Genomic DNA, 57,671 nt, shown 5'->3' on the forward strand with positions numbered 1-57,671 from the left:
ATAAAATTAAGGTTTTTATCTAAAAGTTTAATAAAGTTATCCATTAAAAATCCTACTTTCAAAATAATAAATCTCTATAATAATATATCAGATTAAATAGAAGTTCAACTAACTATGGAAAGAACCATTTTGATGTTGACATTTACAGTAAATAAGAGTTTACACATTTTTATCCGCCATTGTTATTTCATTATATAAAAAATATCTATAGACTAAGCACTTTTTTTAAGTTCTAGTCTATAGATATCACTTTAGAAGAATAAACTTTTTTGGATCTTGCTTGCAAATGATTACTTATATTTAGACTGCTTTCTTTCTTCTGAGGAGTTGCTGTGCCCTTCAAAGTAATACAAGGTTTGTATATTACTTATTTCATTATTATTAACTTCGAAACTTTTGATGCCACTTGAAGCGTCTATTTCTGCTATGAAATATTTATTATCAAAACTAGATATATAGTAAGGTGTACCCTTAAAATCAAATTTATCATATAGATTTTCATACTTATTAGATTCCAAATCCTTTAAATCTTTAATTCGTACAAATTTTGGAGCAATCTCTCCTTTACTGTTTGTATATGAACTTATATAAAAATAATCAGCAATTTTTGTTATATAATTCATTCCAATCATATCTGGGGGGACTTGATATTTATCAATTACTTTATAACTTAAATCATCGTATTTTACTTTATAAATATAGCCGGGACCAGATGATAAATACATATAGCCATCAATTATATTAAAAGAACGGACATAAGAATTCGTGATTTCATTAATAACAAAAGTATTAACTATTTTTACAACACCATTCTCATTTTTTAAGGTCCACATTTTTCCACTTCCGGAACTTATGCAGTAAAAGTATTTAGTAGTTTCATCATATAATATATAATGAGGCCTTGCATCGATGTTTTCAAGGGCTTGAATTTGATTAAAGGTAGTTCCATTTTTAACAAATACTCTGATTAAACTATTATCAGTATCATCAGTTAAATATACTTGCCCATCACTCGCAATTGTATGTCCACCTTTTATTTCATCAGTTAATGTATTCCATTTAGTGATATTATCGGTCAAGTTATTATTATATATAATACGATGATGCCAACAATCAACTATAAAATATGTATCATTAATTTTTTGTATCATTGTAGGTGTGTATAAATCAGTTTTCCATTCAGAGTCATTATTATCAATTTCAGCTGAGACACTTTGAATATTATTTTGCTTGTTATAAAAAGAAATTGTAAAAATGCATAAAAAAAGAATAATTAATATTAATAAAGTTCTCTTTTTCTTAATAAATTTAAACATATTATTATTTCCCCTTGTATTAATTAATTTGTGTTTGTAAGTCTTTTTTATATATGTTCGTCTTGAATATCTTAAGTTTAATATATATATTAATAAGTTATTGAATAAATAAAATTTGTAAAAAATAAGACGTTCATTTATGATACAATTAGATGATTTAAATATGATAATATCATTAAAAATTCAAAGCAAAAATGATAATTATGAAGTTCTTAAGACTGCATTTTCTGAATTAAATTCAAATATTAAAAATGATAAAAGTCAACCACTCAAGTGATGCAAATCTGCTTTAATAAACAATGAATTTTATTAATTAGAATTAATGTATATTATATCGTAAATATGTAAATGGTTCAAGTTAATGCCAGATTTAAAGGTAAATATACCAATAAAAGTTTATTCAATTTTAAATATATTATATGAAATTATACCAAATTATAAGATATAACTAATAATAGAAATATCAGTTGGTATTAAAGAAGAGGGGTGGAAAGCATGAAATGTAATAAAAAAATTATGATTATACTTTTATCTATAATTATACTGTCAACGAATATTTGCGTAGTTGCTGAAGCAAATAAAACAACTCTAAGTTCAAGTGAATCATGGGAAAAGTGGGATAATTATTGGCAAATAGTTAAAAATAGTCATACAGAAATGTCATTAGCACCTGGAAGAGATGAAACTCAGTTGAATTTTGCATGGTACTCAAAAGGCAGAGATGCTAAGCCAAGTTTAAAATTTGGTAAGAAAAATGATTTGAGTGATGCAAGAGAAATTAGTGTAACACATGAAAGCGCAACGAATGGATATATTTCAAACAAAGCTACTGTCACAAATTTAGATGAACAAACAAATTATTATTATAGCTATCAAATATATGGAAAATGGAGTGAAGCTATTCCTTATACAAGTAGAAGTACTAAGGCGTTTACTATACTATACGTAGGAGATCCACAAATTGGTGCTTCGATTGGTAGTATGCCACCAGAAACACCAAAAGAACTAGTTCAAGAAAGGGCTGTAGAAAGTGAGAGTTTTAATTGGAACAATACAATAGACGCTGCATTAAAAGCAAATCAAAATGTAAGTTTTATGATCTCAGCAGGGGATCAGGTTCAATCAGGTGAGGAAAAAGATGAAATTGAATATACAGGATATCTAAGTCCAACAGCATTGAGGTCATTGCCAGTTGCCACAACTATTGGTAATCATGATGCACTAAGTAGAAATTATTCATTCCATTTCAATAATCCTAATGCTTCAAATTTAGGGGAAACAGCGGCAGGCGGAGATTACTATTATTCTTATGGAAATACTTTGTTTATTACATTGAATACTAATAACAGAAATATTTCTGAGCATAAGCAATTAATCGAAAAAGCAATAAATGAAAATAGGTATTCAAAATGGCGGGTAGTAACGCTTCACCAAGACATATATGGTTCAGGTGAACATTCTAATGAGCCAGATGTAGTCGATTTAAGGTATAACTTAGTTCCAATTCTTGAAGATAATAATATAGATGTTGTGTTAACAGGACATGACCATGTATATACAAGGTCATTAATGCTAAAAGGTGGTACTAAAAATATATCTAATTTAATTACAGAAGATCAATTTTTAAATTATATAAATGGTAAGACTCCAATTGATTCAAAATATAACGATTATTTAGCTGGTATTGAAGATAACAAGGCTATAGAAAATACATCAGGTACTTTAAATAATGTAGTTAATCCTAGTGGAATATTATATATGACTGCAGATTCTTCATCAGGTAGCAAATTTTATGGTCTAGCAACTAAAAAGCAAGTATACGTAGCATTTAGATATCAGGGAAATGTACCTACATATTCTATTATTGATGTTAATGATATAACCTTTACAATAAATACGTATCGAGCAGATACAGGGGAGAAAATAGATGATACATTTACTATTACAAAAACTAAGTAGGAATATTAACTCTTTGAGTTAATAATATAAATTAAGTTTTTATATTTCAATGCCATATGTAGTGAAATGTGTCATTATTATAAAGTAGTAGACTATAAGTAGAACTAAGTAAAAAATTATTTAGTTAAGAACGGAAGCTTTTATAAATCAGATCTATATAAAGTTTTAGGACATATGGATAAAAGTATTGGGCCAAGAAGCTAAAAGAAAATATAAAAAGTTATCTAGAGGAAGGATAAAAACTGAAAGCTGCATGGGGAAATTTGGAGAAGGTATATTGAAATTATTACAGACAGCATAAGAAAATATAATTATGAAAATGACCATTACTAACTTTTTTACCAATGCACAAGAAAAACTCTATTCAAAATATAATAAAATAGAAAATAACTATTTTATCAAATTCTCAATCAGAAAGACTCTATTTATTGCTACAATTATATTTTTTGCAGCAGCTATGTATATTTTAAATTGCTTAACTCCACTAATTGCAGATGATTATGCCTGGGGATATATTAGTGGAACTGGAACGCGTATTGAAAATCTGAAGGATATTTTATTATCTATGTATAACTTCTATTTTAATTGGCGAGGAAGAATTGGTGGTGAATTTTATAATCAATTATTCACTTTAGCTGGAAAACCAATTTTTAATATCTTTAATACTATTATTTATATAATTAATACCTTACTCATATATCATATATGCATTGAAACTAAAAAGATAAAGGTTTCTTTATATATTGGAATTAATCTTTTGCTTTGGTTTTTTGTTCAAGATTATGGGCAAGTTATGTTTTGGATTTCTGGAGCGTGTAATTATTTATGGGCGATTACTCCAATTTTAATAATCATATTAATTTTTAGAAAATACTCAATTAACCAAGAGGTAATAAAAAATAATTTAATTAATACTTTCATAATCTGTATAGTTGGAATTTTAGCAGGCTGGTCTAGTGAGAATGGTAGTGCTGGGATGTTGGTTATATTGACGTTATATCTTGTATATTATTATTTTAATAACATTAAGATATCAACATACATAATCAGTGGATATATTGGTAGTTTAATCGGATATGCATTACTTATTGGAGCACCAGGAAATTTTGTTAGAAAAGCAGTTGAACAATCAGCTGTAAATACATCGATTATTTTTAGAATTTTTATGATAACTTATTTTTGGGTAGCTTATTTATTTGTAATTTTTATAATTTTATCTATTGTATTTTTCATAGGAAAAAGATATTTTGATTTAAAGAAGAATAATTCTATATATCAAGCTGCTATATTTATTATAGCTTCCTTAGGAGCTGCTTACTGCATGATTGCATCGCCAATCTCACCTGAGCGAACTTGGTTTAGCGTTGTAGTGTTCCTTATAATATCAATTGGAATACTTTATGATAAATTTGATTTTAAAGCTGTAAATGTTGATAAAAATACAATTTTAATGCTTAGAAGATTGGTGTTAGCTGTAATCATATTTGCTTCATGTAATTTCATAGTTATGTACCTTGATACTACTATTTCTACTTATGAAATAATGGTTCAAACTAATCAGCGTAAGCAATATATATTAAATGAAAAAGCTAAAGGAAATTTAGACGTTTCTGTGCCTATAATATCACATAAATATCCGCTATTAGCTGGTCATGATGCAATGCATGGCTTAAGTGATATTACAACAGATCCAAATCATTATGCTAATAAAGCAGTATGTAATTATTATGGCATTAATTCAATTACAGGAATTCCAGCAAAGGAAAAGCAGTATTTAAATAATTAAATTAATTATGAAAACTGATTAAAATAAATTAACAATTAAAGATTGACAAGGAACAATTAGGGAAGAAAAGCCTATGGGATTTTCAAAAATAAATTTAGAAGAAAGCTTGAGGTTCAACCATAATTTTAAATTGTCCACTGTCAAATGTACTAATACCAAGCTAGGTTATTTTAATAAAGAATCGTACCTTGAATTGCATTGAATAATCAATTATAATAATGTTAAGAATTAAACTAAAGATAAATACATAAAGAAATAGTGCAGTAGTAGCTATTTTTTTATTATAATGAGGAAGTAAAAATTTAATGGATGATAAAGAAAAATATAAAAAGCATATGCATCATATACATGATAAAAGCTATAAGGATTTATACTCTAAAAAAGAAATTGCCATAGATTTATTTAAAACACTTAGCAATGCTTCATGGGTTGAACATTTAAAATCAGAAGATTTAACTTTAATTAATAAATCATATATTACATCTGATTATGAAGAGACAGAAGCAGATATTGTTTATAAAGCAAATATAAATAATAACGAGGTATTCTTTTACATTTTGATGGAATTTCAATCAAGTGTGGATTATAGAATGCCACTAAGGCTATTATTTTATATGTGCGAAATACTTCGTGAGCATGCAGTAAATGCAAAGCATAAAAAGTATGATAAGAATATAAAAATTCCAGCTGTAATACCTATTGTTTTGTATAATGGTGAAGAGATTTGGGATGTACCAAGAGAATTTAGAAAAATGATTTATAATGAAGAACTTTTTAGTAATAATATATTAAATTTTTCATATGATGTATTTGATATAAGTAATGATGAAAAATTTAAAAAAAATAAACTTATAGATATAAAAAATGTCACAGCAGCAATATTTTTATTAGATCAAAAGATGGATGCATTAGAGTTTCTAGAGAGAATTAAAGTTATAGCTTTATATTTTAACTCACTTAGCGATACAGAAATAAAAGCAATTAAGAACTGGATTAAAAACACTGTAGTTGATTCTTTAGCTGAATCAGCTATAAAGATATTAGAAGCTGAGAAAAGGGAGGTTGAACTTATGGTTGCAAGAAATGCTTTTATACTTGATGAATGGAAAGAAAAGGCAAGAAAAGAAGGTAGAGAAGAAGGCAGAGAAAAGGGTAGAGAAGAAGGGGAAGAAATAGGGGAAGAAAAAGGCATTGAATTAACTAAAAAGGTATTCAAACTTTCAAATGCAGGATATACAAAAAGCGAGATTGCTAAAGAGTGTAATATACAAGAAAGTAAAGTTAATAAAATATTAGAATGAAATAGCACCATTTGATGATAGAGACATTAGAAAAAGATAACAGGTAAGATTGAATTAAATAATATCTTATCTGTTTTTGTTTTAATTAAATTGGCCATGATATATAATAAAAAGAAGAATATTGATATATATGCTGACTCATTAGATTATTTGTAGCAAATGGGGCTGATATAATATTAACGTCAAGACCAAGGAGCTTCGGTAAGACTTTAGATTTAAGCATGCTTAGATATTTCTTTGAATATAAATTGGAATAATAGAATTGATATTTTACTTTGCTTTTATTTAAGAGTATGGACAAGTTAAGTTTTAGATTTTGAAAGCAGGTAATTACTTTGATTTAATATTAGATGTATATAATAGTAGAGCATGAATGAACACAATATCAGTGGTAGTACCATGTTATTACGAAGAAAAATAATTACCACTTTTTTATGAAGCCATAAATAAAGTGACTCAAACAATGGATAGAGTAAAGTTTGAGTTGATTTTTATAGATGATGGTTCTAATGATAAAACGTTAGAAATTTTAATAGGCTATGCAAATAATGATAATAGAATAAAATATATATCATTAAGCAGGAATTTTGGAAAAGAATCAGCTTTATATGCAGGACTTGAATATTCAACAGGAGATTATGTAGCAGTTATGGATGCTGACTTGCAAGACCCTCCAGAATTGTTAATAGAGATGTATAAAACCATGATTAGTGAAAAATATGACTGCATCGCAACCAGGAGAAGAGACAGAAAAGGTGAACCACCAATTAGATCGTTTTTTGCAAGATGTTTTTATAAGTTAATAAATAAAATATCTAAGGTTGATATAGTAGATGGAGCTAGAGATTTTAGGCTTATGAATGGAACAATGGTTAATGCTATTTTAGAAATAAAGGAAAGTAATAGATTTTCAAAAGGTATATTTGGATGGGTTGGCTTTAAAACTAAATGGTTATCTTATGAAAATGTAGAAAGGGCAGCAGGAGAAAGTAAGTGGTCATTTAGGGACTCTAGATAGTTTTGTGTTATTAATAAATTTATCATTAAAATATTACTGGAAATTTTGTTTTCTGGTAATATTTTTTTATTTTTAGTAAATACTAAAAATATGTTTTACATTTACTTATAGTATTAGTAATAAATCAAATATTATACATAGATTTTACAAAAAAGTACAAGCTGTTAATCTAGTTCATCATTTAATTGTTCAGCGAATATTATTGATAATTCTGCTAAAGTTCTACCTCAATTTGGTGTCGGTTGAGTCCATTTTTCTATAATTTCCATAGTCGCTAAATATACACATTTGATTAAAGATTGATCTGCTGGGAATATAGTTCTTACCTTAGTATATTTACGGGTTTGCCTATTAAATCCTTCTAGCGTATTAGTGGTATAAATCATTTTTCGTATTTTAGGTGAGAAACTAAAAATGTTGATAACTGGTTCAAATTGTTATACCACGAATTTATTACAATAGAATATTTATCGGGACAGTAGATAGTTTTGTTTTTACACAAAACTATCTACTGTCCCTGTACATTATAAATTTGTTAATTAAACAATATTTCAGCAAATTTAATTTTTCCATCAGGTTCGTTGTTAGAAGCTACAGTTACTTTTAAAACATCAAATTTATCATTCCATTCGATGCCAGCAGGAGTTAGTTTATCTGATTGACCTGCATCAATACCTACTAATTTAAGTATATTAAAAGCGTCAGCTGGAAATTTCATTTCTATTTTAGGAATTATTTTTAAGGTTTTAGATTTTGAATCAGAATAAGTAACTTCAAAAGTATAATTTTCTTTTTCATAGACAGACTTAGTATCATCTTCACTAACTGCCTTACCTAAAATTTTTTCAACAGCAGTTTTATCTTTATCTTTAAAATCAGATATGGTTGCAATTTTATTAACTTCTACAGTTGGTTTATTATTTTCACCTGATATATTAGAATCTTTATTACTAGAATCATTATTATTAGAATCGTTTTCTGATGGTGAAGTTTGTTCAGTTTCAGGTTTTTGATCCTTTGAAGTTTCATTAGTTTTTGCATTTCCGCAAGAAATTAATGCAGTTGAACTAATTGCTGCGACTAATAATAAGCTAATAATTTTCTTTTTCATACTTTATTCCTCCAATTTGCACTTCAGTAATTTGGTATTTACCAAATATTTCAATTAGTAATTTAAAATTAACAGCGACAATTACATTGTGAAAATTAATTTTTTCTTTTGAATTTTACTTTTAATAAAGTATCTAATAAATATTTTATTAAAAAAATCAAAAGAAATTTTCATCGATTGCAAACTGTATATTATTAATTACAATATATATTTTAACACGAATAATGTTAAGTAATTGTTTACGTAATATTATTGTAAGAAATATATAATTAATTAATAATGCAAATTGTCAATTTATTATAGTTGTTTCTCCAAAAGTGGATTTACTAATTCAGTAAAAGAATATTCAAATAAAACTCAAAATATTTTATTATTTGGATCAGAGGAAATTGATTTAAAAGATAGTTTTTAAACAAGTAATATAGTATATGGGTTAATTTTAGCTATAATAGCAAAAATTAAGTATATTATAATAATTGAAATTGTCAAAATGTGCTATAATATAAGGGTAGTTATTTATACGAAAATTTAGGGGGAAAAGATATGTTTAAGAGAGCAAACAAAATAACAGCTTTATTAGTAGCTGTTGCTGCAGTAATATCAATAGCACCAACTGGTGTAAGTGCTGCAAGTTTAGAAAAATTAAAGTCCCAAGATGGAGAATTTTATAATGCCATAGCTTATAAGGATGGTAAATTCTACATAGGTGGGGAACCTAAAGGAAAAGATAATGAAGCTTATTATTTAAGTGATGGAAATTATTCTAAATTAAAAAATATAGATGCTGAAGATAAGGCTGAAATATATGGATCAAAATATGTTGAAGTTGAAGATGGAGATTATTATGTAGACTTATCAACAGGTAAGGTAACTGATGATAAAGTAGAAGAAAAAGAATTAGATGAGGTTTCAGTAAACCTAAGAAGTAAAGTAAAAGCTGATAACGATGGAAGATATAATGAGGATGATGTAAAAGACATTAAGGATGTAGTAAAACTTCAAAATCATAAGTTTGGTGAAGATTGGTATTATGCTGAATATAAGGCAAAAAAAGTTGATGATGCGATAAATGATGGAGTAGATAAATTTGTAGTTTACACAGATAAAAATGGTAAGTATATTGATGCTGATTATAATATAGGAAAAATTAAAGTTAAATTAAGCAATGGTAAGACAGCAAGTGTTACAAACACAAGTGATGATGATGAAGGTGTAAGAGCAAGTGTTACTGATTCTAAAGTTATAGGACAAGACTCTAATAATATTTATAGATTGGCTAAAATTACTATTAAATCTACTAAAAGTGGAGTAACTATAAAAGAAGTTAATGGAGTAGAAGCTGAAACAAAAGCTACAAGTTTTGTTGTAAATTCTGATAAAACAACTGTAGACTTTGATGCACTTCAAGTCATCTCAAAAGAGCAAGCTTCTAAAAAAGTTGATGGAATTAAGGCTGCTAAAAGTACATCTACTTATGCACTTTCAGATAAAGATGGTAAAAAAGTAGACTTGCTAAATGATGAAGAAACAGCTTTCACAGTAGTTGATGGCAAAATTATAAATTATAAAATTAGTGGAAGTGAAATTGAAGCCGAATTAGTTAATTTAAAATCTAAGGGTTCGGTTTACTATGTTGAAAAGGGCGATAATGACCATGTAGTACTTCAAGATGAAGAAAATTCAGTTGATATTGATGCAGAGGGTAACTTATGGGCATTATCAGACGACAATATTTATAAATTTGATAATAACGAAGATTTTGAAAAAATCTATGACTTAGATAAAGAATATAAAAATTTATCAGTTTATGACAAAGCTAATTTAGTTATTTGGAATTCAGAAGATGAGATTTATTCAATAGTTGGTAACAAAACAAAAACAGAAGAGCCAGTGGTAGATCCTAATCAAAACAATACAACCGTAACGGCTGGATGGGTAAAAGATTCAAATGGCAGATGGAGCTATAATAATGCAGACGGAACAAAGTATAAAGGCTGGTTAAATAATAATGGAGCCAAGTATTACTTAGAAACTGATGGAATTATGGTTATAGGTTGGAAACAACTTGATGGGAAATGGTATTTCCTAGATGGTTCTGGAGCTATGAGGACTGGATGGATTAACAGTAATGGAACTTGGTATTTCTTAGATGATTCTGGAATTATGAAGACAGGCTGGATTAATGACAATGGAACTTGGTATTACTGCAATGAAAGCGGAGCAATGCTTTCAAATACAATAGTTGGTGGTTACAAATTAGGACCAAGTGGGGCATGGATTAAATAATTAAGAGAAGAAGACTCTAGGAATCTATAAGATAATTAAATTATAGATAATTGAGGTATTGCAAAGACTATTTTAAGTGTAGTTTTGCAGTACCTCTTTTTATTGTATAAGGAATTAGAGAATTTTTATTCCTTGTGCAAGATAGAGTATAGGATTTTGAAGAATCAGAATCTTATTAAATTATCCTTAGGACAACGCCTTTATTAAATTAGAAAAAAGAAGTTTTGAAAAAAATTCTACTGAAAGTAGAGAGGGAATAATAACCGCATTTCTTTTTTATTACTATAGATTGGAAAGGTGATACTAAAATTTACAATATAAGAATAACATTCACTAAATAACAACATTTTTATTCAAAAAATACAAGAAAAAGCGACAAAAAAATACAAATTATGATAAAAAGACGTAGACAATATCGAACTGACTTGGTATAATAATTCTTGTAAGAAGAATGAAAAACACTTATAGCAGAAAAAAACAAAAGATAAAACTTTAGGAGGAATATACAAATGATAAAAAGAGTAAGCAAAGCTACATCTTTGTTATTAGCAGCAGCAGCAGTTATTTCATTAGTTCCTGCAACTAGTGCTAATGCAGCAACATTATTAGAAACTAAAGACGGAACTATTGAACAAGCAATAGCTTTCGATGGCGGATATATCTTTAATGGATATAAAGCTGATACTGATGAAACTGGTGTCTATTACAACAATGGAACTAGTGATAAGTTATTAGAAGACATAGATTCAACAGATATGTCTAAATATGGGACAAAGTATGCTAAAATTGAAGATTCTTCAGACGAATATTTAGTTGATTTATCAACTGGAAAAGTTTTAGAAGATGAAACTACAGAAGACAGAATAGATACTACAAAATCTAAATTAAAATCAACTTTAAGCAAAACTGATAGATATGGTAAAGTTAATTCAACAAATGATATTACTTTAGATCAAATCTCAAAAGGAAGTTTTGGAGAAGTTTGGTACTCATATGTAACTACAGGAGCATCATCAACTCATAGTGGATATGTAAATGAAGCTGGAAAGTATATTGATACTGATGTTACAGCAAATATATATGTATCTAACGGAACTAGAATGGTTAAAGTTGAAGAATTTGGTAAAACAAACAAAGACTTTAATATTACTGTAGACTTAGTTGATGCTAAAACAATTGCTCAAGATAGTGAGTATATCTATAGAATAGTAGACGTTAATGTTACAAACGCTACTACAACTTCATCAGCAACTTATCTTCAAAAGATTTCTAAAGCTCAAGGAACAGAAGAAGATGATGCTTATCTTCCAAACACTGTAGCTTCATATGAAATAACATCTGCTTTTGATTCAGATGATGCAGATGATGCAGCTACAACTTTAGGTGACATTACTAATGCTGATTTCAGAGTAATAAATGGAGTTATCTATGTTACTAAGAAGAATTCAGATAGTACAAGCGTTAGCGTAACTACATTAAAATTAAAGAAGGACAAAGTTACATTAAAAGATGCAAGTACTAAATTAGATGCTTATTTAGTAGAACAAGACGTTAATGAAGATCAAGATATTATGGGAGAAAATGCTGTATCAATAGATGTTGATGGTAACACTTGGGCATTAAATAAAGGAAAAATCCTTAAATTTGATGGAACAGAATTCAAAGCTGTTTACGACTGTGATAGAGCAATGGATACTTTAGAAGTATATGATGCAGATAGTTTAATAGCTTGGGAAGAAGGAGAAGATGTTTACGCAGTAGTGGACAAGGATGATACTACAATTCCAGAAACTCCAGTAGAAAATAAAGGATGGGTTCAAACAGCAGCAGGATGGACATTCTACAATGCTAGTGGAAGCCAAATAAAAGGACAATGGGTTAATGATGGTGGAGTTTGGTACATGATCAAAGCTGATGGAATCATGGCTACTGGTTGGTACAATGATAATGGAACTTGGTACTACTTATCAGGATCAGGAGCGATGAAAACTGGTTGGTTAAATGATAACGGAACTTGGTACTATTTAGCAGGATCAGGAGCAATGAAAACTGGTTGGTTAAATGATAACGGAACTTGGTACTACTTATCAGGATCAGGAGCAATGAAAACTGGTTGGTTAAATGATAATGGAACTTGGTACTACTTAAATGGATCAGGAGCTATGCTTGCTAACACAGTTGTTGATGGATACAGATTAGGTGCATCAGGAGCTTGGGCAAAGTAGGATTCCAAATCTTTGATTTGGTGTGAATGACTTATCCTATGGGTAAGTAGATAAACAGAATCTACATCGATAATAAAATAAGCTTAAAATGTTTTACTAAAAACTTAAAGTAATGAAGTATGAGTCAAGTTTGTTTGCTCTTTCTTGGCTCACACTACAAAACTAAAGATAAAAGCTCGCTTTAATATTTAACTAAATATTAAAGCGGGAATAGAGAGAAATAAAGATTAAGGGTCAAATAGTTTTTAAATCCTAAAATTAAAAAAAGATGAGGCAATACAATCATTGTCTCATCTTTTTATTATTCACTCTAAGCCACATCAAATTTAGTGATCTTTCTTTCAGTTAATTTAGCTTCACTCTTTGAAACTAAAGCTCCTGTTGTTGTAAGAAAAATGTTTTTAGTAATAATAGTGTCCATTAGAGTATTAGCTTCAGCTTGAGTTAATGTAGACTTAACACCAGTTATGCTGAGTGTAGATTTAACACCTTTTGCAGTTACAAAAACCATTGTTAATACATATTCCATTAAGCTTCACCTCCTTTCAATTTTATAATGAGCAGTGAATAGTCAGGGGAGGTAGAGAAGTTTGAAAGCAGTTTTCTATGGGTAATTGAAAGCAGCTTGTCTATGGAGTACTATTCATTGCAAGTGTTATTTTGCACCTAAAGTCAATCATAACCATACATGGTGTTATGAATTAACCTTCAGTGCAAGGATTAAATGGTTTAAGCTTTGATTAAGTCAGAAGCTACAGTTAAAGATACATTTCTAGAATTTGCTTCTAAAACACCTTTAATAGCATCTGCTACATCGTAAGCACTTTGTGAATCTACATCATTTCTTAAGTTTGAGAAGGTTTTTTTTGAGTAGATTGGATCACCGCTTTTGTCGATTCCTTTTTGAACTTCAATATTAAGTGAAGTATCAGTTACAACGTTATTAATAGCCATATTTTTCACCTCCTTTCGTTTGAGTCATAAAGTATATATGGGTATTTTAGAAAATTAACATGGAAAATTAAAATTTTTATGAAATTTTTTTAGAATCCATGTTTTCACTGGTGTTATCAATAACCATACCGATTTTTGCTGATATTATGTTATTGAGTTTGTTAATAGAGCTAGATAAAGAATCTATTTGTTTTTCTAAACGAATCAGTAAATATGCACTGACAGCCACAGGAAAACCAACATTTCCTATAAGTCCTATTAATTCATTAATGGTCATAAAAATCGCCTCCTTATATTTATTAGCTGAGAAATTAATCAGTGTCCTGCTTATTTAGTTAGGAATTTAATTAGCTTCCTATTTATTAGTCAAGAATTCAATTAGTTCTTAGCTAAAATAAATATATGGGTTTCCTTAGAATAATTCATCAATTAACATTCATAAGAAATGCTTAAATGTTGTTTCATTTTATTTAAAATAGTTTTCTTCTTTTTAGTAGCAGTGGAATAACACATATTTTTCCAATAAGCATATGTCTTTAAAGGATTGTTTTTAAAATAAACGAAAATTATTAACTCTTTTTCATCCTCTGTTAAATTGTTAAAGGATTGTTTTAATAATTCTGAATTTGCTTTGTTGCAGAGCAAATCATCTAAAGCAGCTGCTGTAGATGGAAGTGTATGCTCTAGGTTATCTGATAATATTAGTGCTTCACAACCTTCAGAAGAGCTCCTATTTACGCTCTTTGTTATCAAATCATTAATGCTGTTTTTTATTCCATTAGTAGCATAAGCTACAAATCTATGTTTTTCTAAATTATAAATAGAAACACATTTAAATAGGATTCTATAACATTCATTTTGTATATCTTGTCTGTCATATCCGTTTATAAAAGTTTTATTAGAAAGATTTATTATAAAGGGTTTAAATTCTTCTGCTAATTTTTCCTTTGATAATTTGTTTTCAGCTTTTGCACTGGCAACCAAAGCTTCAATTTCATTAAAATTCATAAAGAAACACCTCCATGCTTAAATAGTAAATAGGTTTAATCCATATTTTATTTGATATATATGGCTACAGGAAAAATTTAACATATAATATAAGAAAAAAATAGAAAAATGCTTCAAACTATATGTTTAATGTCTTTTTATATGTAAAAGTTATTAAATATAACAAAAAACATATATAGATAAAGGTATTAATTAAAAATAGTAAAATTTAAGAGAAAATTTGGTTGGAATATAAAGGTAAAGGATGTAAAATTTAAATGTAGAAGATATTCATAATCGTAGAAAAATATAAAAATTTAGGAGGCAAATGTAAGCATGATTAATATTTTGGAAAAGCTACATGAAAAATTTCTGGAAAACGAATCCCATGAAAGGATAAAATTTTTAAGACGACAAAATAATTTAACAATTAGAGAAGCAGCTGAAAAAAGCATTACAACTGAAAAATGCTGGTCAGATTGGGAACATGGAAAAGTAGTTCCTAGGGATAAGAACAAAAAAATAATAGCATCAGTCCTTGGAGTTGATGTAGAAACTATTTTTGGAACGTCTCAAGAGGTTGAAGAGTTTATTAGATAAAAGATAAAAATTGCCACTCGTGATGTTTTAGTCGTGAGTGGCATTAATAGGATGTTTAAAAATATTATTGTATTTATTGGATAAAATTAAAAGGAGATAAATAAAAATGGCGAAAAATAATGGGGTGAAGGAAAGAAAAAACGGAATTGACGGTTTAGATATTGGAGCAATAATGGGTGTAAGTAAAAATAAAAGTATTAATGAAGTGTATTTTGATAAGCTGCACTTCAATAAGAAAATAAAAAAAGAAGGGGAATTACAAATTAATAGTGAAGCCAGCTATTGGGATTCTACTTTAAAGGAAATTATTGCTCAAGAATTTTCACTTAGAAGTAATAAAAAGGTGAGAAAGGAAAATAAACAATTAATAGATGAGGAATATGAATATATAGTTGGAGAGGTTGATAGAAAGGTTGTAGGGGAAAATGCAATTTTAATGTGTAAACCAGGAAATTCCTTTCTTATTAAGGAATGGAATGGAGGAGACCTTCCAGCTAATTATGTCCTTGAAGCGCAACATTGTATGAGGGTTTTTAAGGCGGAAAAGTGTTATATAGCAGCACTTATTGGAAACAAAAGATTTGTATATAAGGAAGTTGTTAGAGATGAAAAGATAATTAATATGATAGTAGAAATAGAAAAAGATTTTTGGATTAAAAATGTATTAAGTAAAATTCCACCCAAGTAGAATTGAAAATTAATGAGTGCATGAGGAACTGAGAATTAAAAATTAATGAATGCATTAGAATTTTATAATTAAAAATTGATGAGAATAGAATTTAGATTGAAAATTAATTATTATCAATTGACAATTCAAAATAGAAGAGGGATAAATCACAAATTTTTAATTGTATGTTATAAATTATAAATTGAAAGGTATGGGAGGTATAGGTATGAGCAGGGTTAAATGGGTTAAATTATGGGTAGGTATTAATGATGATGAAAAAATGAAGTTAATAGATGGAATGGAAAATAGAGATGTTATTTTTTATATTTGGATAAGATTAATAATTCAAGCAGGGAAAAATAATTCTAAAGGAGATATATTTTTAGCTGAAAATATGCCATACACCAAAGAGATGCTTTCAGTAATTTTCAACAGGCCAATAGAACAAATTGAGGCTGCTCTAAAAATTTTAGTGGATTTAAGGATGATTGAAGTTAATGATAGCAATTTTATAAAAATTTTAAATTGGGAAAAGCACCAAAATATTGAGGGGCTAGAAAAAATAAGAGAACAAACTAGAAAGCGTGTTGAGAAATATAGAGAGAAAAATAAATGTAACGCTGATGTAACGGAACAGAAGAAGAGTGAGATAGAGAATAAGAATGAGATAAAGATAGAAGTAGAGAAGAAGAGTAAGATAGAGAATGAGAAAGCGATAAAGATAGAAATAGAGGGGAAGGATGAGATAGAGAATAAGAAAGAGATAAAGATGGAAATAGAGGAGAAGGGTGAGATAAATAATAAGGATGAGAATGTGATAGAGATTAAGAAGAATAGTGAGAGGTGCAATGCAACTGATGGTCAGATAGATACTGGAAAAAAGGAAGTAATAAAGATTGAGTGCTTTAGTAAAAATAGGACGGAAAGAGAAGCAGAAATGAAGGACGATTATGTCTTTGAAAATCATAGGAAAAGAGGTTTAGAGAGTGCTGATGAAATAATTTCATACACTAAAACTATAGAGGTTAAATTCATAGGTGTAACTTTGGCTGCAGTTAAACTAGCAGTATCTGATCATGGTGTCAGAAATGTAAAATTGGCTATTGATAAGGCTGTTGAAGCTAATAAACCAAGGATGACTTATATAAACGGGATATTAGAAAATTGGAGCAGGGAAGGTTATCCAGAAGAGAAGTCATGTTCGAATGGCAATTTTATTGGTGGAGCAAAAAGACGTAAGCTTTTTTATTTTAATAATTTTGAGCCTAGAGATTATGATTATAAGGAATTAGAAAAAAGGCTTTTAGGTTGGGAATAATGACTTTAATTTAGAAATCATTAGCTAAAAAATTAATGTGAGTTCACAAAAACTTAATTTTATTATAGGAAAATTTAATATAAAATTAAGAATTTTCGTGTCAAATCTACATTTACAGTAAAGTATTAAGATGATAACATTATTATAATATAGTGATAATTTGGAAGTTTGGATTTTGCTAATGATGTTTTAATCTGAAATAATACTGGGCGTGAGGATAAAGGGGGCGAAATATGAGTAAAAATATCAGAAATATAATTGCAGGAATATTTATTTTAGCAGCTTTTTCCGCAGGAGCACCTAATTGTTTAAATTTTACATTAAAGAAAGCGTATGCAGAATATAAGCCTTCTTTAACGGATATATATTTAAGTGAAGGCGCTGATATAAATTTTTATGAAGGTAGATATTCTTATATTTTAGATTTAGATGAAAATACAGATGAGATATTTGTTAAAGCTAAGCCGGAAGATCCACTAGACACAGTGAAAATAAATGGACAAGTAGTAACGAAAGAAGATTATTATAAGGAAAATTTAAAATTAGAAAAAGGTAGAAATACAATAGATATAGAAGTTATTGATGACAGGACTAAAAGTACAACTACCTATAGTGTTTATGTATATAGGGGTGGACACAAGGCTGTTTATTTGCAGGATATTAATATAAATGGTAAAACTATTGGCTTTAATAAAACTAACAGTGTATATAGTGTAGAATTAGATGAAGACACAGAATTAGTGGAGCTTGAAATCATACCTGGAAAAGGAAGATATTCTATTTTTGTAAATGATACAGAGTTAAATGAAAATAATACGATTAAGTTAAAATTTAAAAAAGGTATAGGAAAATATAATCTAAATATTAGTTTTAAAGATGAAGATACTGAAAGAGTAGGAGCTTATACTTTAAATCTATATTTAGGAATACCAGTATCACCAAATGTTGAAGATTCAATCGAGAAGGTACTTAAACCTAACCAGTGGGTTTTAATCTATGGGAGATGGCGATATAATGATGAATTTGGTGTAAGTTTAAAGAATACTTGGTTTTATGATAATAAATATAAAAGTTATTTTCATTTTAATAGCCGTGGAAATATGCAAACAGGCTGGTTTGAAGAGGATGGAAAGACTTATTATTTAAATTCAAATGGGCATATGCAAACAGGCTGGGTATTTGATGATGATGAATGGTATTTTTTTGGTTCAGATGGTGCAAGAAAAAGTGGATGGATTAAACATGAAGGCAAATGGTATTCTTTAAGAGTAGATGGAGGAATGTCAACAGGATGGATAGTAAGCAAAGGTGAGTGGTACTATTTGGATTCAAGTGGAGCTATGCAGACAGGCTGGATACTTGATGGCAGGAAATGGTACTATTTAAGTGAAGATGGACATATGGAAACAGGATGGATTAAAGATAATAATGGATGGTATTTCCTAAATTCTGATGGAAGTATGAAATCTGGAGAGTGGTTTTATTATAATAATAACTGGTACTATTTAAATTATGTTGGAAATATGAGATGTGGATGGTTATATAAGGATGACAAATATTACTACTTAGATGAAGATGGAACAATGAGAACGACTACTAGAACTATTGATGGATATATTTATAATTTTAATAAAGATGGTTCAGTAAATTTTAATTAAAAATCCATTGGGAAATTTTTTGTAATTTCCCAATGGATTTCATTTGTCTAATAAAAAAGTACTCATAATATAAGAAGTTATTGTATATTATAATAGATTACTATGAGATTTATATTTTGAAATCAAGGAGTATTAATGTAATTAGTAAGTTTTTACAAGTAAAATATATCTTTGAAAAGATTTCATAATAATGTTATTATATACTTGTTAAAAGTAAATAATTATATATATTCCAATAAATAAACTATATATTTAGTTACTCTACATTGCTTTAATTATAGTAAATTAATTTAGAACTTATATTATAATTATTAAGAGTTATTATTACATAATTTATGAAGTGTAAATCTAATAAAACTTTAATAAAGTGAAATCCTATATAAATAATAGGGCTATTATATATAATAAAACAATTTTTGGGAGGATGTATGGGACATGAAGACACAATTTGCGTTAAGAAAAATAATTTCATATTTATTGTTACTTACTATGCTGTTAGGAGGAGTGCAGTCAGCAAATGTGAAAGTAGCTAAGGCGGCTACACAAACGTCAGATAAAACTTTTGCCGAACAAATAATACTTAAATCTGATCTTGAACCTAATAAAGAGGTTATAGTGGATTCGGTAAGTGGCAAACTAACTTATGAAAAAATCAATCTTGCTACAAAATCTTTTTCTATAGAAGGTAATACAGGATATAAAGTTACAAATGTTACTTATCCATCTTCTTTAACTCAAACTAAAGGAACTGGTAGCAATAATACAACTAAATATCAATATGCAATAAAAGAATATAGTAATTTTACTTTTGTAATATCGGTTGAAAGTTTAGATGGTACAATTAAGAATACATATTCAATTGATATGAAATATGATATGGAATCACTATTTCAATTTGATACTATAGATATCACTTATACTGATACTGATGGAAAAAAAACGCCTTCAAGCATTAGCTATAATGAGAAGGATTCAGATGGATATTATAGAACAGACGATGTACCAATAAATATAGTTAAGGCAAAAATCAATTTAATAAGTGGCTCATACATTATGACAGAAGGTGTTAAAATTAATGGAAAAGCTGCTGGCTCAGAAATTGATTTAGTTGGTGGAGAAAATTATATAACTATATCAATAACCCATAATAATGCTACTAAAGAATATAACTTGATAATAAACAAAAAAGGACAGGCTTTATTAAAATCTTTAGTCCCTTCTGTAGGAAGTTTAAGTCCAGCATTTGATGGAAATACTGTAAACTATACTATAACTGTACCTACAACTCAAACAACTATAGCATTCACTCCAACTTCTGTAGATAATTCATCTACAATTAAAATTGGGAAATATGTTGTAAAGAGTGGTAAGAAAAGTAGTGAAATTTCTCTTTCAGAGGGAACAAATAAGATTTCTGTTACAGTTACAACTAAGGAAGATGAAAGTTTAACTTATACAATAAATGTAGTTAGAACAGAAAAATTTAGGAGTGCAAATCTTTCTTCTTTAACACTTAGCAGTGGAACTTTAAATCCAGCATTTAATAAGGAAATTTATGAATATACTGCAGCAGTTGAAAATACTGTTTCATCAATAACTGTAAGAGCAACAGCAGAAGATGCAGCAGCAACTATTAAAGTTAATGATGTTAAGATTCCAAGTGGTGCAACATCTGGAGCTATTAATTTAGATGAAGGTGGAAATTTAATAACTGTAACAGTTACTGATAGTAAAGGCAATACGAACACTTATACAATAAATTTAACTCGAAAATATCCTAAGGATAATGTTAACTTAAGCAGTCTTTCTGTAACAGATGGAACTATGTCTCCAAGATTTAATCCAGAGACTTATGCATATAGTGTTAAAGTAGCTAGAAATATTGAAAAAGTCAGAATATTATTTAAAGCTCAAAATGAAAAAGCTAAGATTAAAATAAATGGAAAAGAATATGCGAGTGGTCAGCAATCAGATTATATAAAATTAGAGTTAGGTGCTAATCTTGCAGTAGTACAAGTTGTAGCAGAGGATGGTAAATCAACTACTACCTATAAGTTAAGTATAATAAGAGGAGAAATAGAAGGAATAAATCAATGGGTTCTTGTTGGTAACGAATGGACTTTCTATAATGCGGAAGGTATACAAATCAAGAATCAATGGGTTAAATATGATAATCAATGGTATTATTTAGATTTCAATGGATACCGTAAAAGTGGATGGATATTTGTAAGTGAAAAATACTATTATCTAAATAATGATGGAATAATGCAAACAGGTTGGTTTTATGATAAAGGATATTGGTACTATCTTGAAGGTAGCGGTGCTATGAAAACAAATGCTTGGGCTACTTATGATGCAAAATGGTACTACTTCAATAACTTTGGTGAAATGACAACAGGCTGGATAGAATATAAAGGTAAATGGTATTACATGGATGATCACGGTGTAATGCAAAAGGGTTGGACAACTTATGATAAGAATAAGTATTACTTAAATGATGATGGAAGCATGAAATATGGCTGGTTATATAATGGTAAAACATGGTTTTATTTAGGTGAGGGAGGAAAAATGGTAAGAGGCTGGCAAGTAATAGATGGTAAGAGATATTACTTTGACGCAAATGGACTGATGAAAACAGGAATGATGTTCCTTGATGGTCAATGGATAAATTTAAATAATATTTAATATATGTTTGCACTGAAATTTTTAACAGTAGGTTAATCTTACTGAAGAATTAAAGTGTAGAATTGCAATAAATAGAAGTGGTGATTACTTAAATTGCTGCTTCTATTTTTGTTATTATTTATGAATTACTTATAGCTGATTATAATTACAAGTTCTTAGATGCAGATTTATTATTGCAACATATATAAATAATCTTTAATTTAAAATATAAATATTCAATTAATCATTTTTACATAATAAAGAAAAAATGCTATACTATTCTATAAAAGGGGGATTAAAGAATGAAAAGAAAAAAATTAACACAAACTATTGCATTAGCACTATTATTAATTGTTGGAAGCAGTATTGTTCCAACAATATCAGCATCAGCTGCCGAAGTAAATGTAGTTTCTGATAAAAAAGACACAGAAAAAGGTACAACTATCACTTTATCTCAATTTAAAAATGCATCACAGGTTGAAATATTGGACGAAAATACAATTTTAATTGACGGAAAAAGCTACGATTTCGATTATGTTGCTGGTATTTTATGCAAAGGAATCGATTCAGAAACAACTAATATAAGTATAGACAAAGTTGCAATTCTTAGAAATCCGGCTACAGCTACTATAAGAACAGCTGCAAAATGGATAGTTAAGAATTGGAACAAAATTTATAATAAGATTCCAGATTCGGCTAAAAAATACTTCAAGTTAGATGGTTTTATGAAAGTAATGGATCAATATATAGACATATCTGGAAGTATTGAAGAATTCCTTAACAGTTGCTTTAGAGACATGGGCATGCCAGAATGGGCAAATTGGGCAATAACAAATGCAATAATGGTGATTATACCAATTTAATAAAAAATAGGTGGATAATCCACCTATTTTTTATTAATTTCGCTTATCATAATAAAAACAACTGCTTATTTCAGCAATCATCATAATTATAGTAACGCTTCCTATCCCAATAAGAATTCCACCTAATACAATATTCTTCGTTAATGCTAATGCAATCATACATACAAGGGTAATAATAAGACAAATTGAAAATGTAATATTAAATGCATTACTTTTGGATTTCATCTCAACTAAAAATTTTCTCTCATCATAGTTTTTTTTATCTTCTTTTGTACACTTGCTGCTTAAACTTCTATATATTTCTGTTATTCCAAATAAAACGCAAAGGATATCTGCTATGATATATTTAATAATTCTTAAAGTATTTAAATCGTTAAAACGTATAATTGTAGATGGAATAATAATTAATGACAATAACAAAAATACTATACCACTACAAAATTTTTTCTTGTTATATATTTTTATATTTCTCATCTTCTAAATTCTCCTTTAAACAATATAAATCTTCGATGGTAGTATTAAAAACACGAGCTATCTTATATGCCAAGATGATTGATGGATTGTATTGTCCTTTTTCAAGTGAAATTATTGTTCTTGAAGAAACTGAAACTAAATCAGAAAGTTGCTGTTGTGTCATATTATCTGAAGTTCTTAATTCTTTTACTCTATTCTTCAATTATAGTGCACCTCTTTTTTATGATAATGTGAAACAAACTTCACATGAAATTTGTTTTTATATTACCATTATATACTGTTATTGTCAATGATTAATGAGAAATGTTATTAATAGTTCAGCAAATTAATGAAAAATTATTAAAAACAAAATTGGCTAATAATATTTAATTCTATATATGAAAAAACTTGAACTAGTCAGTATAAATGGTATAATATGATTAGATGTTTTGGAGGCGATGAATTATGATACGAAGAATAAATAAAGTGGTTGCGTTGGTACTTATTGCGACTAGTATATGTACGGTAGCACCAATTTCAGCGAGTTTTATTAAAATTGCGAATGCTTCAGTAAATGATGAATTGGCAATAAATGCAGATAAACAAGTTAATAATGTAAAATTAGCAGGAGCAGCAGATATTATAGCTGCAATTCCAGATGGAAATGTACTTATTACAATGGCAGAGGCAAGTGCAAATGATAGTTTAGAACAAGGAATGGGTAATATATTTGCAGCACAAGGTGCAACTTCAAAGGTGAATGAAGCCTGTGGAACTTTATCTTATGCACTATCTGATGATTCAGTTAACACTATATCAACTTCAGTTTTGTCACAGCTTAAGGAACCTATTACAAATGCTGTTGCAGCACAGATGGCAGCTAAGTTAAATATGTCCACAGAGATCGTAAAAGGAATAATTGCTTCAACGGTGGAACAAAAATTAAGTGATGCACTGCCAAGTGCCATTAAAAGCAGATTTGAAAATATTCCAGTATACCAATATACTGGGAAAAATGCCTCGGGTACAATTATGGCACAAGCTTTTGTAGTTAAAGGCTTAGTTGGGTCTATAGTAAATTCTGTAGGACAAAGCGCTACAGGTAAAGGTGGTTCATATTGTGTAAATACTTATAATGCATATGTTAGAAATGCAAAATATAACAGTCTAGCACCAATTCCAGCGCTAGCGTTTACTCCAACAACAGGTACAAGCTTATATAAAAAGGCAATTGATTTAAGTAATGGTGCTAAAGTTATTGGAGATGGTATGAGCATTAATGTTATTGATTCATCAAATAACAAGGTATATGTAATAAATAATCCTGTTTATAATATGCTAAAGATGCAGCAAGGAGAAGCAAGTACTGTAAATAAAGAGTTAAATGTTATTGATTTTAGTGGAGTTACTGATTTAAAAGGAACTCTTAGCAATAAATTAGATGTAAATGGAACAAGCTTTTCAATTTTAAGTTTAGCTTTGACTAAAGATAATTCAACAATATCAAATAAGAACTATCAATATAATATGGTAGTTGGAGCATATGAAAAAACTTTATTAGAAAAACAAATTGAGGATCTTAATTTACCTGTAACGACAACAGCAGCAGTAACAAATATGATAAAGAATGATTCGTATCTTATGGTTCCGAATATAAAGGAAAATATAGGAGAAATTGTTGATGGTGCTATAGAAAAGAGTGGAATTAACAAAATTGTTACTGGAATAACTGATTCAATAGATGATTTAAGTGATTCAATAGATGATTTATCTGATTCACTTAATGATAAGAGTGATGATGTAGATGATGCTTGGGATAAAGTTTTTGATAGATTTGACAATGAAAAAGGCTGGGGCAAAAGAGATGGGTATAAATATTATTATGATAAAGATGGAGTAAGTTTAAAGGGTGTTCAAAAAATCAATGGTAAGACTTACTACTTTAATAGAATTGATGGTGCAATGGAAACTGGCTGGCAAATAGTTGATGGCAAAAGATGTTACTTTGATAAGAAAAAAGGATATCAAGTGTATAATCAATGGATTGAAGACAATGGTGACAAGTATTATGTTGGAGAAGATGGAACTGTTAAAAAAATGGAATGGGTTAATGTTGGAGGAAAAACTTATTATGTAAAAGCTGATGGAAAGATGGCTAAAGATTGGCTTAAAATAGAAGATTATTGGTATTACTTCAATGAAGACGGAGCTATGGCAACTTCTACTTGGAAAATATATAAAGATAAATGGCATTATTTAAAAGACAATGGACAATCTGCTGTTGATTGGCTTCAATTAGGAGACAAGTGGTACTACTTTAAAGATCCATCAGCAGAACTGCAAACAGGATGGTTTAGAGCAGATGGAAGCTGGTATTATACAAATTCAGATGGATCAATGAAGACAGGATGGGCAGAAGCATCTGACGGCTGGTGTTATTTAGATGATGCTACTGGCAAGATGAAGAAAAATGAGTGGGTTACCGTTGATGGTAATACGTATTATTTCAATGTTAATGGAATAATGGTAACAGGTTCAAGATATATAAATGGAAAAAAATATGTGTTTAACTCAGATGGAACTTTAAGCTAATAGTTTAATTTATTTAAAGTTATAATGAATCCTCTACATTAATTATGGATGTAGAGGATTTTTTTGAGAAAAATTCTAGTATACAACTTTTTTTTATAGTACTATAGTTATATAGAAATATATCGAAAATAAATATATGAATTATATTATGTCTATTTAACATATAGATTATTTTATTAACCATTACAATTAGAGTTGTAAAGAGATTATAGGCTGAAAATTTTGATTAGTAATTAGCAAGTAATAACTAGTGATTACTAATCACTAGTTGGTAAACAGTAAATAATATGGAAGTTTTCATAGGAGGAAGTTTGAATGAAAAGTGATTTTTTAAAAAAAATAATTGCAGTAGCAGTTATTACAACAACAATGGGCACTTTTTTGTCAACGAATGCAGCAGCAGTGGATTTTTCTACTTGGCAGCAAATGAATGGACAAAGTAGTGGGTATTGGAAGCAAAGCGGTGGCAATTGGTATTTTTATGATTATTCAGGAATACTACAAACTGGATGGATTTATGATAAAGGTCAATGGTATTATGCAGATGGTAGTGGAATAATGCAAAAAGGTGTTATCCAAGTTAATGGAAATATTTATTTATTATCAGATACTGGGGCAATGCAAAAAGGACATGCTGTTGTAGATGGAAAGTATTACAATTTTGATGAAGCAGGGGTTGCTGTAGGAACTAATGTTCCAACACCTAATAAAGCATATAACATATCGGGAGAATCAGTTATGCCTTATACTCCTAATCAATTAATTGAAAATGGTGAAGATGATTCATCACCAAATAACCCAGATACTGTAGCGAGAGATCCACAAAATCTTATAAAATATGATGTTATCTTTAAAGATGATGATGGAGATTATCTTAGAACAAAGAGTATTGAAAAGGGTGAAAAGGTGACTTTATATACTCCTACAAAGAATGGTTATAAGTTTGTTGAATGGACCACTAAGAAAAATGGAGATGGTGACAGTTATGATTCAGATGATTCATTTACTGTAAAGAAGAATATTACATTATATGCACAATGGGAAGAAGTGTCAGATTCAGGTGATGATAACTCATCAGATAATGTACTTGTAGAAGATATTGTGATATCAAGTGATTCAAATACTATATCAACACAAGCTGGAACTCTAAAAATGAGTGCAAAGGTATCACCAATTGATGCAAGTAACACAGACGTAAAATGGTCAGTAGAAAATGGAACTGGAAAAGCAACAATAAGTGACAGTGGAGTATTAACAGCAGCTGCAAATGGAACGGTTGTAGTAGTTGCTACTGCTAAGGATGGCTCTAAGGTTACAGGAAAATACAATGTAACAATAAGCGGACAAACTAGTACAGGTGGAGATACTGGAGGAAACAATGGTGGAAACACAGGAGGAAATACTGGTGGAAACACAGGTGGAAATACAACTGGAGGAAAAATAACTGCATTTGATCCAAATGTAAGACTAACAGATGTAGTACTTAGTGATGCAGGAAATATTGTAGATTTAGCATTATTAAAAGCATCAGGAAAACTTCCAACTACAGCTAAAGTTACATGCAGCTTAAGTGATGGAACAGTAAAAGAAATAGAAATTCCAATAACTGGATGGTCGGGAACGTTTGATGGAACTCAAGCTAGCAGCTATGTTTTAAGTGCAACACTTGGAGCTTTACCAACTGGATATACTAGTACTGCAGTATTGCCAAATCCTACAGTTAAGGTAATTGTTCAAACTCCACAAACAGATGGAAGAACACCAATAACAGGAGTAGTTCAAACTGGTTCAATTATTTTAAATACTGATAAACATATAATGAATATAGGTTTATTAAATAGTTCAGGAATACTTCCAAGTACAGTTACTTTAAATTACGCAGGAGGTACAGTAACAGCTAATGTTAAAGCATGGAGCTTGGCTAATGGCGCTACCTTCAATGGAAGTGTAGTAGGAGTTAATAATTTAGAAGCTGTAATTGAAGTTCCAGCAGGATATATATTACCAAGCAATATTACAGTTACAACTACATTAGATGTTCAAAAAGCTCAAACAGCTAATATTCAAGAATTAGTAGAAGTTAAAAAAGATACTGGATTTGCATTAAATTATGCTTTAGATGATTTATTAGACCTTAGCAATTTAGTTGTAAAAGTAAAATATAATGATGGTACTTATGGATATATTCCTTATAGTCAATTTGCAGATAATAATATTACAACACCAGGATACTTCTCAACATATAAATTAACAAGTATTACTAGCTTTATGCTGCCAGTAAAATTTAATAATAAAACAATATACACAGAGAAAATAACAGTAAGTCAAGCTATAGCACCTACTGTAACAACAAGTGGAAGTGTGATTTTTGATGCTACGTCATCAGCAGTAAATAGCGATGTAACCTTTAGTTACACTTTAGGAACTGGAACAAAGAAAGCTACTGGAATTCAATCAGTAACTTTAAATGGAGCTACATGGACTCTTAATAACCAATATTCAGTTGATACAACTAATAAGGTTATAACAATTAAAGCTGCTGCATTAAAAGACTACTATGATAATGTAGCTAAAACAACGCCAGCTACTTATACACTTAATGTAGTGTTTACGCCAGCACAAGGAACAACAACATTAAAACCAGCTGTAAATCCTACTATACATTTTATAAGTACACCAAGTGCGCCAAGTGGTATAACTTTAGCACCAAATACAGAGGTAACAGCTAAGGATAACACAATAAAATTATTAAATTTACAAGCTAATGTTCAGTATGAATATTGTGTGGTAACTGCAGGAGATACTCCAAGCTGGACTAGTGCAAAATCATTTGCATCAACAACAACTTACAAGGAATTGACAGATACAAGCTTTGGTGATGGTAAAGAGTTATATATTAGGAAGAAGTCAACTACAGATGGTATAGGAGCTACAAACCCAGCATCAGCAGCACAAGGAGCAATTACTATATCAGCAGGCAATATTGCTAGAACTTTAAGTGCTTTAAAAACAATGACATCTTTTAGCGTAAATTATGGTGGTACTGATTATCAAGGCACAATAACTGAAGGAAGTACAAGTGGAACTATTAAAGTAGTTGTACCAACAGTTATGGCAGCAGATGGCGTTACTCCAATAGAAATGCCAGTAAATAATTTAGTAGCAACAACTGCAATTACTGGAAAAAGTATAAATGGACCATTTGTTGATTTCACAAATACAGTAACCTATACTGTTACAGCAGAAGATGGAACTACTAGAAATTATGCAGTTAATGTGATTAGGACAAAACCACAAGCAACACTTGTACGTTCTGATACAATTACGTATTTAGTAACAACTACTGATGCAAATAATGCAACAGTAACAACTACTGCAGCAGTTAATGTATTAACTGATTTATATGAAAAAGTAGCTTCAATTGACTCATTGAAAGCTGGTGTAGTTAATATTAAGGTTGTAGATATAACTAATACAGCTGTATTAGAAAAGATAAGAACACTTGCTCCATCTACAAATCCACAGCTTGCATATGTAGGAATGAACTTTACGCCAATTACAGCTGCAACAAATGTGAAAGTAGCTGGAAGTTTAGATGGTTTGAAGACAGCATCAACAACTTCATTAAGTGCTACAGGAGTATATCGTGAAGCAATTCCAATTGCTATGTATGGAGCAGGTAGTTGGACTAAACTAACAGAAGATATTACCCAATATTATCAATGGTTAGATAGTAAAGGAAATGTATTAGGATACACTTCATTAATCATTAAGGTACAGTAATTTAAAAAGCTGTCTTACATTAGAAATTATTATTCTAATGTAAGACAATGGGACAGTAGATGGTTTTGTGCAAAAACAAAACTATCTACTGTTTTTTTATAAAATAAATTGGTATATTGCGAGTAAAAATATATACAGATAGTAGAAATCGAGGCATAAGAAAAATCTTCAATTATCTTATGGAATGCTTTCAATAAAATATTTTCTAACATGACTCTAGCAAAGGTATATATTACTAGATAACCATTAAATTGTGACACATGGTTACAACTCTTATTCTAGTATACTCAAAGATAACTATATATGTAAATTAGTATTCACCAGAAGGGTAAAGCTACATGAAAGACTCACATGAAGACTTCCTAGCCGGCTCTTTATTGCATTGAATTCTAGTTTCAGAAAAGTGATGTAGTTTTATTAAGAATAATCTTGAGAGAATGTATGATTTTTAATAACCAACTGCTATTAGTGCTAGGGAAATTTAAGTTAGGTAATTAATTAATCCAATAAAGAGTTTTAATATGAAGTTATAGAGGGATATATATAATAATAATATAACGATTAAAATGTATTAAAATGGATTTATTTACTTTATTATCTTGATATGCTATGATTAATATAATAAAATGAATATATATATACCGATCAGTATATATTCAGAAAGTATATTTAAAGTTATAAGAGGAGGAGTTTAATGAAGAGAAAATATAATTATTTAAAGATTATTGTTTCAGTTGCACTTCAAGATGCAGGAGAAGCTACTCGTTCTTTAGAAATTGCAAAAGGTATACGAGATATATGTCCTCTAAAAACAAATTTAGAGATAATATTTTTATCTCATGGAAGTAAGTTTGAGGAAAAAATAATTAACAGTGGATTTAAAATATATAAATGTGAGCCTAAGTTAGGAGGGATTGGCTTTCATGCAGATTTAAAACCTAGTACTACTAATTTTGTTGGAGATGAAGAATTAGCTATAGATTTATTAAAAGGTGAAATTAAAGCATTGAAAGAACTGAAACCGCATTTGATAATATATGGATTTTGGCCATTTGCAAGCATTGCCCGAAGGATTATTGACAAATCAATACCAAGTATATGTTTCTTACCTATTCCTCTTCAAGAAGATATTTTTGGATCTTTTTTGATGAAGGACATCCCAGATCAACTAAAAGCATTGACTTATTTACCTATATCATTGCGTCATACTTTGGTAAAGTTAATACCAAAAACTTTAAAATTAAAAGCTCCAATAGTGAAACAAGGTAACATTTTAAAAGCTGCTGAGTTATGTGGTTTAAGAAATTATAAGCTTAAAAATATTTTTGATTTACTTGAAGCAGATTTAACTATTGTTAATGATTTAGGTGAATTCTATAAGGGAGAAAAAATTCCAGAGAACTTTAAGATTGTAGGACCACTGTATTCGCCAAATGAAATTAATGTAGATGTTGACCCACTAATTAAGAAAGTTCTGCAGGATGATAAAAGTGAATTGAAGCTTTTTTGTACTATGGGCAGCTCTGGTACTAAGAAACAATTATTAGAGGCAATTAAAGCAATAATATCAGTTAAAGATTATAAATGGAATGCATTAATTTTAGCTCCACCATCAGTATGTTCTATTAGTGAAGTTTTAGATTGTATAGGAAATTTAGATGGCATATATGTTACTGATAAATTTGTACCAGCACTACTTATAAATTCTATGGTAGATGTAGTTGTATGCCACGGAGGGCAAGGAACAGTTCAGACAGCTATTGCAAGTGGAACTCCTATAGTTGGGGTGGCTATGCAGCCAGAACAGCAAATTAATCTTGACAATATAGTGGCAAATGGAGCAGGAATACGTATTCCGATTAATAGATGGAGGGCTTCAAATATACAAGTTGCGATTAGAACTATTCAAAATAATTATTCGTATAGAAAAAATGCTAAGAGATTACAGAAAAAAGTTAAAGATATAGATGGAAAAAGAAATTCAGCAGAAGCTATATGGAATTTCATTGATAATAAAGTTTATATTGAATAATGTAATAAAAAATAATAATGTAAAGGATTAACAGATATGCAAAAAAACAATATAAATAAAATTAAAGATGTTGCAATTGGAATATTTTCTGAAAAGGGATATAAAGAGACGAAAGTCGCTGATATAGCAAAGGGTGCAGGAGTTTCAGTAGGTACTATATATGCAAGTTTTCGTGGAAAAAAAGAACTTTTTGAGAGTTTAAATATTCCTGAAGTGGAGAACTATAGACCTAGGTATGATAAAAGGCGAAGCGAAATTCTAAAGATAGCATTATCGTTTTTTGGAAAAAATGGATATAACTCTACTTCCATGGATCAAATAGCTTTAGAATATGGTTTTACAAAGTCGATATTATATCAATATTTTAAAAATAAAGAGGAACTTTTTTCAGCGATATTTCAAGAACCGGCTATCATAAAGAATTTAGATAATCTTGATATTGTGTATACAAATGAAAATTTAGAGGAGACATTTGAAAAAGTAGGTCATATATTTATGGAAATGTTTAAGGATGAAGATAGATTAAATCTTATAAGAGTAGTAATAACCGATTTTTCAAGATTTCCGAATCTAGGAAAAATAATGTATGATTTTGGGATAAATAAAATCTCAGAAAAATTTTCTAAATATCTTAAAGAATTATCCCAAAGAGGAATAATTCGATGCAGTAATCCGAAAATTACTTCCAGGTCATATTTTGGACTATTATATTCTTTCGTAATAACTGGAAAGATAATAAATCAGATGGATGAAGAATTTAACGATGATATGATAATAAGTTATGCTACCAGATTGTTTGTAAATTCTTTAAAAGCAAATGATTAACAGCAATCTAAAAGATTTACTTTATGATAATGGAGGTTAACAACGCAGCAAATAATAAAATTACTTTTGGGGTGAAATCTAATTTATATAAATAAAGTTTTGAAGATAATGAATCAAGAATATAATCAACATCACTTTTAGTTTTATTTTTAGATTTTAAAATATATAATTCCTATTTTTTTATAATTTTAATAATGGTTATATTTATGCATAGAAGTTTAGCTTTAGAATTTAGATTTATGAAATGAATCTAAGTGGAAATTGGAACAAATAATGAATAATTTTATTATTTGAATTTTTAAAATTATGTATGACATAAATATAAAAAGTATTGTTATGCATTTATGCAATAAATGTAAACATTGATACAGCAGAAGTTTTAATTATATAGGATATTTAATAATTGAGTAGTAAGTAGTAAGTAGTAAGTATTAAGTAAGAAGGATGATTTTATGATTAATGTACTAATTATTGAAGATAGTAAAATTCAAAAAGTAAGTCTTCTTGATAATATATTGTCCAAAGCAAGATTAGATTTAAAAATATATAAGGCAGGTAGTAGAGAGGAGTCTTTAAGAATCTCTAAAGATGTTTATATAGATTTATTTTTTATTGATATTAATGGACAATCATCTGGATTAGATTTTGCTTTAGCAATTAGAAGTATGGAAAGATATAAAATAAGTTCGATTATATTTTTAACAAAGAATATAAATTATATGATTCAGGCATTTAAAGAAGTTCATTGTTATGATTATATACTAAAACCATATGAACCAAATGAAGTAATAGAGATTGCGAAAATAATTAGTGAAGTTATAGTTGATAGAAAATATAATTATAATAGAGAGAGAAAAGTTAAGTTTAATAGTAAAGGTATAGATATAATAGTAATTACATCTAATATTATTTTTATAGAAGTTAATATAAGAACATGCATTATTCATACTAAAAATGAAATTTTTGAAGTAAGTAGATTATCACTAAAAAAAGCTTTGGAAGAAATTAATGAATCTTTTATTATAAAATCACATAAGTCGTTTGCTATAAATGTTAATTACATAAAAGAGATTAAAAGATATTCATCTACATCCTGGAGCGTTTTATTTCAAGATTATGAATTTAGTGCAATTATTGGTTCTAAATATAAATATGTAATAGATAATGCACTGAATGTTAATTAAATTCAGTACAATTTTATTATATTTCATAGAAATAAATCTCATTATGAGGAGTTATATATGCTGACTTATGGACAGTTATTTAAATTCAGTATACTTATTTAGTGTATAATTTATATGTTGCATTATAATTACAATTTTAATTAATGAAGTGTTAGCTTTAAAATAATGTTTATATATAAAAGTCAAAATTGCTAAAATGGATATAAGTATATTTGTTCCTTGATATATAGAAATTTAAGTTTATATTTTTCACGAGTCTGTAAAGACTTTTGTGTAAACTTTAAAAAGTAATATGATCATTTAGTAAGGTTGGAGGTAAAGTTTAAACTTCCAGCCTTTAATTTTTTGCATCCATTCTATAAATATCATTAATTTGGGTTGCTATATCTCTTGTGGTCATGCCTTTTGCATACATTCAAATTACACTAAACAAAACCTTCTTTTAAAATAATGAACCAATAGATTTTATAAAACAAAATATTGGGTATGAAAAATAGAAAAATAGGTATGAAAAAAAATATATATACTTTTTTTTGAAATTCATGTCATTTTTTTTCTAGTTAATTACAAAACTATTTCATTATTCCAATTTTTGTGTCAAAATTATGCTAATAATTAAATTCTTTTATATCAATTAGCATAAATGGCATATATTTGAATAATAAAAGAGAAAAATATAGAATAGCTTATTAGGAGGGAAGGTATGGAGAGAGTAGTAATAACAGGTATAGGTGTAATATCACCAAATGGAATAGGTAAAGAAGCATTTTGGAAGAATTGTTGTGATGGAAAATCATTTTTAAAACCGCTTAATATTAAGGAGTTGCCTGGGTCATATAGTAGAATAGATGATTTACCAAAACTTAAATCACGAGTGAATGCACAGATAGACAATTTTATACCAGATGAATATATTATAGACAAGGAACGCTATATTCAATTTGCTTTAAAAGGAGCAGAAATGGCAATAGAAGACTCTAAAATTAATATTGAGACAATAAACAAGGATGATATTGGAGTTTCATTTGCTACAGCAATAGGTGGGACTCCTTTGTTAGACTCAGTTTTCTATGATCTTACAGAGCAGGGCAAAACTAATTTGAAGTTTGAATGTAATGGAACAAGTCTTTATGAAGCGGCAATGTTTAATACTGCTGCAAGATGTATATCTAAGAAGTTTGATTGCCGAAACATTTGCACTACTATTTCAACAGGATGTACATCTGGATTAGATTCAATTGGTTTTGCATATGACACAATCAAGTTTGGTGAAGCTAAAATTATGATTGCAGGTGGTAGTGAAGCTCCATTAGCACCTATGTCTTTTGCCGCTTTTGATATTATAAATGCACTTACAAAAAATAATGAAAATTTTAAGGAAGCTTCAAGGCCATTTGATGCTAAACGTAATGGTTTTGTACTTGGAGAAGGTTGTGCGATGATAGTTTTAGAAGAATTTGAACATGCCAAGGAAAGAGGTGCATATATTTATGGAGAAATTGTAGGATTTTCAAGCGGAAATAATGCATATCATATGACTGATTTACCACCAGATGGAGTAGCATTAGGAAAAGTTATATCTAAAGCTCTTGAAGAAGGAAAATGCACAGATAAACATATAGGATACATTAATGCACATGGAAGTTCAACACCTCAAAATGATGCATTTGAAACAGCTGCATATAAATATGCATTAGGAGAACAAGCTTATAAAATACCTATAAGCTCTTCAAAGTCTATGATAGGACATTCTTTGGCTTCAGCTAGTAGTATTGGATTAACAGCAGCATTATTAGCTATGAATAATAATATAGCTCCGCCTACAATAAATTATAAAAATCAAGATGAAAAATGTGACTTAGATTATGTTCCAAATGTAAAAAGAGAAGTTAACATAGATTCAGTTTTAATTACAGCAAGTGGTTTTTCAGGTATTCATTCAGCCATGTATATAAAGAAAGTAGTGTAAGGAGGAAGTGAAGTAAATGGCAAGAAAAGTTGTGGTCACTGGGATAGGTGTTGTTAGTCCAGCAGGCATAGGGAAAAATAATTTTTGGGATACAATCTCAAAGGGAGAATGTTGTATCAAAAACATAACTAGATTTGATACAACAGATGTACCTATAAAAGTTGCAGGAGAAATTAATAATTTTATAGCTACTGATTTTATGAGTAAAAGATGGATTAGAAAGAGTGATCGTTTTTCTCACTTAGCAGTTGCAGCTACAAAATTGGCTATTGAAGATGCAAATTTAATTTTGGAAGCTGAGGATAGAGATAGAATAGGTATTTCAATTGGAAATAATGTTGGTGGATGGGAATTTGGTGAACAAGGATTATATTCTTTATACAAAGAAGGAGAGGGTATGGTAAGTCCATATCAAGCAAGTGCATGGTTTCCAGCAGCAGCTCAAGGTTTAATTTCAATAATATATGATATTAAAGGGATAAGTAAAACAACTGTAGCAGATCGTACTAGTGGAATGATGGCATTAGGATTGGCAATGCGTATGATTTCAAGTGGACAGGCAGACGTTATGGTTGCAGGAGGAACAGAAGCACCAATAGCGCCATACGCCATGTTATGTTATTACTCATCAGGTAGCTTATCTGAAGAAAGTGATCCTAAAAAGGCATATACTCCATTTAATAAGAATCCTAATGGTATTGTACTTGGAGAAGGAAGTGGAATAGTTATTTTAGAAGAATATGAACATGCTATAAAACGTGGAGCTCATATATATGCAGAATTAGCAGGATATGCAGCATATACTGACTCAAGTCTAGAAGATTTTGAATTATGTGAAGGTCTTTCAAAATCTATGTTTAAAGCATTAGCACGTGGGGAAGCATCACCTTCAGAGATTGATTATATATGCGCAGAGGGAAGTGGCACTGAAAATGATTTCAAGCTTGAGAATGATTCTATCAAAAAAGTTTTTGGAGAAAATTCTGAAAGCATTCCAATTAGTGTGCCTAAATCAGCTTATGGGCATCTTTATGGTGCATCATCTCCAGTGGATCTGGTTTCTACTATTATGGCAATGGAAAATGGGATGGTACCGCCTACGATAAACTTTACCTCTACAGCAGATGGGTGTGATCTTAACTATATAGCAAATAAGCCCATAAAATGTGAAATTAAAAATGCGTTGATAAATTCTAGAGGGCAAGATGGAGTAAATGCTTCGCTTTTAGTTAAAAAATTTATATAAATATTATTAATATGAGAAAGGAGAAATTTATATGTCAGTAAATTTTAAGTTAAAAGTGAAAAAGGTTAGTGGATTTTGTCATTATGGTTTTAAAGAGGGGCAAGAGATAGTTTTAAATGGATTACATACTCCAAAAGAAGGGTTTTGTGGAGGGGCATATCATGCTTTATTTCCATATCTAAATATGCTTAATTTTGGAGGAAAATTACCATCGACGGATATAATTAATGCAACATGTGCTGATGGAGGAAAAGTAATATTTGAAATAAAAGTAGAGCAAGGTAAGGAGGAAGTTAATATAATGAATGCAGAAAAAAGAAGTGGTTTAGAGGCTTATACTGAAATAAAGAATACATTGATCAAAATAGGAATTGATGAAGATAATATAAAACCGGAATCAATTCTATCAACAGATATTGATATGGATTCAACAGAAGTAGTAGAATTAATAATTCATATTGAAAAAAATTTTGGATTATCTTTCGAAAGTTGTGAATTAAAAGATTATACAATTAGCCAATTATCAGAAGAGATTTGTTCAAGGTTAGGTGCACAATGAAGCATCAAATAATAGATCTTAGCATGGTAATAAATGATACTAAAAATGAACCTCAAAAAGTAACCATAAAAAGGATTGATCACAAGACAGGAACTAATATTCTTGTAAAAGAATTAGCAGAGTTAGGTTTCTTTAGTGACACAATTAAATTTGAATCAAAAGATATCCCAGATGGAGAGTTTTTGGCTAATGAAATAGTAGAATTTTCAACTCATTGTGGAACACACATAGATGCACCTTATCATTTTGGAAGCACAAGTGAAGGAAAACCAGCTAAAACAATAGAAGATATACCACTTGAGTGGTGCTATAGTGATGGGGTTGTATTAGATTTGACTTATAAAGGTGAATGCGGACTAATTACACGCTCTGATATCGAAAATTGTTTGAATGATATTGGGTATGAGCTAAAAGAATATGACATAGTATTAATAAAGACAGGATATGATAGATATTTGGGAACACTCAAGTATTTAAGTTCGCATCCTGGAATGAGTGAAGAAGCTACAGAATATATTTGCAGTCATGGAGTAAAAATAATTGGAATTGATACTGCTGGTTTTGATTTACCTTTTAAGAAAATGGTTGATGATTTTTCACTATCAAAAAAGAAGGAGTACTTTTGGCCATCACATTTGTATGGAAGGAAGAAAGAATACCTGCATATTGAGCGTTTAGTTAATTTAAGTAATATACCTTATTCTTTTGGATTTAAGGTTATGTGTTTCCCAATAAAAATTGCGAATTCAGGAGCATCATGGTCAAGGGTAGTTGCAATTATTTAACTTTTAAATAATAAAAATAAATTCAGTTGAAAAAGGAGAGAGATGAATGTTTGAAACATATAATTCAGTATTTATAAATGAAAATATTGATAAAATTTTTAGGATTACAAATGATTTAGAAAGATGGCCTGAAATGTTTGATGAGTATACTAAGGTAAAGATTTTATCTCAAATAGGTAAAAGGGTTAGCTTTGAAATTACTAATGAACAATCTAATTCGTGGTGTTCATCTAGGATTATTGATGAAAAAAGTTATGTTGCTACAGCTGAGAGAGAAGATCCGTTATTTCCTTTTAAATACATGCAGATTGTATGGTCTTATAAATGTGTTAATGGGGGCACAGAAATGATATGGGCTCAATATTTTGATACTGATGAAAAGGCAAATTTAGAGGGAGATAAAGTAATTCAATTAATAAATGAACACTCACAAAAAAATATGATTAATATGAAACAATTAATAGAATCAGGAAAACTTAGCTGATATTTTAATGAGGAAAAAAGATGATTGAAGGTATAGGGTTAAAAGTCTTTGAGATTACTGAATTTAATAAAATTATAAACATAAATAAAGAAAAGTTTATTAATGATATATTTACATCTGAAGAAAGAAAATATTGCGAAAAAAGAAATAATGGAAGTCTAGCAGTAAGGTTTGCTGCTAAAATAGCTTGGATGAAAGCAACGGGTGAACCAGATATATTTAATTTCTTAGATATTGAGATAGTTAATGATGAATTAGGAAAACCTAATATCATATTATATGGTGAAGCACTTCTATTTTTTAATAAAATGAAATTACATGAATCCATATTAAGTTTATCTCATTCTAAAAATATAGCCACTGCTTTTGTACTATTGCAAAAATAAGAAAATTAATAGGAGTGATAATAAATGGAACCAAAAGAGATTATGAAAATATTTTCTGATAAATTACCACAAGTTCAAGGGGCTTTTGCTAATATGATGCAAAACATATCAGAATCATCAACTATAGATGCAAAAACAAGAGAATTGGTTATGGTAGCATTATTAACAGCACAAAAATCACCATTTGGAGTAAAAGCACATGGACGCAGAGCATTAGATGAAGGAGCCAGTATTGAAGATATAATATCGGTTATGTCTCAGGCAATTCCAATAGCAGGAATAGGTGCAATTATGGATTGTCTACCTGTAGTAGTTGAATTGGAGGACTGCAATGAGTGTAGGAATAGTTAAATCACAGTTAGAGGATGTAAAAGACAATTTAAAAAAACTATTCAATCAAATAAGCTATCAACCTCAAAAGAAAAAAATATTTTTAAAACCTAATATAGTAGCCCCACAACCGCCTGAAACAGGTGTAATTACCCATCCACTACTTATATCTGCATTAGTGGAAATATTTCAAGAACAAGGATGCGAAGTGGTTATAGGGGAAGGTTCCTCTGTTGCTCAGGATACACAGAAGGTTTTTGAAATGACGGATTACTCATCTATTGCTAAAATGTATGGAATTGAGCTAATTAATTTAGATAAAGCAGAGAGAATAGAGCATGAGTGGAAATATGGAAAGTTAAAATTGCCTAAATTAATAGATACACATGAATATATAAATGTAGCAAAAATGAAAACTCATATCGAGACTAAAGTTAGTCTTGGAATGAAAAATCAAAAAGGTCTATTACTTCCGAACGATAAACGAAAATTTCACTTGAAATATTACCTTCACGAGGCAGTTTATGAATTATCTAAAATAGTTACTCCAGACTTAACTATAATTGATGGGATTATTGCACTGGAGGGAGATGGACCAGGACGTGCAGGAGATCCTGTAGATATGGGTTTATTAATAGCAGGAACTGACTTGATTGAAGTGGACAATGTTGCATACCGCATAATGGGATTTGATAAAGATGAGATTGATTATATTCCGCCATGTGAAAAAATTCAAATATTAGGACTTAATATAGATGAAGTGAAAAAAATATTTAAAAAACCTAAGGATAAATATGCATCATTTAAAAATATAAATTTCTATAATATGAGAGCCTGCAGTGGTTGTATTGAAAGTTTTGCAGGAGGGTTTGCACGAGCTGATAAAACAAAGTTTGTAAAACCCATTACTGTATTAGCAGGAAAAGAAGCTGAATTAAAATCTCATAATAATGAAATAATTTGCTATGGAGACTGTACAAAAAACTTTGCAGCTAAACATTCTTTGCCGCATATAAATGGATGTCCGCCCAAACCTATTCAAGTTGCTAGTATTCCCAATATGCTAGCAGGAAAGGATGATAATATTTGAAGTTAATTAAAGATTGTATAAAACTTAAGGATCTTATAAAAATGCAAGGAAATCCAATAGCAATTACTTATTGTGATGTGATAGAAGATGGTAGATATGATGTTGAAAATCAAGTTATCTGTCAGAGCATTCAGGATGCTCGATATGGTAAAGAAGTAGCAATATCAGTAGAAAATTGTAAATGTAGAGGTGGAGCATATTTTCTTGGACTTATTAATAAACCTCAAGAAGCTCATAAGTTTTGGGTAGATATTGAAAAGGCATATGCTAATAGATGTACTTCTATGGCAGCTTTGAGGAATAGTCCAGAACCACCAACTCAACTAGGAAAGTATGTAACACTGACTTCTATAGATAAATGCACTAAATTACCGGATCTAATTTTATTCGTATGTAATGTAGAACAAGGCGCAACACTTTTAGGCTTAAATGCATTTTTTAATGGAAAGCCTCAAAAAATATATAGTTATGCTGCTGCTTGTTCATCTGCAATTGGAATTCCTATGACAACAGGTGAACTTCATGTAAGCTTTATTGACAACTCAGCACGAAAAATAGCAGCTTTTAATTCATCAGAATTAATTATAGCTATTCCAGCACTTAAAATAAGCGGTTTATCAGAGAGTATTGAACATTGTATATGGGGAAATTGCAATGCTCCATATTTAAAAGAAGAAGAACAACTAAAAGGTACTTGGGAGATAAATTGCTGATATATAGCTCATAATATTAAATTGATTTTATATAACAAAAATTTTCAATAAATGGAGGTTGATATAGTAATGTCAGGTGATAGAAAATTTAGATTAACAGTTAAAGAAGTTGTTAAAAATGATTGTCCTGCAGGGCATAAAGTTGGAGATACTTTTGAGTTTGGGAGAGGATGTCCAGAAGGATTATGTATTACAGCATTTCATGCTGTTTATCCTTTGGTACTTCCATTTTGGTGTAATGCAGGAATACCATGGGAGAAAGATAAAAACAAGGTAAAGGTAACTTGTCCTGATTCTAATTCTCTTGTAACTTTTGAACTTGAAAATTTATCAGATAATGTTGATAAATAATTCTAAAGATTGGATGTTATTTATGTGCTGATTATATATAAGTATTTATTTGTTATTCACAAATAAGGAGATATACATTACTTTATCTTTTGGGGGAGATTAGTATGATAAATTTCACTAATGAAATAGAATATAAAAATAAAATTTATCTAGGAATAGACACAGAAACAGTTTCAAGAATACAGAAGTTAAATAATGATTTAGGTGAGCATTTTTTAAGATATATCTATACAAATAAAGAATTGGAGATCTATAAGGAGAATAAAACTAGTATAGGCTATCTTGCATGTATTTTCTCTATGAAAGAGTCTATTTCAAAATTATTAGGAACAGGAATTGTAGGAATAAAATGGACACATATATCCATAGAATATGATAAAAACAAATCTGAAACAATTAATCTATATCAAAGTGGGCTTAATAGATTTAAAGATATAGGTGGAAAAAAAATATATTCTTCTTTTAGTTTTTTTGGAGAGGAAGTAATAACAATTGCAATATCAGAATAACAATTTAATGTTGATTTTGACATCCGTAAATAATTAACATTATGTTGGGGAGGAGATTGAACATGGTAATTGATTCACACAGTCACTATCTACCTAAAGAATATACAGATTCATCACCTTTTTACACAGAAGCTTGGTATAACTATAATGCTCGACAAAATAAACATAATGAATCAGATTATATTACAGATGAGATAGTAACTTACCCTATAGAAACATATATAAAAAACATTCCAATTGAAAATATACCAAGAAAAATAACAGAGTTTAATGATAACATGTATAAAATTAGTAGTAAAAATAAAAGATTACATGCGACAGTAGCTATATACCCTGTTGTAGATAGCAAATATTATTTAAATGAGATGGAACGTGGCATATTAGATCTTGGTCTATGTGGGTTTTCACTTTCATCAAGTTATAATGGTAAATATTTGGATGATAAAATGTTTTGGCCATTATTTGAAAAATCAATTGAACTGGGAAAACCTATATATATTCATCCTGTTACATCAAGCCCAATTGGTGCAGACAGATTGAAAGAATATAGTCTTACTCCAATGCTTGGTTTCGTATTTGATACAACTGTATGCATTGTACGACTTATATTATCAGGAGTTTTACAACATTACAAAGATGTAAAATTAGTGTTTTCACATTTAGGAGGAACATTTCCATTTTTATTTCCAAGAATTGAAGACCTAAGCAAGACATTTCACAAAAATTTGGATTTGAGTAATGTTCAAAATATTTTACAGAATGTATACTTTGATACTTGCACAAAAGATTCATCGTTACTTGAATTTTCGATTAAGACTCTTGGAGCAAATAAAATACTTTTGGGCACTGATTTTCCAGCTGTAAAAAATATAGATTCATATGTTTCTATAATAAATAGTTTAAATATTTCAGATAAAGAAAAAGATCAAATTTTATATAAAAATGCACTTCAGCTTTTGGGAGAATAGTATATGAATGGAGGAAATAACATGAATGAATTAGAAAAAAAGTATAGAGAAGTATTAGCAGAAAGATTGGAAATAGATGCAACAGAGATTGATATGAAGAAAAGTTTTCCTTATGATTACGATATTGATTCTTTAGATACAGTTGGTATCATGATGCAACTTGAAAGAGAATTTACGATTACTTTAGATAAGGAAAATGTAGAGAAAATAGCTAATGTTGAAGATCTTTATAACTTATTAGTAAATACAATTGATGCAAATAGTTCACAGGAGGCTTAAATTAAATGGTTGAATCTATAAATGAGGCATGTAATGTAGAAAATAAAAATCAGTTGAATGGTTTTAGATGGATTATTCCTAGAATTATTAACAATGGAGCTAGCTATGCTGATGTTATGAGAATTTTTGAAAATGCTTATGATCATGAAAGTTGGTATAGGGAATGGACAAATATTGCAAAATTTTATGAGAAAAATGCAGAAATTGAAAATAGCAAAAACAATATAGAAACTGCTGGAGAATATTGGCTTTTAGCATCTAATTATTATCGAACTGCTCAGTTTATAATATTTAAAGATACACCATTAAAACATGAGCTATATGAAAAATCAGCAGAATGTTATAAGAAAGCATGTTCAATTTTATATCCTTATTTTGAAGTAGTTCAAATTACAGTTGGAGAACAATCATTTACTGGATATTTAACAATGCCATCAAATTCGAAAAAAATGGCAGCTGTTATTGTTTTACATGGAACAGATTCAACAAAAGAAGAGACACACAATATATGTTTAGCTTTCTGGAAAAGAGGAATTGCAACTTTAACTTTTGATGGTCCTGGACAAGCTGAGACTAGATTGAATGGTATTACATTAGATAAAGACTATTATGCAAAAGTATGTTCTGCTGCGGTCGATCTTTTGCAGGAACATCCTTTAATAGAAGAAAATAGTATCGGTGTGTGGGGACAATGCCTAGGAGGATATCTAGGAATGGTTGCAACAGCCTATGAACCAAGAATTAAGGCATGTGCTTCTCTTTCAGGATTTTACTACCTTGATACTTGGCTAGGAGATAATATACCGACTTCTTTTAAGAAGCTGTTTATGTATGCATTTGATGTTAAGACTTTTGAAGAATTAAAAGATAAAGCAAAGAATTTTAATTTAGAAGGAATTATATCAAAAGTAAATTGCCCTATGCTTATAGTTCATAGTACAGGAGATTTTTTAGTTCCAGCATCTGAAGCTAATCAAATCTATGATGAAGCAACATGTCCAAAAGAGTTAAAGATATATAATGGCAGTGTACACTGTTGTAGTGATATTATTCCTCAAGTTCGTCCATTTATGATTGATTGGATGAAATTAAAATTATTAAGTGAAAGGAAAGAGAGAAATGATTAAAGAAAGTAATTATAATTATGATGCAAATACTAAAATTATGAAAGTCATGGAAAATATGATTCCAAGATTTATTTTTAATGGAGCTCAATATACAGATATAGAAAAAGTTATGGCAAATGCGTATGATAGAAAAAGTTGGTACAATGAATGGATAAAATTAGGTGATGAATATGAAAAGCTTGCAAAAAAGTCAGAAGAGGAAAGTTTTTTTATTTCAGCTAAAGAATATTATTTATTAGCTTCTAACTGTTATAGAACATCCCATGTTATCATATATCAAACAAATGAAGAAAAAATAAGTTCATATAAACAAGAAATATTATGTTATCAAAAAGCAGCTAAGTATTTTGATGGTGAGTTGCAAAAGGTACGAATTCCTTATAAAGAAACAGAAGTTTCAGGATATCTTTGGAAGCCTATGAATATTGATAAGCCACCATGTGTAGTAGTTATTCATGGTGCAGATTCAACTAAAGAAGAATATCATACATTTAATGAATATTTTATAAAGAGAGGTGTAGCGGTATTAATTATAGATGGTCCTGGTCAAGGCGAATCAATATTATTTTCTAATATTCATATGGATAATAATTTTGAAAATGTTGCAAAAGCTACAATGGATTTTCTTCAAAAACGTGAAGATATTGATAAAAATCGTATAGCTATTGCAGGACAATGTATGGGGGCATATCAAGCATTGCGTTCAGCGGCAAGTGATGACAGATTTAAGGCTTGTGTTGCAATTTCTCCATTTTACTATTTAGAATCTTGGACTAAAGAAAGCGTACCTATGGCTCTGAAAAAAATGGTTATCCATGTATATAATTTAAAAGGTTACGATGAACTTAAAGAATTTGCACCAACTATATCTTTAGAGAATGTTCTTCATAATATTAAATGTCCTGTTATGGTTATGCACGGTAGTAAAGATGTATTTGTTGAAGAGTGTGATGCAGAAAAGATCATGGAAGAGATTAAGGCAACAAAGAAATTTATAGTATATCCAGAAGGTGTTCATGCATTACTAAATCATTTTAAAGAAAGCCGTACTAAAATGGCAGATTGGATATGCAACATATTTAACGAGAAATAATATTTGGAATAAAAGTAAGGAAGTGTAGAATGAATAAAAATAGCAAAATAACTGGATGGGGAAAATATACTCCTAAGCGAGTCGTTACTAATGAAGATATTTCAAAGTTTCTAGATACATCTGATGAGTGGATATTCAAAAGAACAGGTATAAAGCAACGATATGTTGGTGGAAAAGAAGATACATTAGTTTCAATGGGAGCAGAAGCAGCTAAGAAAGCTCTACAAGCAGCGAATTTGGAAGCAAATAAACTAGATTTGATTATAGTCGTGAGTTGTATGTCTGAATGCAGTCTACCATCAATAGCATCAGTTATACAGGCAACTATTGAAGCAGAAAAAGCTGCTGCATTTGATTTGTTTTCTGGGTGTTCTGGATTTGTTACGGCACTGGCAACGGCTGATTCTTTCATAAAATCAGGAATGTATAAGAAAATATTAATTGTTGGTACAGAGTTATTTACACATTTAGTTGATTGGACAGATAGAAATACTTGTGCTATTTTTGGTGATGGTGCAGGTGCTGTGATTATAGAAGAATCTAAAGAAGTAGGATTAATTGATTCGGTTTTGCGCTGTGATGGTAGATATAATGAATTAATATACTTGCCAAGAATTAGAGTTCCAGTTGATGGAGATAAACCTGGTTCAAAAATAAGTACATCATCATATTTAAAGATGAAAGGACATGAGTTATTTTCAGCAGCAGTAAATTCTGGTGCAAGTGTGATAGAAGAAGTTATACAGAAAGCCAATATTAACATTAATGATGTTAAACTTATTATATCGCATCAAGCAAATGCAAAAATATTAAAAGAAATAGCTAATATACTTAAATTACCAAAAGAAAAAATGTTTATAAATTTGGAGAATTACGGGAATATAGCTACAGCTTCTATTCCGATAAGTATTTGTGATGCTCTAGAAAATGAAAGAATAAAAAATGGAGATATTATTATTTTAACAGGTTTTGGAGCAGGTTTATCATGGGGAAGTGTTGTTATAAAGTGGAATGTGTAAATAATTTATATTAAGAGGTGAGTAAATAATGCAAGCTATAGAAGTTGGAAATCTAACTAAAAAATATGAAAGCTTCACTGCAGTAGATAATTTAACATTTTCTGTTCCTCAAGGCCAGATATTTGGACTTTTGGGACCTAACGGATCGGGGAAAACTACTACTATTAATATGTTATGTGGACTGACCAAGTGTAGTGAAGGAAATGCAAAGATACTGGGATTCGATGTTTTAAGTCAGTTGAAAGAAGTACGAAAGGTACTTGGTATTGTTCCACAGGAGACTGCTCTTTATGATAGTATGACTGCACTGGAAAATTTAGATTTCCATGCTGCTCTTTATGGTGTACCAGCTAATGAAAGCAGGAAAAGAGTTAATCATATTCTTGAACTTGTAGGTCTTAAGGAGCGGTATAAATCAAGAGTTGGTACTTTTAGCGGTGGAATGAAAAGACGTCTTGCATTAGGGAGAGCATTGTTATCAGAGCCTCAAGTTATTTTTCTTGATGAGCCTTCTTTAGGTGTTGATGTTCAGTCACGTATGGCTATATGGGAACATATAGTTGAACTGAAGAAAAAAGGGATAAGTGTTTTAATTACAACAAATTATATGGAAGAAGCAGACTATCTTGCGGATAGCATAGCTATCATTGATAAAGGAAAGCTTATCACAATTGGATCACCAAGTCAGCTCAAAGCTATGGTTGGGGAAGAAGTTATTGAGATAATAACAGATACTTTTTCAAAAGAGTTAGAAAGTAAATTAATAGACATGCCAAATGTTGAAAAGCTTCAAAAAGAGGGAAATATGATTTATCTGACTGTAAAAGAAGGAGCTAAAACTATTGTTCCCGTTATAGATGCATTTAAACAATATTCCACATCAATTAATTCGTTTGCATTAAAAAAGGTTAGTTTAAATGAGGCTTTTTTACAGTTAACTGGCAAAAATCTTCGTGATTAAATGTGAAGGGAGAGAAGCACGATGGGAAGATTTATGCATATAGTCTGGACAGTAGCAAAAAAAGACTTTAAGACATGGTTTAGAGATCCTACCTTTCTTGTGGCTAGTATTATGGTACCATTGGTGTTATTAGGTGTGTTTAGCTTAGTGGGATTCTCAAGTGCCAGTATTCCAATTTCACTTAATTCAAATGACATGACAAATAGTGAACAAGCAACAGAAGTTATTAAGGAACTAAAGTCGCCAGTTTCTCCTTTTTTTGAAGTGACAACTCAAAATTCACAGAATGCTAATGAGGAATGGGAAAAGGGAGCTGTACTTGGAATGGTAAAATATCCAGTAAATGAAGGAACTCAATATTTTAATTTATATTTTTTTAATATAAATGGAGATTATACAAAAAACTATTTGCTACGATTTGCTAAAGTTTCTAGAGAATTGGCAGAAGCTAATCTTCCTTCTGGACATGCAATTGTATCCACTGAAGAAAAATCTCTTTTAGCTAAAGATATTGCTATATGGAAATATATTGCTGTAGGATTAGTTGGATTCGCAATTGTCTTTAGCGGGATAGTTAATTCTGGTGTTATGGTTGCCAGAGAATGGAAGGAATTAACTATAAAAGAGCTAATTTTAAGCCCAGCAAATAGATTTTCAATATTTGGAGGAAAAGTCCTGGCAGGACTAATGGCTGGAGGAATTAATGCTGTTATCATGTTATTGGCTATATACATTTTTTATGGTATTTATCCTTTAGGCAGCTGGCTGGGACTCATATTAGTATTATTTTTTACATCAGTGCTCGCAATCGCTGTTGGAATAATATTAGGATTAATATTAAAACGTCTAGATATTATGGCTCCAATAGGAATGATTATAGTAACTGTACTTTGGCTCATATGTGGAGGGCTAGGGCCTAGAGGACAGCTTCCTGATAGTCTATGGTTTATATCTAAATATTTGCCATTTACTTATGCATTTGAACAACTTCACACAATTGTGGAGACAAATAGTACCATAGGAATGAGTGCAGATTTGTTAGTAATTGGTGCTAGCTCTTTTATTGCTATAATATTTGCTATTTATTTGCTTAATCGTTCTACTACAAAGTAGATATAAATTTAATAATAAGGAGCTGATAATATGAGGGCATTATTAAATGTTGTAAAAAAAGAATTGTTATTGTGGTTTAGGAATAAAGGAACATTTAGCATTGGATTCATATCACCAATTATTATATTATTACTAACTGTAGTAATGTTTGGGTTAAATGGTTATTTTTCAATTGGACTTTTAGTAAAAGATAAAGGACAATATGGAAAGGAAATGGCGAATATCATACGTGAAGATCCTTCTTGGAAGGTAATCACTGAAAATGAAAGTGAAAGCCGAGATCTTTATGATAGTGGACGTATATTTCTAATTGTAACCATACCAGAAAATTTTAGTGATACGATAACAATAAATAAAAAAGCTGTTTTAGACTATGAATTAAATAATTCTTTTTCTGATGTAACTAAAAACGCCAGGCTTAGAATTGATAACTCAGTAAATAAGTTTAACATGAATGTTCTTGGAATAGAGGTACCACAAGTTAAATTTTATGGATTGTTGCCAGAAGACATTCCACGTACGTCATATTTAGCTGTTGGAGCTATTGTCTATGCCTTAATTTTTGGAGGAATAATAAATGGAGGATTTTTAGTAAGTAGAGAATGGGAAGAAGAAACCATTAAAGAGATATTATTATGTAGATCTTCTAGCCTAATAATAATAGTAGGAAAAATGTTAAGTGCAAGTATTATGACACTAATTAATGCTGCATTTGTTTGGTTGGTAAGCAGTTTGTTGTTTGAAGTCAAGTTTCAAGGAAGTGTTATATTATGCACCATATTCATTTTGATTACTACAATTTCTCAAGTTGGACTTGGTGTGTTTTTAGGAACATCTCTTAGACGATTTGTATTACTAGTGCCTCCAGCCGGAGTTCTGGGAGTAGGTGGATTTTTCTTGTGCGGAGGATTTAGCCATTATTTGCAGCTACCTGCAATTTCTAGGTTAGTAGCAAAATATATTCCTCTAACATATGCATTTGATGCTGTTCAAAAAACTTTTCATAGTAATATTACTAGAGGATTAGTTGTTGATCTTGTTGTGTTAATAATATGTGCAATAGTATTATTATTAGCATCTGTTTTTTCACTAAAAAAAGAATTGAAATGCGTTTAGATTGTATACAAATAATTAAAAATTGAAGTGAATAAATCAAGATATTATATAGTTAACATATTCTTTAGAGTATTTTAACTATAGGCATTATAAAAATTTAACTAAAAGTATTTGATAAGATTCATATATCCATTAGTACTAATTTTGATGATAATCTAATTGGAGGAATTAAAGGAATAGCAGCTAAGAATATTTATGGCAAATTGTTAAAAGAGATAACAAAAAATGTATCATGAAAAATTCAGTTGATTGCTATAAATGCTAGTATGCTAGATTGTAAGTACTGTATGCACATTAGTCATGACGCTCAAAATAACCACGTTTAAAAAAGTATTACTTTTGATTATTGTTTGTTTAAATGTAATGAAAATATATGAAAAAGAGTATTATCGATATTTAAGTTTCTCAGAAAACAAACAGTTGCAAAGTATGATTGAGTTTATAAATAGAAAGGTAGTTGAGTGGAAAAAGATTTGTCGTGTTAAAAACGTTTATAGCTATCAAATTTACATTACCAATGTAACCCTTTTTAAATCTCTTACAATTAATATATAAGCTTGAAAAGAGGATATTTTATTTATAAAGAATTAGCGTAAATATTAAGAGATACAAATTAATTGTTTTTTTATGTATAAAGTATTTTATACATAAAATTGTGATAGGTAAAAATTTAAATCAGTAAAAGAGAGTGATTACAGGCTTTGACGAATTTCTGTAGAGTTAGTTTAATTAGGAGGAGATGTTAATGGAATTTGAAAAGATTAAAGAGCTTATAAAATTGGTGAACTCTTCAAGCTTAGCATTTTTTGAGCTTCAAAGCGGCAATGACCATATAAAGATGGATAAATCACTAACAAGAGGGGAAAATGATAATAATGCAAGTAATGTAGGTAATATAAGTAATCTAGCAAATACTACAGTTAATTCAAAAGAAACAGTAGAAAGTACTGTTGCTGAAAAAGAAACAATTATAGAAGATAGAAGCATAAGTGTTATAAGGTCACCTATGGTAGGAACATTCTATTCTTCAGCCTCACCAGAAAGTTCACCTTTCATAGAGATTGGAGATACAATTTCTAAGGGAAAGGTTATTTGTATTATTGAAGCAATGAAACTTATGAATGAGATAGAAAGTGAATATAGTGGAATAGTTATAGAACGTTTAGTTAATGATGGGGATATGGTAGAATACGGTCAGCCATTATTTAACTTAAAGTAGAAATAGTTAGTGTTTAATATAATGTGAAAAAAGTTTATGAAGCAGAAACACTTTGGTTATAGGGTAGGTGATAACGATGTTTAAGAAAGTACTAATTGCCAACAGAGGAGAAATAGCAGTTAGAATAATTAGAGCATGTAGAGAAATGGGAATAAGTACAGTTGCCGTTTATTCAGAAATAGATAAAGAAGCACTTCATACTCAATTAGCGGATGAAGCTGTATGTATAGGGCTTGCAATGCCTAAAGATAGTTATTTAAATATAACCAATATTTTAAGTGCATGTGTTTTAACTGGGGCAGATGCTATACATCCCGGCTTTGGATTTTTATCAGAAAACTCAAAATTTGCAAAAATGTGTAGGCAATGTAATATAAAATTTATAGGACCTGATTATGAAACAATTAAATTTATGGGAAATAAGGCTGAAGCTAGAAAGATTATGAAAATATCTGGAGTTCCTGTAGTTCCAGGATATGAAGGTGAAATAAGGGATGAAAATCATGCTTTAGAAATAGCTAAAGAGATTGGATATCCAATAATGATAAAAGCATCAGCCGGTGGCGGTGGAAAAGGAATAAGAATTGCTACAAACAATGAAGAATTTTTGATTGGGTATAAAACAGCTAAAGCAGAAGCTAAGGCTTGTTTTGGAGATGATTCTTTATATATGGAGAAATTTGTTCAAAAACCAAAGCATATTGAATTTCAAATATTAGCAGATGAATATGGGAATGTAATACATTTAGGTGAAAGAGAATGTTCTATGCAAAGAAAAAATCAAAAAGTTTTAGAAGAAGCTCCATCAAATGTATTTACACCAGAATTACGTGAAAAAATGGGTGAAATTGCAAAGAAAGCAGCTCTTGCAGTAGATTATAAAAATGCAGGTACTATAGAATTTTTATTTGACAAAGATAATAATTTTTACTTTATGGAAATGAATACAAGAATACAAGTTGAACATCCGATAACAGAGATGATTACAGGTATAGATTTAGTAAAACAACAACTGAAAATAGCAGCAGGAGAAAAACTTGAGTTTACTCAGGAGGATATAAAAATTAAAGGTCATGCAATAGAATGTAGAATTAATGCAGAAGATACAGAACATGATTTTAGACCATGCCCAGGAACAATAGAGGAACTTTGTATTCCAGGGGGAATGGGGGTAAGAATTGATTCAGCTATATTCTGTGGATATAAGATACCTCATTGCTATGATTCTATGATAGCTAAGGTAATAGCTTTTGGGAATGATAGAAATGAAGCTATTGAAAAAATGAATAGAGCATTAGGAGAGTTTGCAGTGGGTGGAGTAAAGACAAATGTTAATTTTGAGTTATCAATACTTGAAACAAAAGAATTCCTAGAAGGTGATTACGATACTTCATTTTTAGCAGAAAAGATGGTGAAGAATAATGTTTAAGGATTTATTCAAAAGAAACAACATTAGGTCATGTATATATAATTCCTGTTTACATGGAGTAGGTAATTATGGGGAAAAAATTTATAAAAATTAGTGTAACACCATAGTAAAATGTCCAAATTTCAAGGCATGAAGATAGATCAACTGCAAAATATTATATTTGGAACTATATTTAAAGATTTTATTGAATCTCATGGAGACAGAAATTTTGGGGATGATAAAGCTATATAAAAAAATATTACTGAAAATCAAAATATCAAGCAATATTTCAAACTGATAACATAAAACTATCCAGAGTTCCTAAAAAGCTGCCTTGCATTAGAATAATGATTTCTAATGCAAGGCAGTTTATTTAAATTACTGATAATATAATCTTTGATCACAAATTGCTTTAGTATTTAAAAAACTTCATTAAATTAAATTTAATGAAATAGATTAAATGCACAAGGTTTATGTTACGTTCTAAATGCATTTCAATATGAATACTGTCACCAATATATCCTTTATCGCCAAGTATAGTTAGATATTTTGCATTATCAGTTAATTCCTATAGTGCTTTTCTATCATCAATACTTGCAGATGTTAATAGGAAGTCTGTTATATAAACATCAAATGTGATTAATGAGTGTAGCTTAAATCCATAAAAAGTTTCCTATTAGATTTTATTGTTTATAGAAATATAATTGAATTAGGTGTAAAATATGTACATAAATGAATAATAATGAAGAATTAATAAATATATATTCTTAATTTTACTTAAAAGTTATATTTTAAAAGAGATAAGGGGGATTAATTTGGAGATTTTAAATATTGCACATAGAGGATATAGTGGAAAATTTGATGAGAATACTATGCTTGCTTTTAGAAAAGCAATTGAATATAAGGCAGATGGAATTGAAACTGATGTTCAACTTTCTAAGGATGGTGCATTAATTTTAATTCATGATGAAACTCTAGATAGAACTACTAATGGTCATGGTTTTGTTAAGGATTATACACTAGATGAACTTAAAATATTTAGAACTAAAAGTGTACCAAGAGTTCAGGCTTTGAAAGATGATTCCCTAGAAGAAATGGAACATTTAAAAGAAAAAGAATTATTTATAGATAAATTTCAAGTTTCAGACACAGAGCTAACAAAAAAATCTAGTAATGTAAGTATAAATAATAGCAATGGTAAAGTAGGGGAATATACGAGGAAAGAAGTTGAATATTTTCAAAAGAAGGATGGAGAAGAAATACCAACCTTAAGGGAATTATTAGAGATTTTTTCACAGTCTGACTTAAAGGTATTGAATTTAGAACTTAAAAATAGCGTGATTGAATATGATGGTTTAGAAGAAAAGGTTTTAAATATTATTGATGAATTTAATTTAGGAGATAGGGTTGTGATTTCAAGTTTTAATCATATGAGTTTAACAAAAATAAGGGAAATTGAAAAGCAAAAAAGTAAATTAAAAGGTAAGGAATATAGTTATAGAAAAACAGTATTAGGTGCCTTAACCGATTCAACACTTGTTAATGTACCTAAGTATTTGCAAGCTATTTCTGTAGAATGCTATCATCCATATTTTCCTAGTATTTTAAATAAAGAATATATGAACGCCATAAAAAAAGCTGGAATTAAGGTAAATACTTATACAGTTAATAATATTAGAGATATGAAGAAGGTAATGAGTGTTGGTGCTGATAGCATAATTACCAATGAAGTTGAACTGCTAAATATTTTAAAAGCAAAGTCAGCAGAATACGAATAAAGTAATTTGATATTTGTAATAAGAACGATACAAAGAGAGTTTAAGCACATAAAGGTTAGTTTATATCTTATTTTAAGTTTAATTTCTATTTTTAGTTATAAATAACATTGTATATTAAAACGTAAACTCCATTATAATAATGGGGTTTTTATTATTTTACATTGAAAAGGGTTATAGTAAATATATATAATATTCATAATTAAGTACGAATGAAATTAATAATTAAGTGTTCACAGTATTGATAATTAAGTATGAATGGAATTAATAATAAGTATGTATAGTGTTGATAATTAAGTATGTATGGAATTGATAATTAGGAGTGAATAGTGTTGAGAATCAAGTATTATAGTATTTTAATTAAGTATACATAACATTGGTAATATGGTATAATACTTTAGTTAATAATGAGGAAAATATAATATTATCAATTATATAATAGAAAAAATTATTATATTTAAAATTGTAATAGAAGAAAATATAATAATTCTAATAATATATATTGGAAGCTTTATGAACAATAAATAACTAAAATAACTAGAGCAAAAAGAACAATTGATTTGCAATTATATTTTGGAGGATTTATACCAATGTAAATAAATTGATTAAAATAGATTTATAGAAAAATAGATAAAATTTGAAATATATTTAGAATAGGAGGATTTAGCTTTGGCGGATTATATAAAAGAAATTGAAAAGAGAAGAACCTTTGCAATTATTTCTCACCCTGATGCTGGTAAAACTACACTTACAGAAAAGCTACTACTTTATGGAGGAGCTATAAGACTTGCTGGTTCTGTTAAAGCAAGAAAGGCTTCTAAACATGCGGTTTCTGACTGGATGGAGATTGAAAAACAAAGAGGTATTTCAGTTACTTCTTCAGTTATGCAATTTGATTATGATGGATATTGCATAAATATCTTAGATACTCCAGGTCACCAAGACTTCTCAGAAGATACGTATAGAACTCTTATGGCAGCAGATAGTGCCGTAATGGTTATTGATGCTGCAAAGGGGATAGAAGATCAAACAAGAAAGTTATTCCACGTTTGTGCACTTAGAGGAATTCCTATATTTACATTTATAAACAAGATGGATAGAGAAGCTCAAGATCCATTTACTTTACTTGATGATATTGAAAATGAACTTGGAATTAAGACTTATCCAATAAACTGGCCAATAGGTTCTGGTAAAGAATTTAAAGGGGTTTATGAAAGACAAAACAAGAGAGTTTTAGCTTTTAATGGTGGAAACCATGGTCAAACAGAAGTTGCAGCAACTGAAGGGGATGTTAATGACGATATATTTAAGGATCTGCTTGGCGTACCACTTCATGATAAACTTATGGAAGACATTGAGCTTTTAGATATTGCAGGAGATGAGCTTGACCTTAAAAAGGTAAAGGATGGTGAATTAACACCAGTATTTTTTGGATCTGCGTTAACTAACTTTGGAGTTGAGCCTTTCTTAGCTCACTTCTTAGAAATGACTTCATCACCACTTCCTAGAAATTCAAGCATAGGGGAAATTGATCCTATGAATAAGGATTTTTCTGCTTTTGTATTTAAGATTCAAGCAAATATGAATAAGGCACATAGAGATAGAATTGCCTTTATGAGAATTTGTTCTGGAGAATTTAAAAAGGGAATGGAAGTTATGCATATGCAAGGTGGCAAAAAGCTTAAGCTTGCTCAGCCACAACAATTCTTAGCTCAAGATAGAGAAATTGTTGATGAAGCTTATGCAGGAGATATAATTGGTGTATTTGATCCAGGTATATTCTCAATTGGTGACACTTTATGCACTGCCTCAAATAAATTTAAATTTGAAGGAATACCAGCCTTTGCACCAGAACATTTTGCAAGGGTAAGACCAGTAGATACTATGAAGAGAAAGCAATTTGTAAAAGGTGTTACTCAAATTGCACAAGAAGGAGCAATTCAAGTATTTAAGGAAACTCATATTGGTATGGAAGAAATCATTGTTGGAGTTGTTGGTGTGCTTCAATTTGAAGTTTTAGAGTATAGATTAAATAATGAATATAATGTTGATGTAAAAATGGATAGATTAGCTTATAGATATGTAAGATGGATTGAAAATAAAGGTATTGATATGGATTCATTAAACTTAACTTCTGATACTAAAAAGGTTAAGGATCTTAAGGATAGAAATCTTCTTATATTCCAAAATGACTGGGGTATTAGTTGGGCTTTAGAACATAATAAGGGATTAGTTCTTTCTGCTGTTGGAAAGAGTGAGGACTAAGGAGGAGTAAGCTATTCACTGATATTATGTATTTATAGTATTAGGGATAGATTATTTTTAATAACATATCATATATAGGTTGCAATTACAAATCTACATAATATAAAGCTTGCAGATACAAATTTTATGAAAGAATCCTTTTGCAATATATATATGTTCTAAAAAATTTTGTTCATTAAGATTTAATTTCTATATTAGAGTGATTGGATAAAACAACCAACTAAATTATGAACTTTCTTAATTAGAACTTATATATATACATTAAAATACTCATAGTAAATTTAGGTTTACTATGAGTATTTATCATTATTTGGAAAATTATAATAAAGTTGAATCTGTGAATAAAGCTATGAGATGCAGCAATATTAAGTATGGTTTTGCTGAATATATATGTGAGGAATCCAGTGAAAGTACCAAAGTTCTATTTACATGTAAAAAGTAAAAGTGAGCCAAATAATTTATCGGCTCACTTATTTATATTTATATCTCATTTACTCAAAGTTTTTGGAGGCCAATGTTAGCATAAGTTTGATTCTATTAAGTTGATTTACCTCGCTAGCACCTGGGTCATAATCTACGGCTAATATGTTTGAAGTTGGATATTTTTGTTTCAATGCTCTAAGCATTCCCTTACCAGTAACATGATTAGGTAGACATGCAAATGGCTGCATGCAAACTATGTTCTCAACTCCACTCTCTAATAGCTCAACCATTTCAGCAGTTAAAAACCATCCTTCTCCAGCGTGATTTCCTAGTGATAGAATTTTTTCCGCACCAGATGCAAGTTGCTGAATAGTTCTTGGATTTTCAAATCTTATACTTTTGTCTAGTGCTTCTCGTACGTATTTTCTAAATAATTCTATATATTTAATTGTTAAATTACTAGCTAATGCTTTAAATTTACTCTTACCTAGATATTTACTCTTAAAGTTTGAATTAAACAGACTATATAAGAAGAAGTCAATAAAATCAGGCATTACAGCTTCTCCACCCTCTTTTTCAATAATTTTTACAATTTGATTATTTGAATAAGGATTGAATTTAAGAAATATTTCACCTGTTAATCCTATTTTAACCTTTTTGCTATGTTTTAAAGGTAAATTATCAAAATCTTTAACAATATTACTTATGATTTCTTTAGATATAAATAACTTTCCATTAGTAATATTTTCAATGCAAACCTTTTTCCATTTAACATGTAATTCCTCAGCAGAACCTTTCACAATCTCATAAGGTCTGGTTCTATAAATTAACCTCATAAAAAGATCACCATATAATATAGACATAATCATTTTGTTTAGCATAGGAAGGGTGATTTTAAATC

At 29.4% G+C, this 57,671-nt stretch carries 50 protein-coding genes and 4 pseudogenes (1 of these 54 running past the window's edge); 43 read left to right on the forward strand and 11 right to left on the reverse strand.

Going from position 1 to position 57,671, the window contains the following annotated elements; genetic code table 11:
- Positions 1-290: 290 nt before the first annotated feature.
- Positions 291-1,316, reverse strand: coding sequence for a YncE family protein (locus tag CLPUN_RS08565; RefSeq protein WP_077846884.1), 1,026 nt, complete (start codon positions 1,314-1,316; stop codon positions 291-293).
- Between the two features lie 139 nt (positions 1,317-1,455).
- Here CLPUN_RS08565 and CLPUN_RS27590 point away from each other — a divergent pair, with 139 nt between their 5' ends.
- The 6 genes and pseudogenes from CLPUN_RS27590 (at position 1,456) to CLPUN_RS08590 (ending at position 7,380) form a co-directional block, all read left to right on the forward strand.
- A complete protein-coding gene (locus CLPUN_RS27590) occupies positions 1,456-1,593 on the forward strand; it encodes a hypothetical protein (RefSeq protein ID WP_158078727.1) in 138 nt (45 codons plus the stop codon).
- Positions 1,594-1,811: 218 nt separating this feature from the next.
- The gene (locus CLPUN_RS08570) at positions 1,812-3,275 is read left to right on the forward strand and encodes a purple acid phosphatase family protein (RefSeq protein ID WP_077846885.1); all 1,464 of its coding nucleotides are present in this window, start codon (positions 1,812-1,814) and stop codon (positions 3,273-3,275) included.
- 313 nt (positions 3,276-3,588) lie between these two features.
- Positions 3,589-5,061 carry a DUF3329 domain-containing protein gene (locus tag CLPUN_RS08575; RefSeq protein ID WP_077846886.1) on the forward strand — a complete coding sequence of 491 codons (1,473 nt, stop codon included), beginning with the start codon at positions 3,589-3,591 and terminating at the stop codon, positions 5,059-5,061.
- Positions 5,062-5,366: 305 nt separating this feature from the next.
- Positions 5,367-6,362, forward strand: a complete 996-nt coding sequence (locus CLPUN_RS08580) for an Rpn family recombination-promoting nuclease/putative transposase (protein ID WP_077846887.1) — start codon at positions 5,367-5,369, stop codon at positions 6,360-6,362.
- A gap of 137 nt (positions 6,363-6,499) precedes the next feature.
- Positions 6,500-6,610: pseudogene (locus CLPUN_RS08585) on the forward strand (AAA family ATPase); the annotation flags it as partial.
- Positions 6,611-6,804: 194 nt separating this feature from the next.
- Positions 6,805-7,380, forward strand: a complete 576-nt coding sequence (locus CLPUN_RS08590; RefSeq protein ID WP_341424681.1) for a glycosyltransferase family 2 protein — start codon at positions 6,805-6,807, stop codon at positions 7,378-7,380.
- A gap of 227 nt (positions 7,381-7,607) precedes the next feature.
- On the opposite strand, the pseudogene CLPUN_RS08595 reads toward CLPUN_RS08590, so the two are convergent.
- Together CLPUN_RS08595 and CLPUN_RS08600 are read right to left on the reverse strand one after the other, a co-directional pair.
- Positions 7,608-7,849, reverse strand: a pseudogene (locus tag CLPUN_RS08595) (transposase); the annotation flags it as partial.
- Between the two features lie 66 nt (positions 7,850-7,915).
- Positions 7,916-8,491, reverse strand: coding sequence for a hypothetical protein (locus CLPUN_RS08600; protein WP_077846888.1), 576 nt, complete (start codon positions 8,489-8,491; stop codon positions 7,916-7,918).
- Positions 8,492-9,034: 543 nt separating this feature from the next.
- Here CLPUN_RS08600 and CLPUN_RS08605 point away from each other — a divergent pair.
- Both CLPUN_RS08605 and CLPUN_RS08610 read left to right on the forward strand, forming a co-directional pair.
- Complete coding sequence (locus CLPUN_RS08605; RefSeq protein WP_077846889.1) at positions 9,035-10,777, forward strand: N-acetylmuramoyl-L-alanine amidase family protein; 1,743 nt, start codon at positions 9,035-9,037, stop codon at positions 10,775-10,777.
- Positions 10,778-11,286: 509 nt separating this feature from the next.
- A complete protein-coding gene (locus CLPUN_RS08610) occupies positions 11,287-13,002 on the forward strand; it encodes an N-acetylmuramoyl-L-alanine amidase family protein (RefSeq protein ID WP_077846890.1) in 1,716 nt (571 codons plus the stop codon).
- 310 nt (positions 13,003-13,312) lie between these two features.
- Here CLPUN_RS08610 and CLPUN_RS08615 read toward each other — a convergent pair whose 3' ends face one another.
- From CLPUN_RS08615 to CLPUN_RS08630, 4 genes are all read right to left on the reverse strand, one after another.
- The gene (locus tag CLPUN_RS08615) at positions 13,313-13,531 is read right to left on the reverse strand and encodes a DUF2922 domain-containing protein (RefSeq protein WP_077846891.1); all 219 of its coding nucleotides are present in this window, start codon (positions 13,529-13,531) and stop codon (positions 13,313-13,315) included.
- Positions 13,532-13,731: 200 nt separating this feature from the next.
- Positions 13,732-13,956 carry a DUF1659 domain-containing protein gene (locus CLPUN_RS08620; RefSeq protein ID WP_077846892.1) on the reverse strand — a complete coding sequence of 75 codons (225 nt, stop codon included), beginning with the start codon at positions 13,954-13,956 and terminating at the stop codon, positions 13,732-13,734.
- A 76-nt stretch (positions 13,957-14,032) separates the two neighbouring features.
- Complete coding sequence (locus CLPUN_RS08625; RefSeq protein WP_077846893.1) at positions 14,033-14,233, reverse strand: YvrJ family protein; 201 nt, start codon at positions 14,231-14,233, stop codon at positions 14,033-14,035.
- A 152-nt stretch (positions 14,234-14,385) separates the two neighbouring features.
- Positions 14,386-14,964, reverse strand: a complete 579-nt coding sequence (locus CLPUN_RS08630) for a sigma-70 family RNA polymerase sigma factor (RefSeq protein WP_077846894.1) — start codon at positions 14,962-14,964, stop codon at positions 14,386-14,388.
- A gap of 315 nt (positions 14,965-15,279) precedes the next feature.
- Between CLPUN_RS08630 and CLPUN_RS08635 the strand changes: the two genes are divergently transcribed.
- The 6 genes from CLPUN_RS08635 to CLPUN_RS08660 all read left to right on the forward strand — a co-directional run bounded on the left by CLPUN_RS08635 (position 15,280) and on the right by CLPUN_RS08660 (position 22,713).
- On the forward strand, positions 15,280-15,543 hold the full coding sequence (locus tag CLPUN_RS08635; protein WP_077846895.1) for a helix-turn-helix domain-containing protein: 264 nt from the start codon (positions 15,280-15,282) through the stop codon (positions 15,541-15,543).
- A 106-nt stretch (positions 15,544-15,649) separates the two neighbouring features.
- Positions 15,650-16,231, forward strand: coding sequence for a YqaJ viral recombinase family nuclease (locus tag CLPUN_RS08640; RefSeq protein WP_077846896.1), 582 nt, complete (start codon positions 15,650-15,652; stop codon positions 16,229-16,231).
- A 205-nt stretch (positions 16,232-16,436) separates the two neighbouring features.
- Positions 16,437-17,528: a phage replisome organizer N-terminal domain-containing protein gene (locus CLPUN_RS08645; RefSeq protein ID WP_207652745.1), complete on the forward strand. Its 1,092-nt coding sequence runs from the start codon at positions 16,437-16,439 to the stop codon at positions 17,526-17,528.
- 233 nt (positions 17,529-17,761) lie between these two features.
- Positions 17,762-19,186, forward strand: coding sequence for a cadherin-like beta sandwich domain-containing protein (locus CLPUN_RS08650; protein ID WP_077846898.1), 1,425 nt, complete (start codon positions 17,762-17,764; stop codon positions 19,184-19,186).
- A gap of 435 nt (positions 19,187-19,621) precedes the next feature.
- The gene (locus CLPUN_RS08655) at positions 19,622-21,871 is read left to right on the forward strand and encodes an N-acetylmuramoyl-L-alanine amidase family protein (protein ID WP_077846899.1); all 2,250 of its coding nucleotides are present in this window, start codon (positions 19,622-19,624) and stop codon (positions 21,869-21,871) included.
- Between the two features lie 281 nt (positions 21,872-22,152).
- Positions 22,153-22,713, forward strand: a complete 561-nt coding sequence (locus tag CLPUN_RS08660) for a hypothetical protein (RefSeq protein ID WP_077846900.1) — start codon at positions 22,153-22,155, stop codon at positions 22,711-22,713.
- Between the two features lie 33 nt (positions 22,714-22,746).
- On the opposite strand, the gene CLPUN_RS08665 is transcribed toward CLPUN_RS08660, so the two are convergent.
- Both CLPUN_RS08665 and CLPUN_RS08670 read right to left on the reverse strand, forming a co-directional pair.
- Positions 22,747-23,187, reverse strand: a complete 441-nt coding sequence (locus tag CLPUN_RS08665) for a hypothetical protein (protein WP_077846901.1) — start codon at positions 23,185-23,187, stop codon at positions 22,747-22,749.
- Complete coding sequence (locus tag CLPUN_RS08670; protein ID WP_077846902.1) at positions 23,165-23,389, reverse strand: helix-turn-helix transcriptional regulator; 225 nt, start codon at positions 23,387-23,389, stop codon at positions 23,165-23,167. The genes CLPUN_RS08665 and CLPUN_RS08670 overlap by 23 nt, the downstream gene beginning before the upstream one ends.
- Positions 23,390-23,631: 242 nt before the next feature.
- On the opposite strand from CLPUN_RS08670, the gene CLPUN_RS08675 reads away from it, so the two are divergent.
- The 27 genes and pseudogenes from CLPUN_RS08675 to CLPUN_RS28610 all read left to right on the forward strand — a co-directional run.
- Complete coding sequence (locus CLPUN_RS08675; RefSeq protein WP_077846903.1) at positions 23,632-25,758, forward strand: N-acetylmuramoyl-L-alanine amidase family protein; 2,127 nt, start codon at positions 23,632-23,634, stop codon at positions 25,756-25,758.
- A gap of 315 nt (positions 25,759-26,073) precedes the next feature.
- Positions 26,074-29,541, forward strand: coding sequence for an InlB B-repeat-containing protein (locus tag CLPUN_RS08680; protein WP_077846904.1), 3,468 nt, complete (start codon positions 26,074-26,076; stop codon positions 29,539-29,541).
- 694 nt (positions 29,542-30,235) lie between these two features.
- The gene (locus CLPUN_RS08685; protein ID WP_077846905.1) at positions 30,236-31,573 is read left to right on the forward strand and encodes a glycosyltransferase; all 1,338 of its coding nucleotides are present in this window, start codon (positions 30,236-30,238) and stop codon (positions 31,571-31,573) included.
- Between the two features lie 36 nt (positions 31,574-31,609).
- Entirely contained in the window at positions 31,610-32,398 is a 789-nt protein-coding gene (locus CLPUN_RS08690) for a TetR/AcrR family transcriptional regulator (protein WP_077846906.1), read from the forward strand.
- Positions 32,399-32,850: 452 nt separating this feature from the next.
- Positions 32,851-33,582: a LytR/AlgR family response regulator transcription factor gene (locus CLPUN_RS08695; RefSeq protein ID WP_077846907.1), complete on the forward strand. Its 732-nt coding sequence runs from the start codon at positions 32,851-32,853 to the stop codon at positions 33,580-33,582.
- Positions 33,583-34,285: 703 nt separating this feature from the next.
- A complete protein-coding gene (locus CLPUN_RS08700) occupies positions 34,286-35,551 on the forward strand; it encodes a beta-ketoacyl-[acyl-carrier-protein] synthase family protein (protein WP_077846908.1) in 1,266 nt (421 codons plus the stop codon).
- A gap of 16 nt (positions 35,552-35,567) precedes the next feature.
- Entirely contained in the window at positions 35,568-36,797 is a 1,230-nt protein-coding gene (locus CLPUN_RS08705; RefSeq protein ID WP_077846909.1) for a beta-ketoacyl-[acyl-carrier-protein] synthase family protein, read from the forward strand.
- Between the two features lie 31 nt (positions 36,798-36,828).
- Positions 36,829-37,356 (forward strand): TIGR04076 family protein, encoded by a 528-nt coding sequence (locus CLPUN_RS08710; protein WP_077846910.1) that lies wholly within the window; start codon positions 36,829-36,831, stop codon positions 37,354-37,356.
- Positions 37,353-38,141, forward strand: coding sequence for a cyclase family protein (locus CLPUN_RS08715; RefSeq protein ID WP_077846911.1), 789 nt, complete (start codon positions 37,353-37,355; stop codon positions 38,139-38,141). The genes CLPUN_RS08710 and CLPUN_RS08715 overlap by 4 nt, the downstream gene beginning before the upstream one ends.
- A gap of 46 nt (positions 38,142-38,187) precedes the next feature.
- Positions 38,188-38,625 carry an SRPBCC family protein gene (locus tag CLPUN_RS08720; RefSeq protein ID WP_077846912.1) on the forward strand — a complete coding sequence of 146 codons (438 nt, stop codon included), beginning with the start codon at positions 38,188-38,190 and terminating at the stop codon, positions 38,623-38,625.
- Between the two features lie 20 nt (positions 38,626-38,645).
- Entirely contained in the window at positions 38,646-39,011 is a 366-nt protein-coding gene (acpS, locus tag CLPUN_RS08725) for a holo-ACP synthase (protein ID WP_077846913.1), read from the forward strand.
- A 24-nt stretch (positions 39,012-39,035) separates the two neighbouring features.
- Positions 39,036-39,362 carry a carboxymuconolactone decarboxylase family protein gene (locus tag CLPUN_RS08730; protein ID WP_077846914.1) on the forward strand — a complete coding sequence of 109 codons (327 nt, stop codon included), beginning with the start codon at positions 39,036-39,038 and terminating at the stop codon, positions 39,360-39,362.
- On the forward strand, positions 39,343-40,431 hold the full coding sequence (locus CLPUN_RS08735; protein WP_077846915.1) for a DUF362 domain-containing protein: 1,089 nt from the start codon (positions 39,343-39,345) through the stop codon (positions 40,429-40,431). Before CLPUN_RS08730 ends, CLPUN_RS08735 begins: the two co-directional genes overlap by 20 nt.
- Positions 40,428-41,144, forward strand: coding sequence for a DUF169 domain-containing protein (locus tag CLPUN_RS08740; RefSeq protein ID WP_077846916.1), 717 nt, complete (start codon positions 40,428-40,430; stop codon positions 41,142-41,144). Before CLPUN_RS08735 ends, CLPUN_RS08740 begins: the two co-directional genes overlap by 4 nt.
- A 69-nt stretch (positions 41,145-41,213) precedes the next feature.
- The gene (locus tag CLPUN_RS08745; RefSeq protein WP_158078731.1) at positions 41,214-41,495 is read left to right on the forward strand and encodes a TIGR04076 family protein; all 282 of its coding nucleotides are present in this window, start codon (positions 41,214-41,216) and stop codon (positions 41,493-41,495) included.
- A 104-nt stretch (positions 41,496-41,599) separates the two neighbouring features.
- Positions 41,600-42,004 (forward strand): holo-ACP synthase, encoded by a 405-nt coding sequence (locus tag CLPUN_RS08750; RefSeq protein WP_077846918.1) that lies wholly within the window; start codon positions 41,600-41,602, stop codon positions 42,002-42,004.
- Between the two features lie 62 nt (positions 42,005-42,066).
- On the forward strand, positions 42,067-42,972 hold the full coding sequence (locus CLPUN_RS08755; protein WP_158078732.1) for an amidohydrolase family protein: 906 nt from the start codon (positions 42,067-42,069) through the stop codon (positions 42,970-42,972).
- Positions 42,973-42,993: 21 nt separating this feature from the next.
- Positions 42,994-43,251, forward strand: coding sequence for an acyl carrier protein (locus CLPUN_RS08760; protein WP_158078733.1), 258 nt, complete (start codon positions 42,994-42,996; stop codon positions 43,249-43,251).
- Positions 43,252-43,256: 5 nt separating this feature from the next.
- A complete protein-coding gene (locus tag CLPUN_RS08765) occupies positions 43,257-44,378 on the forward strand; it encodes an alpha/beta hydrolase family protein (RefSeq protein ID WP_077846921.1) in 1,122 nt (373 codons plus the stop codon).
- Entirely contained in the window at positions 44,371-45,471 is a 1,101-nt protein-coding gene (locus CLPUN_RS08770) for an alpha/beta hydrolase family protein (protein WP_077846922.1), read from the forward strand. The genes CLPUN_RS08765 and CLPUN_RS08770 overlap by 8 nt, the downstream gene beginning before the upstream one ends.
- Positions 45,472-45,500: 29 nt before the next feature.
- Positions 45,501-46,490 carry a beta-ketoacyl-ACP synthase III gene (locus CLPUN_RS08775; RefSeq protein ID WP_077846923.1) on the forward strand — a complete coding sequence of 330 codons (990 nt, stop codon included), beginning with the start codon at positions 45,501-45,503 and terminating at the stop codon, positions 46,488-46,490.
- Between the two features lie 28 nt (positions 46,491-46,518).
- Positions 46,519-47,451, forward strand: a complete 933-nt coding sequence (locus CLPUN_RS08780) for an ABC transporter ATP-binding protein (protein WP_077846924.1) — start codon at positions 46,519-46,521, stop codon at positions 47,449-47,451.
- Between the two features lie 21 nt (positions 47,452-47,472).
- On the forward strand, positions 47,473-48,564 hold the full coding sequence (locus CLPUN_RS08785) for an ABC transporter permease (RefSeq protein WP_077846925.1): 1,092 nt from the start codon (positions 47,473-47,475) through the stop codon (positions 48,562-48,564).
- 30 nt (positions 48,565-48,594) lie between these two features.
- Complete coding sequence (locus CLPUN_RS08790) at positions 48,595-49,680, forward strand: ABC transporter permease (RefSeq protein WP_077846926.1); 1,086 nt, start codon at positions 48,595-48,597, stop codon at positions 49,678-49,680.
- Between the two features lie 745 nt (positions 49,681-50,425).
- On the forward strand, positions 50,426-50,899 hold the full coding sequence (accB, locus tag CLPUN_RS08795) for an acetyl-CoA carboxylase biotin carboxyl carrier protein (RefSeq protein ID WP_077846927.1): 474 nt from the start codon (positions 50,426-50,428) through the stop codon (positions 50,897-50,899).
- 76 nt (positions 50,900-50,975) lie between these two features.
- Positions 50,976-52,328, forward strand: a complete 1,353-nt coding sequence (locus tag CLPUN_RS08800; RefSeq protein ID WP_077846928.1) for an acetyl-CoA carboxylase biotin carboxylase subunit — start codon at positions 50,976-50,978, stop codon at positions 52,326-52,328.
- Between the two features lie 119 nt (positions 52,329-52,447).
- Positions 52,448-52,556: pseudogene (locus tag CLPUN_RS28610) on the forward strand (acetyl-CoA carboxylase carboxyltransferase subunit alpha); the annotation flags it as partial.
- Between the two features lie 208 nt (positions 52,557-52,764).
- Here the strand turns inward: CLPUN_RS28610 and CLPUN_RS29575 are convergent.
- A pseudogene (locus CLPUN_RS29575) lies at positions 52,765-52,980 on the reverse strand (transposase); the annotation flags it as partial.
- 142 nt (positions 52,981-53,122) lie between these two features.
- On the opposite strand from CLPUN_RS29575, the gene CLPUN_RS08810 reads away from it, so the two are divergent.
- The gene (locus tag CLPUN_RS08810; protein ID WP_077846929.1) at positions 53,123-54,085 is read left to right on the forward strand and encodes a glycerophosphodiester phosphodiesterase family protein; all 963 of its coding nucleotides are present in this window, start codon (positions 53,123-53,125) and stop codon (positions 54,083-54,085) included.
- Positions 54,086-54,751: 666 nt separating this feature from the next.
- Positions 54,752-56,347: a peptide chain release factor 3 gene (locus CLPUN_RS08815; RefSeq protein WP_077846930.1), complete on the forward strand. Its 1,596-nt coding sequence runs from the start codon at positions 54,752-54,754 to the stop codon at positions 56,345-56,347.
- Positions 56,348-56,838: 491 nt separating this feature from the next.
- Here the strand turns inward: CLPUN_RS08815 and CLPUN_RS08820 are convergent, their stop codons facing one another.
- Positions 56,839-57,671, reverse strand: the 3' portion of a protein-coding gene (locus CLPUN_RS08820; RefSeq protein WP_077846931.1) for a 2-hydroxyacyl-CoA dehydratase. 3,388 nt of this gene lie beyond the right edge of the window; 833 of the gene's 4,221 nt are visible here — the last part of the coding sequence; its start codon lies beyond the right edge, outside the window; its stop codon occupies positions 56,839-56,841.

It is taken from the genome of Clostridium puniceum, from assembly GCF_002006345.1.
GTDB lineage: Bacteria > Bacillota > Clostridia > Clostridiales > Clostridiaceae > Clostridium > Clostridium puniceum.

Coding starts and splice junctions, on each gene's coding strand:
- CLPUN_RS08665 (WP_077846901.1), bottom strand. CDS start 23,187: ATGAGAAATATAAAAATATATAACAAGAAAAAATTTTGTAGTGGTATA.
- CLPUN_RS08605 (WP_077846889.1), top strand. CDS start 9,035: ATGTTTAAGAGAGCAAACAAAATAACAGCTTTATTAGTAGCTGTTGCT.
- CLPUN_RS08765 (WP_077846921.1), top strand. CDS start 43,257: ATGGTTGAATCTATAAATGAGGCATGTAATGTAGAAAATAAAAATCAG.
- CLPUN_RS08610 (WP_077846890.1), top strand. CDS start 11,287: ATGATAAAAAGAGTAAGCAAAGCTACATCTTTGTTATTAGCAGCAGCA.
- CLPUN_RS08720 (WP_077846912.1), top strand. CDS start 38,188: ATGTTTGAAACATATAATTCAGTATTTATAAATGAAAATATTGATAAA.
- CLPUN_RS08680 (WP_077846904.1), top strand. CDS start 26,074: ATGAAAAGTGATTTTTTAAAAAAAATAATTGCAGTAGCAGTTATTACA.
- CLPUN_RS08700 (WP_077846908.1), top strand. CDS start 34,286: ATGGAGAGAGTAGTAATAACAGGTATAGGTGTAATATCACCAAATGGA.
- CLPUN_RS08750 (WP_077846918.1), top strand. CDS start 41,600: ATGATAAATTTCACTAATGAAATAGAATATAAAAATAAAATTTATCTA.
- CLPUN_RS08760 (WP_158078733.1), top strand. CDS start 42,994: ATGAATGAATTAGAAAAAAAGTATAGAGAAGTATTAGCAGAAAGATTG.
- CLPUN_RS08710 (WP_077846910.1), top strand. CDS start 36,829: ATGTCAGTAAATTTTAAGTTAAAAGTGAAAAAGGTTAGTGGATTTTGT.
- CLPUN_RS08565 (WP_077846884.1), bottom strand. CDS start 1,316: ATGTTTAAATTTATTAAGAAAAAGAGAACTTTATTAATATTAATTATT.
- CLPUN_RS08675 (WP_077846903.1), top strand. CDS start 23,632: ATGATACGAAGAATAAATAAAGTGGTTGCGTTGGTACTTATTGCGACT.
- CLPUN_RS08615 (WP_077846891.1), bottom strand. CDS start 13,531: ATGGAATATGTATTAACAATGGTTTTTGTAACTGCAAAAGGTGTTAAA.
- CLPUN_RS08705 (WP_077846909.1), top strand. CDS start 35,568: ATGGCAAGAAAAGTTGTGGTCACTGGGATAGGTGTTGTTAGTCCAGCA.
- CLPUN_RS08635 (WP_077846895.1), top strand. CDS start 15,280: ATGATTAATATTTTGGAAAAGCTACATGAAAAATTTCTGGAAAACGAA.
- CLPUN_RS08735 (WP_077846915.1), top strand. CDS start 39,343: ATGAGTGTAGGAATAGTTAAATCACAGTTAGAGGATGTAAAAGACAAT.
- CLPUN_RS08655 (WP_077846899.1), top strand. CDS start 19,622: ATGAAGACACAATTTGCGTTAAGAAAAATAATTTCATATTTATTGTTA.
- accB (WP_077846927.1), top strand. CDS start 50,426: ATGGAATTTGAAAAGATTAAAGAGCTTATAAAATTGGTGAACTCTTCA.
- CLPUN_RS08800 (WP_077846928.1), top strand. CDS start 50,976: ATGTTTAAGAAAGTACTAATTGCCAACAGAGGAGAAATAGCAGTTAGA.
- CLPUN_RS08790 (WP_077846926.1), top strand. CDS start 48,595: ATGAGGGCATTATTAAATGTTGTAAAAAAAGAATTGTTATTGTGGTTT.
- CLPUN_RS08575 (WP_077846886.1), top strand. CDS start 3,589: ATGAAAATGACCATTACTAACTTTTTTACCAATGCACAAGAAAAACTC.
- CLPUN_RS08755 (WP_158078732.1), top strand. CDS start 42,067: ATGGTAATTGATTCACACAGTCACTATCTACCTAAAGAATATACAGAT.
- CLPUN_RS08645 (WP_207652745.1), top strand. CDS start 16,437: ATGAGCAGGGTTAAATGGGTTAAATTATGGGTAGGTATTAATGATGAT.
- CLPUN_RS08625 (WP_077846893.1), bottom strand. CDS start 14,233: ATGACCATTAATGAATTAATAGGACTTATAGGAAATGTTGGTTTTCCT.
- CLPUN_RS08695 (WP_077846907.1), top strand. CDS start 32,851: ATGATTAATGTACTAATTATTGAAGATAGTAAAATTCAAAAAGTAAGT.
- acpS (WP_077846913.1), top strand. CDS start 38,646: ATGATTGAAGGTATAGGGTTAAAAGTCTTTGAGATTACTGAATTTAAT.
- CLPUN_RS08730 (WP_077846914.1), top strand. CDS start 39,036: ATGGAACCAAAAGAGATTATGAAAATATTTTCTGATAAATTACCACAA.
- CLPUN_RS08580 (WP_077846887.1), top strand. CDS start 5,367: ATGGATGATAAAGAAAAATATAAAAAGCATATGCATCATATACATGAT.
- CLPUN_RS08650 (WP_077846898.1), top strand. CDS start 17,762: ATGAGTAAAAATATCAGAAATATAATTGCAGGAATATTTATTTTAGCA.
- CLPUN_RS08715 (WP_077846911.1), top strand. CDS start 37,353: ATGAAGCATCAAATAATAGATCTTAGCATGGTAATAAATGATACTAAA.
- CLPUN_RS08640 (WP_077846896.1), top strand. CDS start 15,650: ATGGCGAAAAATAATGGGGTGAAGGAAAGAAAAAACGGAATTGACGGT.
- CLPUN_RS08745 (WP_158078731.1), top strand. CDS start 41,214: ATGTCAGGTGATAGAAAATTTAGATTAACAGTTAAAGAAGTTGTTAAA.
- CLPUN_RS08690 (WP_077846906.1), top strand. CDS start 31,610: ATGCAAAAAAACAATATAAATAAAATTAAAGATGTTGCAATTGGAATA.
- CLPUN_RS27590 (WP_158078727.1), top strand. CDS start 1,456: ATGATACAATTAGATGATTTAAATATGATAATATCATTAAAAATTCAA.
- CLPUN_RS08785 (WP_077846925.1), top strand. CDS start 47,473: ATGGGAAGATTTATGCATATAGTCTGGACAGTAGCAAAAAAAGACTTT.
- CLPUN_RS08660 (WP_077846900.1), top strand. CDS start 22,153: ATGAAAAGAAAAAAATTAACACAAACTATTGCATTAGCACTATTATTA.
- CLPUN_RS08780 (WP_077846924.1), top strand. CDS start 46,519: ATGCAAGCTATAGAAGTTGGAAATCTAACTAAAAAATATGAAAGCTTC.
- CLPUN_RS08775 (WP_077846923.1), top strand. CDS start 45,501: ATGAATAAAAATAGCAAAATAACTGGATGGGGAAAATATACTCCTAAG.
- CLPUN_RS08685 (WP_077846905.1), top strand. CDS start 30,236: ATGAAGAGAAAATATAATTATTTAAAGATTATTGTTTCAGTTGCACTT.
- CLPUN_RS08570 (WP_077846885.1), top strand. CDS start 1,812: ATGAAATGTAATAAAAAAATTATGATTATACTTTTATCTATAATTATA.
- CLPUN_RS08630 (WP_077846894.1), bottom strand. CDS start 14,964: ATGAATTTTAATGAAATTGAAGCTTTGGTTGCCAGTGCAAAAGCTGAA.
- CLPUN_RS08770 (WP_077846922.1), top strand. CDS start 44,371: ATGATTAAAGAAAGTAATTATAATTATGATGCAAATACTAAAATTATG.
- CLPUN_RS08600 (WP_077846888.1), bottom strand. CDS start 8,491: ATGAAAAAGAAAATTATTAGCTTATTATTAGTCGCAGCAATTAGTTCA.
- CLPUN_RS08620 (WP_077846892.1), bottom strand. CDS start 13,956: ATGGCTATTAATAACGTTGTAACTGATACTTCACTTAATATTGAAGTT.